Origin of the sequence: Salinicoccus albus DSM 19776 (assembly GCF_000385175.1) — a bacterium.
Lineage (GTDB): Bacteria > Bacillota > Bacilli > Staphylococcales > Salinicoccaceae > Salinicoccus > Salinicoccus albus.
Window position 1 is genome coordinate 115,343 of sequence record NZ_ARQJ01000032.1, and the last position, 57,175, is coordinate 172,517.

General features: G+C 42.8%; 64 protein-coding genes and 1 riboswitch (2 of these 65 cut by a window edge). Of the genes, 13 read left to right on the top strand and 51 right to left on the bottom strand.

Translation table 11 applies throughout. The features are described from left to right. On the bottom strand, positions 1-600 hold the 5' portion of the coding sequence (locus tag G343_RS0111885; RefSeq protein WP_020008373.1) for an MBL fold metallo-hydrolase. It extends 327 nt beyond the left edge of the window; 600 of the gene's 927 nt are visible here — the first part of the coding sequence; it begins with the start codon at positions 598-600; its stop codon lies beyond the left edge, outside the window. Between the two features lie 113 nt (positions 601-713). Between G343_RS0111885 and zwf the strand changes: the two genes are divergently transcribed. Together zwf and G343_RS0111895 are read left to right on the top strand one after the other, a co-directional pair. Further along, on the top strand, positions 714-2,204 hold the full coding sequence (gene zwf, locus G343_RS0111890; protein WP_020008374.1) for a glucose-6-phosphate dehydrogenase: 1,491 nt from the start codon (positions 714-716) through the stop codon (positions 2,202-2,204). A 19-nt stretch (positions 2,205-2,223) separates the two neighbouring features. Next, complete coding sequence (locus G343_RS0111895) at positions 2,224-3,072, top strand: helix-turn-helix domain-containing protein (protein WP_020008375.1); 849 nt, start codon at positions 2,224-2,226, stop codon at positions 3,070-3,072. Between the two features lie 37 nt (positions 3,073-3,109). Here G343_RS0111895 and gndA read toward each other — a convergent pair whose 3' ends face one another. Both gndA and G343_RS0111905 read right to left on the bottom strand, forming a co-directional pair. Beyond that, positions 3,110-4,510: an NADP-dependent phosphogluconate dehydrogenase gene (gene gndA, locus G343_RS0111900; RefSeq protein ID WP_020008376.1), complete on the bottom strand. Its 1,401-nt coding sequence runs from the start codon at positions 4,508-4,510 to the stop codon at positions 3,110-3,112. Next, complete coding sequence (locus tag G343_RS0111905; RefSeq protein ID WP_020008377.1) at positions 4,507-5,637, bottom strand: M20/M25/M40 family metallo-hydrolase; 1,131 nt, start codon at positions 5,635-5,637, stop codon at positions 4,507-4,509. The genes gndA and G343_RS0111905 overlap by 4 nt, the downstream gene beginning before the upstream one ends. A 69-nt stretch (positions 5,638-5,706) precedes the next feature. Between G343_RS0111905 and prli42 the strand changes: the two genes are divergently transcribed. Next, entirely contained in the window at positions 5,707-5,817 is a 111-nt protein-coding gene (gene prli42 / locus G343_RS15860) for a stressosome-associated protein Prli42 (RefSeq protein WP_281167429.1), read from the top strand. A gap of 47 nt (positions 5,818-5,864) precedes the next feature. On the opposite strand, the gene G343_RS0111910 is transcribed toward prli42, so the two are convergent. From G343_RS0111910 to G343_RS0111945, 8 genes are all read right to left on the bottom strand, one after another. Then, positions 5,865-6,302, bottom strand: a complete 438-nt coding sequence (locus tag G343_RS0111910) for a BrxA/BrxB family bacilliredoxin (RefSeq protein WP_020008378.1) — start codon at positions 6,300-6,302, stop codon at positions 5,865-5,867. Positions 6,303-6,398: 96 nt separating this feature from the next. Then, entirely contained in the window at positions 6,399-7,655 is a 1,257-nt protein-coding gene (locus G343_RS0111915; RefSeq protein WP_020008379.1) for a dihydrolipoamide acetyltransferase family protein, read from the bottom strand. A gap of 15 nt (positions 7,656-7,670) precedes the next feature. Further along, entirely contained in the window at positions 7,671-8,654 is a 984-nt protein-coding gene (locus G343_RS0111920; RefSeq protein ID WP_020008380.1) for an alpha-ketoacid dehydrogenase subunit beta, read from the bottom strand. Then, positions 8,647-9,627 carry a thiamine pyrophosphate-dependent dehydrogenase E1 component subunit alpha gene (locus tag G343_RS0111925; RefSeq protein WP_020008381.1) on the bottom strand — a complete coding sequence of 327 codons (981 nt, stop codon included), beginning with the start codon at positions 9,625-9,627 and terminating at the stop codon, positions 8,647-8,649. Before G343_RS0111925 ends, G343_RS0111920 begins: the two co-directional genes overlap by 8 nt. A gap of 14 nt (positions 9,628-9,641) precedes the next feature. After that, entirely contained in the window at positions 9,642-11,060 is a 1,419-nt protein-coding gene (gene lpdA, locus G343_RS0111930; RefSeq protein WP_020008382.1) for a dihydrolipoyl dehydrogenase, read from the bottom strand. A gap of 11 nt (positions 11,061-11,071) precedes the next feature. Continuing rightward, positions 11,072-12,136: a butyrate kinase gene (buk, locus tag G343_RS0111935; protein WP_020008383.1), complete on the bottom strand. Its 1,065-nt coding sequence runs from the start codon at positions 12,134-12,136 to the stop codon at positions 11,072-11,074. Positions 12,137-12,142: 6 nt separating this feature from the next. Continuing rightward, positions 12,143-13,237 carry a Leu/Phe/Val dehydrogenase gene (locus tag G343_RS0111940; RefSeq protein WP_020008384.1) on the bottom strand — a complete coding sequence of 365 codons (1,095 nt, stop codon included), beginning with the start codon at positions 13,235-13,237 and terminating at the stop codon, positions 12,143-12,145. Between the two features lie 22 nt (positions 13,238-13,259). Beyond that, entirely contained in the window at positions 13,260-14,156 is an 897-nt protein-coding gene (locus G343_RS0111945) for a phosphate acyltransferase (protein WP_020008385.1), read from the bottom strand. Positions 14,157-14,316: 160 nt separating this feature from the next. Between G343_RS0111945 and G343_RS0111950 the strand changes: the two genes are divergently transcribed. Next, positions 14,317-14,598 carry a DUF2627 domain-containing protein gene (locus G343_RS0111950; protein WP_020008386.1) on the top strand — a complete coding sequence of 94 codons (282 nt, stop codon included), beginning with the start codon at positions 14,317-14,319 and terminating at the stop codon, positions 14,596-14,598. Here the strand turns inward: G343_RS0111950 and recN are convergent, their stop codons facing one another. The 13 genes from recN to G343_RS0112015 form a co-directional block, all read right to left on the bottom strand. Continuing rightward, entirely contained in the window at positions 14,599-16,275 is a 1,677-nt protein-coding gene (recN, locus tag G343_RS0111955; RefSeq protein WP_020008387.1) for a DNA repair protein RecN, read from the bottom strand. 11 nt (positions 16,276-16,286) lie between these two features. Continuing rightward, a complete protein-coding gene (ahrC, locus tag G343_RS0111960; protein ID WP_020008388.1) occupies positions 16,287-16,739 on the bottom strand; it encodes a transcriptional regulator AhrC/ArgR in 453 nt (150 codons plus the stop codon). A 76-nt stretch (positions 16,740-16,815) separates the two neighbouring features. Next, a complete protein-coding gene (locus G343_RS0111965; protein ID WP_020008389.1) occupies positions 16,816-17,607 on the bottom strand; it encodes a TlyA family RNA methyltransferase in 792 nt (263 codons plus the stop codon). Next, positions 17,585-19,477: a 1-deoxy-D-xylulose-5-phosphate synthase gene (gene dxs / locus G343_RS0111970; RefSeq protein ID WP_020008390.1), complete on the bottom strand. Its 1,893-nt coding sequence runs from the start codon at positions 19,475-19,477 to the stop codon at positions 17,585-17,587. The genes G343_RS0111965 and dxs overlap by 23 nt, the downstream gene beginning before the upstream one ends. A gap of 91 nt (positions 19,478-19,568) precedes the next feature. Further along, complete coding sequence (locus tag G343_RS0111975) at positions 19,569-20,453, bottom strand: polyprenyl synthetase family protein (protein ID WP_020008391.1); 885 nt, start codon at positions 20,451-20,453, stop codon at positions 19,569-19,571. After that, the gene (gene xseB / locus G343_RS0111980; protein WP_020008392.1) at positions 20,440-20,658 is read right to left on the bottom strand and encodes an exodeoxyribonuclease VII small subunit; all 219 of its coding nucleotides are present in this window, start codon (positions 20,656-20,658) and stop codon (positions 20,440-20,442) included. The genes G343_RS0111975 and xseB overlap by 14 nt, the downstream gene beginning before the upstream one ends. Further along, complete coding sequence (gene xseA, locus G343_RS0111985) at positions 20,639-21,994, bottom strand: exodeoxyribonuclease VII large subunit (RefSeq protein ID WP_020008393.1); 1,356 nt, start codon at positions 21,992-21,994, stop codon at positions 20,639-20,641. Before xseA ends, xseB begins: the two co-directional genes overlap by 20 nt. Further along, positions 21,978-22,382 carry a transcription antitermination factor NusB gene (gene nusB, locus G343_RS0111990; protein ID WP_020008394.1) on the bottom strand — a complete coding sequence of 135 codons (405 nt, stop codon included), beginning with the start codon at positions 22,380-22,382 and terminating at the stop codon, positions 21,978-21,980. The genes xseA and nusB overlap by 17 nt, the downstream gene beginning before the upstream one ends. Positions 22,383-22,402: 20 nt before the next feature. Then, on the bottom strand, positions 22,403-22,750 hold the full coding sequence (locus G343_RS0111995; RefSeq protein WP_020008395.1) for an Asp23/Gls24 family envelope stress response protein: 348 nt from the start codon (positions 22,748-22,750) through the stop codon (positions 22,403-22,405). Between the two features lie 129 nt (positions 22,751-22,879). Beyond that, positions 22,880-24,226 (bottom strand): acetyl-CoA carboxylase biotin carboxylase subunit, encoded by a 1,347-nt coding sequence (accC, locus tag G343_RS0112000; RefSeq protein ID WP_026366387.1) that lies wholly within the window; start codon positions 24,224-24,226, stop codon positions 22,880-22,882. Beyond that, complete coding sequence (gene accB / locus G343_RS0112005; RefSeq protein WP_020008397.1) at positions 24,226-24,657, bottom strand: acetyl-CoA carboxylase biotin carboxyl carrier protein; 432 nt, start codon at positions 24,655-24,657, stop codon at positions 24,226-24,228. The genes accC and accB overlap by 1 nt, the downstream gene beginning before the upstream one ends. Positions 24,658-24,756: 99 nt before the next feature. Continuing rightward, positions 24,757-25,314, bottom strand: a complete 558-nt coding sequence (gene efp, locus G343_RS0112010; RefSeq protein WP_020008398.1) for an elongation factor P — start codon at positions 25,312-25,314, stop codon at positions 24,757-24,759. A 31-nt stretch (positions 25,315-25,345) separates the two neighbouring features. Further along, positions 25,346-26,401 (bottom strand): M24 family metallopeptidase, encoded by a 1,056-nt coding sequence (locus G343_RS0112015; protein ID WP_020008399.1) that lies wholly within the window; start codon positions 26,399-26,401, stop codon positions 25,346-25,348. 137 nt (positions 26,402-26,538) lie between these two features. On the opposite strand from G343_RS0112015, the gene G343_RS0112020 reads away from it, so the two are divergent. The 4 genes from G343_RS0112020 to G343_RS0112035 all read left to right on the top strand — a co-directional run bounded on the left by G343_RS0112020 (position 26,539) and on the right by G343_RS0112035 (position 28,769). Then, positions 26,539-27,105: a hypothetical protein gene (locus G343_RS0112020; protein ID WP_020008400.1), complete on the top strand. Its 567-nt coding sequence runs from the start codon at positions 26,539-26,541 to the stop codon at positions 27,103-27,105. Between the two features lie 18 nt (positions 27,106-27,123). Then, on the top strand, positions 27,124-28,026 hold the full coding sequence (locus G343_RS14860) for a DUF1385 domain-containing protein (RefSeq protein ID WP_020008401.1): 903 nt from the start codon (positions 27,124-27,126) through the stop codon (positions 28,024-28,026). A 2-nt stretch (positions 28,027-28,028) separates the two neighbouring features. Then, positions 28,029-28,253, top strand: a complete 225-nt coding sequence (locus G343_RS15485; protein WP_020008402.1) for an SA1362 family protein — start codon at positions 28,029-28,031, stop codon at positions 28,251-28,253. Positions 28,254-28,376: 123 nt separating this feature from the next. Further along, positions 28,377-28,769 (top strand): rhodanese-like domain-containing protein, encoded by a 393-nt coding sequence (locus tag G343_RS0112035; protein WP_020008403.1) that lies wholly within the window; start codon positions 28,377-28,379, stop codon positions 28,767-28,769. A gap of 44 nt (positions 28,770-28,813) precedes the next feature. Here the strand turns inward: G343_RS0112035 and gcvPB are convergent, their stop codons facing one another. The 10 genes from gcvPB to comGA all read right to left on the bottom strand — a co-directional run bounded on the left by gcvPB (position 28,814) and on the right by comGA (position 37,058). Beyond that, entirely contained in the window at positions 28,814-30,295 is a 1,482-nt protein-coding gene (gcvPB, locus tag G343_RS0112040; protein WP_020008404.1) for an aminomethyl-transferring glycine dehydrogenase subunit GcvPB, read from the bottom strand. Beyond that, positions 30,288-31,631: an aminomethyl-transferring glycine dehydrogenase subunit GcvPA gene (gene gcvPA / locus G343_RS0112045; protein WP_020008405.1), complete on the bottom strand. Its 1,344-nt coding sequence runs from the start codon at positions 31,629-31,631 to the stop codon at positions 30,288-30,290. The genes gcvPB and gcvPA overlap by 8 nt, the downstream gene beginning before the upstream one ends. 19 nt (positions 31,632-31,650) lie before the next feature. Beyond that, positions 31,651-32,736 carry a glycine cleavage system aminomethyltransferase GcvT gene (gcvT, locus tag G343_RS0112050; protein ID WP_026366388.1) on the bottom strand — a complete coding sequence of 362 codons (1,086 nt, stop codon included), beginning with the start codon at positions 32,734-32,736 and terminating at the stop codon, positions 31,651-31,653. 67 nt (positions 32,737-32,803) lie between these two features. Further along, a riboswitch (glycine riboswitch) is annotated at positions 32,804-32,895 on the bottom strand. Between the two features lie 91 nt (positions 32,896-32,986). Beyond that, on the bottom strand, positions 32,987-33,472 hold the full coding sequence (locus tag G343_RS0112055; protein WP_020008407.1) for a shikimate kinase: 486 nt from the start codon (positions 33,470-33,472) through the stop codon (positions 32,987-32,989). Positions 33,473-33,630: 158 nt separating this feature from the next. Next, the gene (locus tag G343_RS0112065) at positions 33,631-34,074 is read right to left on the bottom strand and encodes a ComGF family competence protein (RefSeq protein ID WP_245541957.1); all 444 of its coding nucleotides are present in this window, start codon (positions 34,072-34,074) and stop codon (positions 33,631-33,633) included. Further along, a complete protein-coding gene (locus G343_RS0112070) occupies positions 34,034-34,303 on the bottom strand; it encodes a type II secretion system protein (RefSeq protein WP_020008410.1) in 270 nt (89 codons plus the stop codon). The genes G343_RS0112065 and G343_RS0112070 overlap by 41 nt, the downstream gene beginning before the upstream one ends. Further along, positions 34,293-34,751, bottom strand: coding sequence for a competence type IV pilus minor pilin ComGD (comGD, locus tag G343_RS0112075; RefSeq protein WP_156823632.1), 459 nt, complete (start codon positions 34,749-34,751; stop codon positions 34,293-34,295). Before comGD ends, G343_RS0112070 begins: the two co-directional genes overlap by 11 nt. Next, positions 34,702-35,019 (bottom strand): competence type IV pilus major pilin ComGC, encoded by a 318-nt coding sequence (gene comGC / locus G343_RS0112080; RefSeq protein WP_026366389.1) that lies wholly within the window; start codon positions 35,017-35,019, stop codon positions 34,702-34,704. Before comGC ends, comGD begins: the two co-directional genes overlap by 50 nt. 28 nt (positions 35,020-35,047) lie before the next feature. Next, positions 35,048-36,124: a competence type IV pilus assembly protein ComGB gene (comGB, locus tag G343_RS0112085; RefSeq protein ID WP_156823633.1), complete on the bottom strand. Its 1,077-nt coding sequence runs from the start codon at positions 36,122-36,124 to the stop codon at positions 35,048-35,050. Further along, the gene (gene comGA / locus G343_RS0112090) at positions 36,066-37,058 is read right to left on the bottom strand and encodes a competence type IV pilus ATPase ComGA (RefSeq protein ID WP_020008414.1); all 993 of its coding nucleotides are present in this window, start codon (positions 37,056-37,058) and stop codon (positions 36,066-36,068) included. The genes comGB and comGA overlap by 59 nt, the downstream gene beginning before the upstream one ends. A 222-nt stretch (positions 37,059-37,280) precedes the next feature. Between comGA and G343_RS0112095 the strand changes: the two genes are divergently transcribed. Further along, positions 37,281-37,520, top strand: coding sequence for a DUF2626 family protein (locus G343_RS0112095; RefSeq protein ID WP_020008415.1), 240 nt, complete (start codon positions 37,281-37,283; stop codon positions 37,518-37,520). 52 nt (positions 37,521-37,572) lie between these two features. On the opposite strand, the gene G343_RS0112100 is transcribed toward G343_RS0112095, so the two are convergent. Further along, positions 37,573-38,199 carry an MBL fold metallo-hydrolase gene (locus G343_RS0112100; RefSeq protein ID WP_020008416.1) on the bottom strand — a complete coding sequence of 209 codons (627 nt, stop codon included), beginning with the start codon at positions 38,197-38,199 and terminating at the stop codon, positions 37,573-37,575. Between the two features lie 94 nt (positions 38,200-38,293). On the opposite strand from G343_RS0112100, the gene G343_RS0112105 reads away from it, so the two are divergent. Beyond that, the gene (locus G343_RS0112105; protein WP_020008417.1) at positions 38,294-38,533 is read left to right on the top strand and encodes a DUF2759 domain-containing protein; all 240 of its coding nucleotides are present in this window, start codon (positions 38,294-38,296) and stop codon (positions 38,531-38,533) included. A gap of 65 nt (positions 38,534-38,598) precedes the next feature. On the opposite strand, the gene argH is transcribed toward G343_RS0112105, so the two are convergent. Next, positions 38,599-39,972, bottom strand: coding sequence for an argininosuccinate lyase (gene argH, locus G343_RS0112110; RefSeq protein WP_020008418.1), 1,374 nt, complete (start codon positions 39,970-39,972; stop codon positions 38,599-38,601). Next, positions 39,965-41,170: an argininosuccinate synthase gene (locus tag G343_RS0112115; RefSeq protein ID WP_020008419.1), complete on the bottom strand. Its 1,206-nt coding sequence runs from the start codon at positions 41,168-41,170 to the stop codon at positions 39,965-39,967. The genes argH and G343_RS0112115 overlap by 8 nt, the downstream gene beginning before the upstream one ends. 155 nt (positions 41,171-41,325) lie before the next feature. On the opposite strand from G343_RS0112115, the gene G343_RS0112120 reads away from it, so the two are divergent. Next, entirely contained in the window at positions 41,326-42,057 is a 732-nt protein-coding gene (locus G343_RS0112120) for an SDR family NAD(P)-dependent oxidoreductase (protein ID WP_020008420.1), read from the top strand. Positions 42,058-42,077: 20 nt separating this feature from the next. Here G343_RS0112120 and G343_RS0112125 read toward each other — a convergent pair whose 3' ends face one another. From G343_RS0112125 to G343_RS0112175, 11 genes are all read right to left on the bottom strand, one after another. Next, on the bottom strand, positions 42,078-43,043 hold the full coding sequence (locus tag G343_RS0112125) for an ROK family glucokinase (RefSeq protein WP_020008421.1): 966 nt from the start codon (positions 43,041-43,043) through the stop codon (positions 42,078-42,080). Positions 43,044-43,047: 4 nt separating this feature from the next. Then, positions 43,048-43,233 (bottom strand): YqgQ family protein, encoded by a 186-nt coding sequence (locus G343_RS0112130; protein ID WP_020008422.1) that lies wholly within the window; start codon positions 43,231-43,233, stop codon positions 43,048-43,050. Then, the gene (locus tag G343_RS0112135; protein WP_020008423.1) at positions 43,223-44,644 is read right to left on the bottom strand and encodes a rhomboid family intramembrane serine protease; all 1,422 of its coding nucleotides are present in this window, start codon (positions 44,642-44,644) and stop codon (positions 43,223-43,225) included. The genes G343_RS0112130 and G343_RS0112135 overlap by 11 nt, the downstream gene beginning before the upstream one ends. Further along, the gene (locus G343_RS0112140; RefSeq protein ID WP_020008424.1) at positions 44,634-45,209 is read right to left on the bottom strand and encodes a 5-formyltetrahydrofolate cyclo-ligase; all 576 of its coding nucleotides are present in this window, start codon (positions 45,207-45,209) and stop codon (positions 44,634-44,636) included. Before G343_RS0112140 ends, G343_RS0112135 begins: the two co-directional genes overlap by 11 nt. A gap of 132 nt (positions 45,210-45,341) precedes the next feature. After that, on the bottom strand, positions 45,342-45,998 hold the full coding sequence (phoU, locus tag G343_RS0112145) for a phosphate signaling complex protein PhoU (RefSeq protein ID WP_020008425.1): 657 nt from the start codon (positions 45,996-45,998) through the stop codon (positions 45,342-45,344). Beyond that, positions 45,998-46,861, bottom strand: coding sequence for a phosphate ABC transporter ATP-binding protein PstB (gene pstB / locus G343_RS0112150; RefSeq protein WP_020008426.1), 864 nt, complete (start codon positions 46,859-46,861; stop codon positions 45,998-46,000). The genes phoU and pstB overlap by 1 nt, the downstream gene beginning before the upstream one ends. Positions 46,862-46,889: 28 nt before the next feature. Beyond that, positions 46,890-47,768: a phosphate ABC transporter permease PstA gene (gene pstA, locus G343_RS0112155; protein WP_020008427.1), complete on the bottom strand. Its 879-nt coding sequence runs from the start codon at positions 47,766-47,768 to the stop codon at positions 46,890-46,892. A 2-nt stretch (positions 47,769-47,770) separates the two neighbouring features. Beyond that, complete coding sequence (gene pstC / locus G343_RS0112160) at positions 47,771-48,697, bottom strand: phosphate ABC transporter permease subunit PstC (protein ID WP_020008428.1); 927 nt, start codon at positions 48,695-48,697, stop codon at positions 47,771-47,773. Between the two features lie 70 nt (positions 48,698-48,767). Further along, the gene (locus G343_RS0112165; protein WP_020008429.1) at positions 48,768-49,751 is read right to left on the bottom strand and encodes a phosphate ABC transporter substrate-binding protein PstS family protein; all 984 of its coding nucleotides are present in this window, start codon (positions 49,749-49,751) and stop codon (positions 48,768-48,770) included. Positions 49,752-49,878: 127 nt separating this feature from the next. Beyond that, complete coding sequence (locus G343_RS0112170) at positions 49,879-51,996, bottom strand: peptidoglycan D,D-transpeptidase FtsI family protein (protein WP_020008430.1); 2,118 nt, start codon at positions 51,994-51,996, stop codon at positions 49,879-49,881. Between the two features lie 367 nt (positions 51,997-52,363). Further along, positions 52,364-52,966, bottom strand: coding sequence for a superoxide dismutase (locus G343_RS0112175; protein WP_020008431.1), 603 nt, complete (start codon positions 52,964-52,966; stop codon positions 52,364-52,366). Positions 52,967-53,143: 177 nt separating this feature from the next. Here G343_RS0112175 and G343_RS0112180 point away from each other — a divergent pair, with 177 nt between their 5' ends. Continuing rightward, positions 53,144-53,887 carry a DUF1189 family protein gene (locus tag G343_RS0112180; protein ID WP_020008432.1) on the top strand — a complete coding sequence of 248 codons (744 nt, stop codon included), beginning with the start codon at positions 53,144-53,146 and terminating at the stop codon, positions 53,885-53,887. A gap of 96 nt (positions 53,888-53,983) precedes the next feature. Continuing rightward, complete coding sequence (ispG, locus tag G343_RS0112185) at positions 53,984-55,096, top strand: flavodoxin-dependent (E)-4-hydroxy-3-methylbut-2-enyl-diphosphate synthase (protein ID WP_020008433.1); 1,113 nt, start codon at positions 53,984-53,986, stop codon at positions 55,094-55,096. A 55-nt stretch (positions 55,097-55,151) separates the two neighbouring features. Here the strand turns inward: ispG and G343_RS0112190 are convergent, their stop codons facing one another. The 3 genes in view from G343_RS0112190 to G343_RS0112200 are tightly spaced (each overlapping or abutting the next) and all read right to left on the bottom strand, a layout consistent with a single transcriptional unit that may run on beyond the window. Next, complete coding sequence (locus G343_RS0112190; RefSeq protein WP_020008434.1) at positions 55,152-55,577, bottom strand: Fur family transcriptional regulator; 426 nt, start codon at positions 55,575-55,577, stop codon at positions 55,152-55,154. Further along, a complete protein-coding gene (locus tag G343_RS0112195) occupies positions 55,546-56,403 on the bottom strand; it encodes a metal ABC transporter permease (protein ID WP_020008435.1) in 858 nt (285 codons plus the stop codon). Before G343_RS0112195 ends, G343_RS0112190 begins: the two co-directional genes overlap by 32 nt. Continuing rightward, positions 56,400-57,175: the 3' portion of a metal ABC transporter ATP-binding protein gene (locus tag G343_RS0112200; RefSeq protein ID WP_020008436.1), read on the bottom strand. Its footprint extends 7 nt past the window's final position; only the last 776 of its 783 coding nucleotides appear in the window; its start codon lies off the right edge, out of view — the gene reads right to left on this strand; its stop codon occupies positions 56,400-56,402. The genes G343_RS0112195 and G343_RS0112200 overlap by 4 nt, the downstream gene beginning before the upstream one ends.

The window sequence follows — 57,175 nt, forward strand, 5'->3', positions numbered from 1 at the left end:
CCCGGGGCTTAAAAATTCCTCAGTGCAGTAAGTACTGCCTTCAAATTCAAAGGTGGACGATTCTTTTATCTCTTTATAGGCAGGTCCCGGCTCTATTCCGATTTCCTTAAGCTTGCTGCTGTTCAGGCTTCCTTTTTTGTCAGGCTCCTGAAATACGTATAAATAACTGTCGACCGTATGATCCAGAAGCCGGGTGGTTATTTCAAACCCTTCGACCTCATAGGTTTCATTATGAGACAATTCAACATATTGAATCGGATAATTGACATACGAATGACTCATCTTCATCGTTATGTCTATCCATTCCTTCAATCCTTTGGGTCCGTAAATGGTCAGCGGAATGCCCGCTCCGCCCTGGTTTGCTCTTGACAGAAGAAACCCCGGCAGACCAAAAGTATGGTCGCCATGCAAGTGTGTGATGAACACGTGTTTTATCTTGGAGGGTCTGTAGTTGGTATGAAGAATTCTATGCTGCAGCCCTTCTGAAGCATCTATGAGAAAGTACTGGTTGATTTCTTCGACGACATCGAGTATATAGCTTTGTGTATTTCTTGTTCTGGATGGTATACCTGCCCCAGAACCTAAAATTGTAAATTTCATATGATCACCTGTGTTTAATTTTTGGTCTATTATATCATACCAAAGAGTTGTATTTTTCAGTGTTCAGTGGAATAATAATATAAGGAAAAATTTAGCCAAAGGACTTGTTGGATATGACTACACAACCATTTAAAGTAACCATTGCACTTTTTGGTGCTACCGGTGATCTATCAAAAAGAAAACTGATTCCGTCCATCTTCCATCTTTTTCAGGAAGGATCTTTTGATGATAATTTCGGTTTGATTGCCGTTGGCAGAAGAGATCTTTCTGATAATGCTTTCAGGCAGATGGCGGAAGATTCAATCAGAGAAAATGAAAACCTCGAACATCTGGATGGTCTCGGGTCTTTCATTCAAAAATTGCATTATGTGCGACTTGATATTTCAGACAGCAAGTCCTATAAGGCGTTAAAAGATCAGTTTGAAGCTGTAGAAAAGGAATGGGATACAGCCGGCAACAGATTATTCTATCTGGCCATGCCGCCCGAGTACTTCACAATAATCACTGATAATCTGGGTCGTGCCGGTATCACCTCAACTTCCGGGTACAAGCGGCTGATTATTGAAAAGCCTTTCGGTCATGATTATGACAGCGCGTTTAAATTAAACAATGAGATAACCAAAACTTTCAGCGAGAATGAAATATACAGGATCGACCATTACCTCGGTAAGGAAATGGTACAGAATATTGAAGTCATCAGATTCAGTAACAGCCTGTTTGAACCATTATGGAATAACCATTATATATCAAATATACAAATTACATCTTCCGAATCCCTTGGTGTGCTCGACCGGGGAGAATACTACGATAAGAGCGGCGCGGTCAGAGACATGTTCCAAAATCATCTGCTCCAGATTGTTTCTCTTTTAGGTATGGAGCCGCCGATCAGTTTAAATAGCGAAGATATCCGAAATGAAAAGATAAAAGTTTTAAAGAGTCTGAGAAAGATTGCTGAGAAAGATGTTAAAAAGTATTTTGTCAGGGGTCAGTATGACGAAGGGATATCGGATGGTGTCACTGTGCCTAAATACCGTGATGAAAAGAATGTTGCCAGAGATTCGAACACACCGACTTTCATTGCCTCAAGACTATACATTGATAATTTCAGATGGGCCGGTGTACCGTTTTATGTCCGAACAGGCAAAAGGATGAAAGCAAAAGAAACCAAAATTGTTGTGGAATTTAAAGAGGTGCCTAAAAACCTTTATTATCAAAAAGAACAGGACACTTATGATGATCTTGCGAAAAATCTTTTGGTCATTCGGATTCAGCCGGATGAAAGTGTGTCATTGCATCTCAACGTCAAAGATTATGCCAGCGGGCAGGATACGAAGGAAATTAAACTGTCCTATACTGTAGCCCAGCAGGATTTGTCTCAGACTGTAGATGCTTATGAAAACCTGATTTACGATTGCCTGAATGGGGACGCGACGAACTTCACCCATCAGGAAGAACTTATGGCGGCCTGGGCGTTTGTAGATCCTGTCAATCGAGTTTGGGGGCAGGATCTCCCCAGTTTTCCTAACTACCAGTCAGGGTCTTCGGGGCCGGTAAAGAGCAGCCTGTTGTTGTCACGTGATGGTTTTAGATGGTGGGATGTATGATAATTGAAATGAGGATATCATGGAAACAGTTAATTTTGTAGAAAAATTCATTGTATATATAGAGGATCATTTGAGGGATAACATCGATTACAACCAGGTGCTTTCAAATTTTGGGGTTGAACAGAAATCGTTTATCACCATATTCTCATCCCTTGTCGGCGTGACGCCATATGAGTATCAGCAAAAAAGGAAAATGACAGAAATCGCATATGAATTGTATACTGGGCACAGAAGAATTATAGATATTGCAAAACATTATGGTTATTCTGATATAGAACATTTCAAAGAAGTGTATAAGGCATCCTTCGGTATTTCCCCTTATGAAACGGAAAGGTACTTCAGAAATATGGACCTTTTGGAAAGAGTATCTTTTGAGGTTGTGCCTGTAGACAAGCCGAAATATCGGGTGAACAGACGGTTTACAGAAGGATTCAGGATCGTCGGAGTCGCTAAAAAATTCACCTTGTCCGAATACAACACCGGGAGCAGGTATCAGTTCCTGGAGTACCTCAATAAAAATGGTATTATTGATGAACTGCTGAGATATAATAATGGACTTGTAAAAGGGATCGTTCTGCATGAAAGGTTTGTCGGTAATGAAATTGAGCTGCTTACCGGAGTGGCATCTACGTTGGCAGCACCGTTTGAAGAAACATATACTGCATCAAGTGAATTTGCTGTTTTTGAATCCCGGGGCAGGGCCAGAACCGTGATAGAAGATATTTACAGGTACATCTTCAGGCGGTGGCGTTTTAAAGAGGAGAAGGAACTGGATTGCAGCTTTTCCATCGAAGTGTTGAAAAGTACCTTTGACATCCATTCTCCTGATGCTGCAGTCCAGGTCTGGCAGGCACTCTACGAAGACTAAAATCAGGGATCGGCGCCTTTAACCGATCCCTGATTTTTTAATACCATTCTGTATGGAATACGCCCGACTTATCAGTTCTTTCATAAGTATGAGCACCAAAATAATCCCTTTGTGCCTGAATCATGCTGCTCGACCCACGACGTTGCTTCATGTTGTCGAAATATGAAATGGCACTTAGAAATGCCGGCATCGGGATTTCTTTATCTATGGCTCTTGAAGCGATTTTTCGTAAACCGATGTGATTTTTTGAGACAACTTCTTTGAAGTAATCATCGAGTATCAGATGACTCAATTCTGTATCGCTTTTAAAAGCATGATTGATATCTTCAAGAAATTGCGCACGAATGATACACCCTTTCCTCCAGATCATTGCTATATCACCAAGGTTGAGATGCCATCCATAAGTATCACTGGCTTCCTTAAGCAGCCGGAACCCCTGTGAATAGCTCATCAGCTTACTAATGTATAAGGCTTTTTTCAAATCTTCAAGTATTTCCGACTTGTTTTCAGGCAGACTCCCCATTTCTGAATCATATGTTTCACTGATGCGTGCACGTTCTTCACTCAGGCTGGATAAATATCTGACAAAGACACTTTCTGTAATTATGGATGAGGGGATGCCAAGTTTTAATCCTTCAATGCCTGTCCATTTTCCAGTGCCCTTCTGACCTGCCTTATCTTTGATTGTATCCAGTACATAATTGCCCGTTTCATCCTTGAATTTTAGGATGTCGGCAGTGATCTCGATCAGATAACTGTTCAATTCCCCCTGGTTCCATTCACTGAAAACTGCACTCATTTCATCGTTGGACATTTTCAGAGCATGCTTCATGAAATAATAACTCTCAGCGATCAGCTCCATATCAGCATATTCGATCCCATTATGGATCATTTTTACATAATGGCCGCTGCCATCTTCCCCGATGTAAGTAACACATGGTTTGCCATCATCCGCTTTAGCTGCTATTTTCTCCAATAACGGTCTGACATTTTCATAAGCCTGTTTCTGGCCGCCCGGCATTAATGAAGGGCCATTTAAAGCACCTTCTTCCCCGCCGGAGACACCCATGCCGATAAAATTGATATCTATTGCCGTCAATGCCTTGTTTCTGCGGCTTGTATTTTCATACCCTTCATTACCGCCGTCGATGAGCGTATCTCCGGGAGAGAGTAAGGGTGAAACTTTTTCGATTGTCTGATCCGTCACATCACCTGCTTTCACAAGCATCAGTATATTCCTCGGTGACTTCAGACCATCCACGAATGATTTGAGTGAATCTGCAATATCGATACCCTCGGATGCAAGTTCGTCATCCCTGTTGCTGCGGACATCTTCAAAAAAATCAAAACTGACAACCTTGAAACCATTTCTGGACATATTTTTAGCGATGTTAGTACCCATCACGCCCAGGCCAATTATTCCGATATCGTATATCATGGGCGATTCCCCTTATCTTTTTGAACTTTGATGATTTCAATAATCAGTTCTGTGATTTTTGTAAGTTCTTCTATCGGCATCCGTTCAGAAGTTGTATGGATATTTTCATAACCAAGACCAAGGATGGCTGTGCTGACACCTTTACCTGCAAAAATATTTCCGTCACTGCCACCGCCCAGACTGATAAGATCCGCCTTTCTGCCAATATTTTTAATCGCTTCTGAAACTGTGCTCACAACTTCAGAATCCGCCGGTGCATTAAGTGCAGCATACATAATTTCAGTTTCGATTTCCGCTTTGCCGCCAAGTTCGTCTGCTGCATTGTCAAAAGCCTTCCTCATGTGCTCTGTCTGTGCATGCATTTTATCATCGTCAAGGCTGCGGGCTTCAGCAACAATATGCACATAATCAGTAACTACATTCGTGGGGCCGCCGCCTTCAAACTTACCGATATTAGCGGTCGTTGCTTCATCTATACGTCCCAGATTCATCCGGCTGATGGCATTGGCAGCTATTTTGATCGCACTGACACCTTCTTCCGGTGCTACACCCGCGTGCGCTGTTTTGCCATGTATATGTGCTTCAATTTTACTCTGTGTCGGCGCTGTGGTAACCACCGTACCGACTCTGCCGGTAGCATCCACTGCATATCCGAAGCGGGATTTGAGTGTTGATGTGTCAAAGGATTTCGCACCTGCAAGGCCTGATTCTTCTCCGACTGTAATGACAAATTCTACATCCCCGTGAGAGACACCCGCCTCTGAAATTGATCTGACCGCTTCAATCATCGCAGCAATCCCCGCTTTATCATCTGAACCGAGGACGGTAGTGCCGTCGCTGACGATGTCGTCCCCATCGATGAATGGCTTGATACCGGTGCCTGGGGCCACCGTGTCCATATGTGATGTGAAATAGACCGGAGCTGTTGACGAATCATCACCTTTAAAACGGACAAGAATGTTTCCTGCCCCGTAACCGGTTTCTTTCTGTGTGTCGTCTTCAATCACTTCCACTTCCAGGTCATCGAAGCGTTTAAGCAGGTAGTCCGCCATTTCTCTCTCCTGCCCTGTTTCCGAATCAATTTTGACCATTTCCATGAACTGGTCGATCAGCCTGTCTTTATTCATCGTTCTCCCTCCATACTTTCTTGAATGTTCATGTGTGATATATTATAATGAAAAAAGCAAATGATAAGGATGATAGTATTGAGCAATAGTAAAGTTCAGAAAATAGTAATCTGGTTTATGATATTCTTAATCGTTGTATCAGGTCTGTTATTTGGAGTCAGTATGCTTGCGGGTGTTTAATCAAATTAAAGCGGTCCTCCCGGGACCGCTTTTTCTATTTTATCGCTTTATATTTCCTTGCCGTGCTCCTCAAACCATGCCTGGAGATTGGTGATGACGCTCATTGTTTCGTGGCCTTCAATTTCGTGACGTTCAATCATGTCTACGATCCTGCCATCTTTGAAAAGTGCAAATGACGGTGAAGAAGGGAGATAATCCGGAGCTTTTTCACGCACATGTTCAGTCGCTTCTTTATCCTGCCCGGCAAATACGGTCAAAAGCTGATCCGGCAGCTTATCATAATTGAGTGCATGTTTGGCAGCGGGTCTTGCAATGCCGCCTGCACATCCGCATACGGAATTGACCATTACAAGTGATGTTCCCTCGCTGCTTAAATGTTCATCCACAGCTTCCGGTGTCGTCATCTCTGTATATCCTGATTCAGTTATCTCGCTCCTAGCCTGGCTGACAACATCATTCATGTACAAATTGAAATCCATGTTCATATTAAAACTCCTTCTATGAAAATAAACCTTATAGTCAATAAGTTTATTCAGTATTCTTTTAGTTTATTCTATAGTGAAACAGCAATTTTGTAAAGATTAGTAGATTGATGTTGTCTCCACCGAATAATTTTCGATGCGCTGTTTTACAGCACTAAGAAATTCACCTGCTGCAAGACCGTCAAGTACTCTGTGATCAATGGACAGACACAGATTGACCATATGCCGGATTGCAATCATATCATCAATGACCACCGGACGTTTTACAATCGATTCCACCTGCAAGATGGCGGATTGAGGATGGTTGATGATTCCCATAGACTCTACAGAACCGAAGGCGCCCGTATTATTGACTGTGAAAGTGCCGCCTTCCATATGTCTGGTCGTCAGCTGGTGTTTTCTTCCGAGGTCTGCAAGTTCGGAGATCTTTCTGGCGATTCCTTTGATTGAAAGTTCGTCTGCATTTTTGATTACTGGCACATAGAGTTTATCATCTCCGGCAACCGCAATGGAGATGTTGATATCTTTATTAATAACAATTTTATCCCCCTGCCACGAGCTGTTGAGCATGGGGTGTTCTTTGAGTGTTTCTGCAACAGCCTTGACGAAGAAACTGAAGAATGTCAGATTGTAACCCTCATTTTCCCTGAATGATGTTTTGTATCTATTTCTTACGTTAACAAGGTTTGTTGCATCTGTTTCCATCATCAGCCAGGCATGCGGTATTTCCTGTGCAGAATAGGACATTTTATCAGCGATGGCTTTTCTGACACCGGTAACCGGAATCTCTTCACCCGCGCTGATTTCCCTCTTTTCTCCGATATCATCTGACTGTGGAGCAGGTGTCATTTGAGATTTGGCTGAGAAGTCTCCCTCGATGACCTTTTGAATATCTTTTTTCGTGATTCTACCTTCAATCCCGCTGCCTTCAACGGTTCCAAGGTCTATGTTGTGCTCATTCGCAAGTCTCATTACGACAGGAGAAATTCTTGTTCCTTTTGCTGCATTCTGTTTACTTTTTCTGCCCTCTTTTGCTTGTTGTACAGCCTTTATGGCTTGTCCGGTCTGCTCAGGCTCAGATTCAACGGGTTCATCCGTGGAAGTTTCCTTCCCGGAGGTGCCATCTGTTTCCAATGTGCAGATTGGTGTGCCCACTTCTATCGTATCTCCCTCGCTGACTAACAATTCTCCAATTGTACCATCGAGTACAGAAGGCACTTCTGCTGTCACCTTATCTGTGATCACTTCGCAAAGTGCATCATATTCTTCTACCCTGTCCCCGGGTTTTACGAGCCAGTTTTCAATTGTGCCTTCAGTCACACTTTCACCAAGTTTAGGCATTAATATCTCTTCCATGAACCTATCCCCCTCTTAATGCTCTGCGATTTCTTTCATTTTAGCTTCGATTTTCTCCGGGTTGAGCATGAAATAATCTTCCATCGGCGGTGAATACGGCATCGATGGAACATCAGGCCCTGCCAGTCTCATTATTGGCGCATCGAGATCATACAGACAGTTCTCTGCTATAATCGCAGAGACTTCACTCATGACACTGCCTTCCAGATTATCCTCTGTTACAAGCAGCACCTTTCCGGTTTTCGAAGCCGCTTTTATAATAGCTTCCCTATCCAGCGGATAAACGGTTCTCAAATCCAGGACTTCAGCTTCATATCCATCTTTTGACAGTCTTTCTGCTGCCTGTAAGGCATAGTTTACACATAAGCCATAAGTGATGACTGTTATATCATCTCCGTCACGTTTAACATCCGCCTTGCCGATCGGCACCGTATAGTCGTCTTCAGGCACTTCCTCTTTAAGCAGACGGTATGCTTTCTTGTGTTCGAAGAAAAGCACCGGATCATTATCCCTGATTGAAGAAATCAGCAAGCCTTTGGCATCCGCAGGTGTTGACGGTATCACGACTTTCAGTCCGGGTGTTGATGTAAAAACTGTTTCGATGGACTGAGAGTGATACAGTGCCCCATGGATGCCGCCTCCAAACGGGGCGCGGATAACCATCGGACAATCCCAGTCCCCGTCTGACCGGTACCTGATCTTGGCAGCTTCATTAAGAATCTGGTTTGTAGCAGGAAGTATGTACTCAGCAAATTGTATCTCAGCAACCGGTCGTTTACCCATCATTGCAGCCCCGATGCTTGTACCGACAATATTCGATTCAGCAAGCGGTGTGTCCAGACATCTCAGCTCCCCATATTTCTCCTGAAGCCCTTCAGTCACTTTAAATACTCCGCCTTTTTTACCCACATCTTCGCCAAGCACGAATACATTTTCATCCTGACCCATTTCGAAGTCGAGTGCTTGATGTATGGCTTGTAAATAAGATATTTTAGCCATTGTTTACCTCCTCGTACACGTTCGTCAAAGTTTCAGCCGGATCTGGATAAGGGGCCTGCTCAGCATGTTTGGTCGCATCATTGATCTCACTTTTCAATTCCTGTTCCATAGATTCAAACCATGATTCTTCAGCGATATCATAGGATTCCAGATATTCTCTGAATTTCACCAGACAATCTTCCCGGTTTTTTTTCTCGCGGTAGGAATCATCATCGTCTGATGAATGTGCGGTCAGCCTTGTAGACATTGCCTCAATCAATGTGCCGCCTTCTCCGCTGATTGCTCTTTGCCGGGCTTCTTTTACCGCTTTATAGACGGCAATGGGATCATTACCGTCTATATGATCACCATGCATGCCGTAACCAATGGCCCGATCTGAAAGTTTTTCGGCACCGTATTGAAGGTCTACAGGGACACTGATGGCGTACTTGTTATTTTCAATGATACAGATGAATGGCAGATTATGCACACCGACAAAATTTAAGCCTTCATGGAAATCTCCCTGGTTGGAGGAGCCTTCACCCAAAGTTGTTACAGCAACTCTTTCTTCATTATCCATTTTAAATTTATAACTTGCACCGACAGCATGAAGCAGCTGCGTTGCCACACAGGATCCCTGGGTCAGGATATTCGCCTCTTTCTTGCTGAAATGAGACGGCATCTGTTTGCCTCCGCTTGAGATGTCACCTCTTTTGGCAAAGGCTGACAGCATTGTTTCCTGCGGGGTCATACCAAAGTGGGTCACAAGCGCAAGGTCTCTGTAGTAAGGACTTATGACATCCATTTCTTTATTTAATGCATATCCGGCTCCAACCTGTGTCGCTTCCTGCCCCTGGCATGAAATGACAAACGGCAGTTTTCCGGCACGGTTCAACAGCCACATTCTCTCATCAAGTTTTCTGGCAAGCAGCATCGTACGATACATTTCTTTCAGGTCCGCTGCATTCAGACCCGCTTCTTTATAATCTATCAAAGTGGTTATCCTCCTTATACATGAATCGCTGCGTCCTCTGCATCGAGTCCGAGTTCCATCAATACTTCTCCGACAGAAGGGTGTGCATGGACCGACATCCCCAGTTCAAGCGTCGAAGCATCCAGGAATTTAGCAAATGCAGCTTCATTAATCAGTTCTGTTGCGCCGGGGCCAATCAGGGTAACCCCCAGAATATCTTTTGTTTCCGGGTCTGCAATCAATTTCCCAATTCCTCCCCCGCCTCCGGAGATCACTGCCTTTCCAATTGCAGCCAAAGGTACTTTATGTGTCTTAAACGTTCTGCCCTCTTTTTTGAGTTCTTTCTCAGTATAGCCGACTGAGGCTGTTTCTGGAGAAGTATAAATACATCTGGGTACTGTTCTGTAATCAAGCGGCAGTGGGTTTTTATCTGCCATATGTTCCACTGCGACGATCGCTTCTTTCACAGCTACATGGGCCAATTGGAGATGGCCGATGACATCCCCCACAGCGTAGATATTTTTCTCTTTTGTCTGATAATGTGCATCAGCAGCAATAAAACCGTTATCGAGTTCGATTTTGGTATTGTTCAGCCCGATGTCCTCAACATTCGGTGTGCGGCCAATTGACACAAGCAGTTTATCAAATGACTCTCTTTCACCTTCAATGTCGAGAGTGACAGTGTCAGGATTTTTTTCGATGGCATCTTCACTCAGCACCACTTCTGTTTTAAAGATAATCCCTTTGTCTTCAAGGGAATTTCTGAGCTGATCGGCCATATCTTTATCTTCAGCAGGAATGATTTGTCCGCCTGCTTCTATGACAGTGACCTCAGCGCCAAGGTCCCTCAAAAGACTTGCGAATTCCAGCCCGATGATACCGCCGCCAATAATCGCTATTTTGTCCGGAACATTTTCAAGCGTCATCATATCATCGCTTGAAAGTACCATTTTATGATCAAATGGCAAAAATGTCAGTGGTTTCGGTTTGGAACCTGTTGAGATCAGAACGTTATTGTTGATGAGAATTTCACTTTCTGCTTCATCATCATTCGGATTTTCCACTGCCACAGTGCCTGCCATCGGTGAGAAGATGGAAGGTCCGAGTATACGGCCATGACCGGTAAACACATCAACATTATTCTTTTTCATCAGTTGTTTTATGCCGTTATGCATCCGCTCGACGACTTCATTTTTGCGTTCATGAATCCTATCCATTGAAATTGCCGGTTCAAATGATTCTATGCCAAAATTTCCGGCATTTTTCATCGTGTTTACCACCTCAGCAGATTTCAGCATGCTTTTTGTTGGAATACATCCCTTATGGAGGCATGTGCCGCCAAGCGCTTCCTTTTCAACCAAAGCGGTCTTCACCCCCAGCTGAGAGGCCTTTATTGCAGCAACGTACCCTGCAGTACCGCCGCCTAAGATTACCAGATCGTATTCATGTGCCAAAACTAACACTCCTATTCATATGTCTTCATACGTTCCGCACCGGAAATGACCCTGAATGCTCCTTCGGCGAGCGCCTGCATCTCTTCTTCCCCGGGGTAGACCGTCAATTCTGATATAAACGATACATACGGTTTGATTAAATCGATCAGATAGTCGCTGTATGCCAGGCCGCCGGTAAAAATAATACGGTCCACCCTGCCTTTTAGAACAGCTGCCCGTGAGGCAGTCTCCTTTGAAATCTGAACAGCCAGCGCCTCAAAGATCAAGATGGCATCCCTGTCACCGTCTGCTGCCCTCTGTTCCAGTTCCAGTGCATTCTGGGTATCTGCCAGTGAGATAAAACCGCCCTGTTGGGTCAGCATTTCAAACACTTCTTCATAGCTCATTCGGTTATCAATGATGTATTTTGCCAATTGGGCATTAGGCAGTGAACCGGTACGCGACGGGCTGAGCGGCCCTTCGCCGGACAGGCCGTCATTGACATCTATGACTCTGCCATTTCTATGGGCACCGACAGTAATGCCGCCGCCCATATGACAAACGATAACATTGATGTCCTCGTAATTTTCACCCGTATCATTCGCATATTTTCTTGCTACAGCTTTCTGGTTCAATGCGTGAAAGACAGATTTTCTTTCAATATCCTTAAGTCCTGTCAATCTGACTTCGTCTATCAGTTCGTCAACCACCACCGGGTCAGTAATCACTGCCTGAGCCCCATATGTCTTTCTGTATTTGTCGGCAATCAATGCGCTCAGGCTGGATGCATGACTGCCGTATTTACTTTCTTTCAAATCTGATACCATTTTAGCATTGATATTGTAAGTGCCCCCTTTGATAGGCTTGAGTACCCCGCCTCTTGCGCTTACAATATCAATGCTTGAAGGTTCAAAATTCTGTGACTCGATAAAATCTGAAACCGCCTGAAGCCGGAAGTCTATCTGTTCCGGCAGAGGCTTCATTGTTTCTTCTTTGTGATGTCTGAGGGTTTCATCGCAGACTTTTTCCAGGTTTTTATATATCGCCAATTTAGTGGATGTACTCCCCAGATTGAGGACAAGTATATGATATTGCATAAAATGTTACCTCCTGCTGAGTGTCGTCACTTCATTTTGTGAAAAAGTACTTTTCACTCTCATCATGCTGTCGATCCTTTCTTCAGCAAGTCTGTCTGCTGCAGCAGCAGGGGTTACACCGTCGCGTTTTGCAATATTGAAAATCTTATCCATCTGATTATATATTTCTTTCACTTTGTCTTTGGCTCTCTCCCCATTATAGCCCTGCAATTCGTCTGCCACATTGATGACACCGCCGGAATTGACCACATAATCGGGGGCATAGACAATGCCTTTTTCCTGCAGCATCTTCCCATGCCGGTCGTCTTCAAGCAATTGATTATTGGCACTGCCGCAAACGGCTTTGACTTTTAAATTCGGAATTGTGTCATCGTTTAAAATGCCCCCTAGTGCACACGGGGCAAATATATCCGCATCTACTTCATAAATTTCCTCAATACCGACAGCTTGTGCCCCAAAATCATTAACGGCACGCTCAATGGAATCCTGATTGATGTCAGTAACGATCAAACTGGCACCTTCTTCATGAAGGTGCTCACACAGGCTGTATGAAACGTTGCCAACGCCTTGCAGTGCAACTGTTTTGCCTTGCAGGGAATCATCACCGAATGCCTCTTTTGCGGTGCGTTTCATTGCCGTATAAACACCGTACGCTGTCATTGGGCTCGGATTTCCTCCGGAACCGTATGATTCGCTGATGCCGCATACGTATGGCGTTTCCTGATATATGAAATCCATGTCAGCAACGGTTGTTCCCACATCTTCGGCAGTAATATACCTGCCACTCAAGCTGTTCACATATCTTCCCAGTGCTCTGAAGAACGCTTCGGATTTCTCTTTTGGAGCTTCTCCGATTATAACAGTCTTACCGCCGCCGAGGTTTAATCCAGCTGCAGCGTTCTTATATGTCATTCCTCTTGCAAGGCGGAGGACATCCTGGATTGCTTCCTCTTCTGTTTCATAATTCCACATCCTTGCCCCGCCGAGCGCCGGCCCGAGTGTAGTATCATGGATGCATATGATTGCTTTTAAGCCACTGGCCCCATCATGACAAAATACGAGCTGTTCATAATCCAATTCCACCATTTTATCAAATATCATTTCAAGCAACTCCCATCGGTTTTTATTTTGCAACATGTATTGCCAGGCTGATCGAGTTATATCTATCTTCTGCCGAGTCTGTTCTTGAGGTAAGGACGATTGGGGCTCTGGCCCCTGTAATGATAGAAGCTACGCGGGCACCCGCTGTATAAACCAGAGATTTGTACAATATATTACCCGCCTCTATGTCCGGTGCGATAAGTATATCCACATCACCCGCAACCTCAGATTCCAAGCCTTTATGTTCTGCCGCCTGCTTTGAAACAGCCAGATCATACTGTAGTGGTCCATCAAGGATGACATCCATAGATTTTATCTCTGCGGTTGATTTGACTGCTTCAGCATCGGTCGTAGAAGACAATTTTTCGTTGACCTTCTCAACTGCTGATAAGAATGCTGCTTTTGGCTTTTTCATATTCAGTTTATAACTGCATTGTAACGTATTTTTTAATATTTCGGCTTTTTCACCTGCGTCCGGTGCAATATTCATTGCTGCATCACTGAGTAATATTGCCTTATGGTAATTGGGCAGATCGAAAAATGCGACATGGCTTAAAAGCCCGTCCCCTTTCAGTCCATGTGATTTGTTTAAGACTTCCCTCAGAATAATCGAGGTTGAAATAAGCCCTTTCATGAGAATATCCGCCCTGCCTTCTGAGACGAGTTTTACTGCAATTTCTGCCGCCTCTTCGTCGGAATCGGCATGATGAATCACAAGACGTTCGTTAGAAAGATATCCCTCATTTTCTGAGTTTAACATCTTTTCTATAGTGGACCTGTCATCCACCAGATGGAATGTCATCTTCGACTCGTTAAAAAGACGAAGCACCGGTTTCAGTACATCCATGTCCGCTGCTCTGCAAATTGAAATCGTTACCATTTCAGTTTTGTATTCATTAAATATTGCATCAAATTCCATTTTTAGTACCTCCCCTTAATTTTCATTATACATATACCGATGATAAAATACATGGATTTAAATAAATGTCGAATATTCAGAAGTTTTTCAATAATTGTTCATTTTAAAGCTGTATCCCGATGATGTATAATAAATTTATCTATCCGATTAAGGTGATTATATGAGGAAAATAATAGCGCTTGCCATACTGTTCATCCCTGTCATTATGGCCGGATTCGGCATTAAATTCATGAGGGACAGTGTATTCGGTGTCGTCAACGATCCGTTCACTCTGACGTTTGTGCAGTTTGCCGCTGGACTTCTGCTGACGGTATTCGGCGTCTGGTTTATCGGCGGCTATTTGCTGCACCGGGAGCGGAAAAACAGGAGAGTTCAGGAACGATTCCAGGAGAAAATAAGAGAAAAGGAAATAGAAAACGCAAAAAGGCAGGAATCCGAATGATTATACGGACGCCTGCCTGCTGTTTGATATGAGTGTTTTGGCATTTTCCAGTGCTGCATTGGTAACATCCGCGCCACTGAGCATTCTTGCTATTTCATAGACATGTGCTTCAGCATCCAGATATTTGGCTGTGGAGACAGTACGCTCTCCGACAGTTTCTTTGGAAACATAAAGGTGGTGATCACTGGTTGCCGCGGCCTGTGGCAGATGAGATATGATCAGGACCTGTCTTGTTTTTGCCAGGCGTTTCATCTTCTCAGCCATGCGTGTGGCGACTGACCCGCTCACTCCGGAATCAATCTCATCAAGAATCAGCAGGGAATGGCTGTCGAATTCGGTAAATATTGTTCTGATGGCCAGCATCACCCTGGATATTTCCCCGCCTGAAGCAACCTGATTCATTTCTTTTAAAGGCTCTCCTTTATTTGCTGAGATCAGAAAATTAACATCGGAATATCCTTCCTGATTGAATGTTCCCTCTTTAACCTGAATTTCAAAATCTGAATCTGCCATATCCAGCTCTTGCAGCTCTTTTCTGATACGCGTCTCCAGGAAATGTTTCCGTTCAATTCTGAAATTATGAAGAGCGCCTGCATAACTTTCCATCTCATTAAACGCTTCATTTTTTTCTGCTTCAAGGTTCTCAAATGACTGGGATATATTCTCCAGCTGTGAAATATCTTCACCCAGAGCGTCTTTCAAGCTTATCAATTCTTCATAGGATCTGTTATATTTGCGTTTCATATTATTAATTTCGGCAAGTCTCATCTGTTTGTCGTTAAAAGTTGCTTCATCGTAATCAATATTTGAAAGGTCAGCGGTTACTTTGCTATCCAGTTCGTTTAGAAGGTGGTAGGCTTCCAGAATCGTATCAGAAAACTGCAGATAACCTTCATCAAATTTTGATAATGAATCGATGGATTTTTGAATTTCATACAGCACCGCCTGAGGTGAATATTCTGAATCCAGCTGGAATCGCATCTGTGAAAGTGTGTCGTGAATTTTTTCGTAATTATTGAAATAACTGATGTCCTCTTCCAACTGTTCCTCTTCACCCTGTACCAGGTTCATAGAGGCCAGCTCGTCATACTGATGCTGGTAAAGTTCAAGCTGCTGAATTCTGTTACGGTCTTTATACTCGAGGTCGTTCATCCTGTTTTCAAGCGCTCTGTAATTTCTGTAGCTGTCCTTGTATCTCTTTAGGATATCTTCTTCGTGCAGGCCGATAAAACGGTCAAGATATGCAATATGAAGTTTTTTCTCCAGCGCTTCATTCTGTGAGGATTGGGAGTGGATACTGATGACCTCATTCATAATTTTCCTGAGCGTCCCCAGCGTAATCATGCTGGAGTTAATCTTGATGATACTTTTTCTGTTCTGCATAATCTCCCGTCTCACAATGTAAAGTTCATCTTCTTGTATATCATTGTCAACAAGCAGCTCCTTCATTTCAGGGGTCTCCGGAAAATCAAACGCGCCTTCAATTACAGCGCCTTCGGTTTCAAATCGTATGTCATCAACTGAAGCTCTTTTCCCATAAAGGTACCTGATCGCTTCAATCAGCATGGATTTACCGGAGCCTGATTCACCAGAGATATCAGTAAGGCCGTTTGTAAACTCCAGTTCTATATTTTTCAGCACCGCAAAGTTTTTAATATTCAAGCGTAAAAGCAACATCAACACTCCATTTAGATCAAATTGAATATCCGATCCCTGATTTCGTTTTGTGCCTCTTCATTTCTACAGATTAACAGACATGTGTCATCCCCGCATATTGTGCCGATCACTTCTTCCCAATCCAGCTGATCGATGATGGCACCGATGGACTGGGCATTTCCGGGGAGTGTTTTTAACACCAGCAGATTATCAGCATAATCGAGTTTGACAAAGCTGTCCATCAAGTACCTGCCGAGCTTTTCCAGCGGATGGAATTTTCTGTCCTTTGGCAGGCTGTAGACATAAGATCCATTTGGTGTAGGCACTTTTATAAGCTGGAGTTCCTTGATATCTCTGGATACCGTTGCCTGCGTAACATCGAAATTGTATTCATTCAGAGCATCTACCAGATCTTCTTGGGTTTCCACCTTGTTATTTGAAATGACTTCTCTGATTTTTATCTGCCGGATTGATTTGTTTGACATGGTTGTCCTCCTCATTCCCCTGTATATTTATTCATATAATATCATAAAGTTCATAAATATAACATAAAAAAGACATTTAACCGTGAATGATCGGCTCAATGTCTTTTTCGCCCAGAGTATTTTGTGCTTTATCGCCATGTTCCAGGTGCAGCAGATATTCGATGTTTCCCTTGCTGCCTCTGATTGGAGACCTATCGAGTGCCCATGCGTAAAGTCCGAGTGCAGCGCATTCATCGAGCACTCTCATGACCACTTTTTCATGGGTTTCTAAAGATGTGAGAATACCGCCTGCGCCCCTCTCCTCGAGATAAGATTCAAACTGGGGTTTTATCAATGCAATCACAGTATATTCATGACTGAATAAAGTAACGATGTGCCTCAGGATCGGAATGATGGAGGTAAAGGATACATCGATTGTCAATACGGCAGGTACCGGCTCAAAACTATCCTTTGTTGTATTTTTAAAGTTCGTCCGTTCCATGACAATGACTCTGTCATCTGTTCTCAGCCGGTAATCCAGTTGATTTGTTCCGACATCCACAGCATAGACACGGGAGGCTCCATTCTTGAGTGCACAGTCGGTAAACCCGCCTGTAGAACTCCCGATATCCGCCAGTGTTTTATCTTTAATGGTGACATCGAAGACAGATAGAGCATGTTTCAATTTTATACCGCCTCTGGATGCGAAAGGTTTAATATTTTTAAAACGGATATCGGCTTTTTTTATCTCAATAATTTCTGAAGGCTTATACACAGGATGGTTATTATTCAGCACTTTACCCGCCATAATAATCCTGCGCACATCTTCAAGTGTGCCGAGGTTGTATTCCTGCTGTATATATTGGTCAATTCTTGATTTCTTTTTCATGTGTCTGCTCCAGCAGTATTTTTGACTGAAGAATGATGTTTTCAGTGGAGATTCCGATATCTTTGAGCAATTTATTTACATCACCATGTTCGATGTATTCATTGTCGATACCAATCCGTTTGATTGGATTATGGAATCCATGGTCTGCCATAAATGTGGCTATCATACTGCCAAGCCCGCCGTTTAATATGGCCTCTTCCACAGAGAGCACAGGTATATTACTGGCGCCGAGAGACAGCAGCATTTCTTCATCCATAGGTTTAAGGAATCGGGCATTGATCACTCTGGGACTGATGCCCGATTCTTTCAATGCAGCAGCGGCATCAATCGCAAGATCTAAGGTCGGGCCGAATGATATGAGTGCAATATCTTCGCCGCTTGAGATTTCTTCCCATTTACCGACACTGACTGGTTCTCTTTTTTCGTCGAAATCAAGGCCTTTCACGTTGCCTCTGGGATATCTGAGTGCAATCGGCCCATCATGTTCAAGTGCCAGATCGATCATAGATGCTGCTTCGACTTCATCCTTGGGCATCATCAATGTCATATTCGGCAGCGGCGTAATGAAACTGATATCAAATACGCCCTGGTGGGTTTCGCCATCCGCGCCGACAAGCCCGCTTCTGTCTATGCCTATAAATACATTTAAGTTTTGTCTGTCTACATCGTGCAGCAACTGGTCAAAACCGCGCTGCAGAAATGTTGAATAGATTGCCAGGTACGGTTTCATGCCATTTGAAGCAAGTCCGCCGGACATCGTCACAGCATGCTGTTCAGCGATTCCGACATCGAAAAATTGTCCAGGGAGTTCATTTTGGAATCTGGTCAGCTTGCTGCCGACCGGCATTGCCGGTGTTAAAGCCACAATGCGTCTATCTTCCTTGGCACGTGACAAGAGGGAATCTGACATGAATTCACTCCATGAAGGAGTTGATTTACTGCCCAGGACTTCGCCTGTGTCAATCTTATAAGGACCCAGGCCATGCCATTTTCCTAGCTTGTCATCTTCTGCAGGGTGGTAGCCTTTCCCTTTTTTCGTAACGACATGGACAATAACCGGTCCTTTATAATCCTTGGAGGATTTAATTGCCTGTGTCAGGTCTTCAAAATCATGACCGTCCACCGGACCGATATATTTAATACCGAGTTCTTCAAAAAATATACCATCGACGACGAGGTATTTCATGCTGTCTTTCATCCGGTCGGCCATGTCCCGCAGTTTCGAACCGACCTGCGGCAAACGGTTGATGAACTCTTCAATATCGTACTTTACGCGGTTATACTGGTTATTTGTGCGCATCCTTCCCAGCATATTGTGCATCGCACCCACATTCGGTGCGATACTCATTTCATTATCGTTAAGGATGATCGTCATATTCGTCCGATCAGAGCCGATATTATTCAGTGCTTCAAGCGCCATTCCGCCTGTCAATGCACCGTCACCGATAACCGGGACCACATGATAATCATCCTCCAGTATATCCCGGCCTTTGGCAATGCCCATTGCAGATGACAGGGAAGTGGATGAATGGCCGGCTTCCCATACATCGTGCTCTGATTCACGCATTTTAGGGAACCCGCACAACCCTTTATATTGTCTTAGACTTTCAAACTCATGAATTCTGCCTGTTAAAATCTTATGAATATATGCCTGATGACCGACATCAAATATGAAACGATCGGTCGGGGAATCAAAATGTTTGTGCAGCGCCAGGGTCAGCTCCACTACACCGAGATTGGCGCCAATGTGGCCGCCGGTCTCAGAACATGACTGGATTAGAAATTCTCTGATGTCCTGTGCCAGATCTTTCAGTTCTTCATCACTTTTACCTTTCAAAAATGATGGATTTTCTATACTATACAGATTCATATAGCAACCACCTTTGAATTTACTATTTTTAATTATACCACTTATACAGGGGACTAAAAAACAAAAAAAGATAATTCATCAATATGAATTATCAAAGTTCTCTTACAGCAAACATTTCCAAGACCTTGTGAAGTTCCTTGGTATCTAATATTGCAGATAAATTATCCAGTATCATATTTGCCTTATTTCTTAATATATTCAGATGCTCCGTGGCACCTTCGAGACCATAAGCGCTGACATAAGTGCTTTTTTTCTTTCTTTCATCACTGCCGGACGCTTTTCCGGTTACAGACATATCTCCGGTAACATCTAAAATATCGTCTCTAATTTGAAAGAGGATGCCAAGATATCCGGCAAAATCAATCAATGCTTCAGACACATCAGAAGATGTTTTGGCAATGACAGTGGCACACTCAATCGGTGCAATGATCATTCTGCCGGTTTTATGCTTATGGATTTTTTCCAGTTCTTCAATTTCGAGGGACTTCCCTTCAGCTTCCAGATCAAGCATCTGTCCGCCGATCATGCCTGCCTGTCCTGCGGCTTTTGATATTATGCTCACTAGTTCAAGCCGTATTTCCGCAGGAAGTGATTCATCATTTGACAGGATGTTGAAGCTTTCAGTCAAAAGATTATCTCCGGCCAGTATGGCTGTCGCTTCGCCATATACTTTATGGTTTGTCGGCCTACCGCGTCTGTAATCATCATTATCCATTGCGGGCAGATCATCGTGTATCAGTGAATACGTATGAATCATCTCGACCGCTGCAGCAGCACTCACACCTTTATCAAGTTCGATGTTCAAGGATTTTAAGGCGGCAAACAGCAGATAGGGTCTGAAACGTTTGCCGCCTGCCTGGATGGAATAGACGCTTGCCTCTTTAATATGTTCTGCCACATTATTATTTTCAAGGTGGCTGATCGCAAGTGCTTCGGCTTTGTGATTATATGCCTCAAGAATATTATTCATCGGCATCTTGATTAGCCTCTTTCTTGTTTAAAGACTCCACTTTCAACTCTGCATCCTTAAGTATCCTATCGCATTCGGAAGAGAGTTCCACGCCCTGTTGATACAGTTTTAAAGATTCTTCCAATGATACCTCGTCCTCGTCAAGCTTTTTGACGATGTCCTCAAGCGCAGTCATTTTCGTTTCGAATGATTCATTCTTTTTCTCTGCCAAGTTGTTTCACCTCTGTTACTTTAGAAGAAATTTTACCGGTGCCTAAAGTCGTTTCAATATTATCACCCGGGGACACCTCTTTTGCATCTTTGATAATATTGTCATTTTTGGTGGTATATGAATAACCTCTGAGCAGGATGTTGGAAGGGCTCAATGAATCCAGCAGTTCCAATGTTGAAGCGAGTTTTTTTCTGTTGTCCGTCAACATATCCTGCATTTCATCATCCATGCGTTTGCTGCGTTCAATCAATATTTCTTTGTATCTTGATATGGCAGGCATCGGGTTCTGGTATTGGATACGCTCTTTTAGATTTGTATGTCTATATCCTGTTTCTCTCAGCAATGTTTGCATGCGATTCTCCAAATTTGTTTGCAGGCTGGCAAGCTTTTCCGTCTGCTGGTCATACAGTAAACCCGGATTTTTAAATTTATAGTAATTGGACAAGTTTTCGAGCGCTTTACTGTGTGATTCGATCTTTCTGGTCATCATTCTCAGCATAAAGGATCTGTTCTGATGAATACGGTCTTTGATATCTATAGTGCTGGGTACAGCAAGTTCAGCAGCTGCCGTTGGTGTCGGTGCCCGCATATCGGCAACAAAATCAGCCAGCGTTGTATCCGTCTCATGGCCGATACCGGAAATCAGCGGCGTATTGACACCAAAGATCTTCATTGCCACTGCTTTTTCATTAAATGTCCACAGATCTTCTATGGAACCTCCGCCTCTGGCCAGAATGATCAGGTCACTATTCAGGCTGTCGGCATAATTCAGGCTGTCGATGACGGATGTTCTGCTTTCCGCTCCCTGCATCAGTGTGTTAATCACCTTAATACTTACGAGCGGATAACGTCTTCTAAGTGTTGTAATCATATCTCTGTACGCTGCACTGGTTTCCGAACTGATGATCACTATATCGGAAGGATAACCAGGTATTTCTTTTTTATATTCGGGATTGAAGAACCCTTTTTCACGCAGTTCTTTTTTATCCTTTTCCAATTGTTCGAACATGCGCCCGATCCCGTCAATTTCCATAGAATCAGCGTAAACCTGGTACTGTCCGCTCTGTTCGTAAATGCTGATCCGCCCGGTAATCAATACACTCTGGCCTTCTTCCGGATTAAATTTCAAACCAGTGGTGTTCCGTGAGAACATGAGACCCCTGAGTACAGCATTTCCATCCTTTAAAGCGAAAAAGAGATGTCCGCTGGTATGTTTTTTTACATTGGACAATTCTCCTTTGATAAAAACCCGTGTGAGATACGGATCCTGGTCAAATTTATATTTGAGATACCTGGTTAAAGCACTCACTGAAAGATATTTACTGCTCTGTGCCATCTGGATTTTCATCCGTTTCTTTAATGAAATTTTTAAGAACGCCATTGATGAAACGGAAGCTGTCATTTTCACCGTAAGATTTAGACAGCAGCACCGCCTCATTGATCACAACTTTTTCCGGTGAGTCGCCTTCTTCGATTTCACTTATTGATGTTCTTAAAATATTACGGTCCACTTTTGGTATACGCTCCAAAGTATAATTGGTCAAATGTCTGCTGATTTTTTCATCGACCGTCTCACTGTTATCCAGGTAAAAATCTATAATTCGCTTTATATATTCATATTCATTATATAGATCGTAAAAGGCGGTATTCTCCAATTCAACACTCCCATGATCCATTTGGAAAATGAGTTGAAATATTTTTTTCCTTTGTTCGTGTCTGTTCATAATAGCACCTATCTAAATACTTATTTAATGTTTATGATGTGAACATTCACTTCTTCCACATCATGTTCAGTCATGTTCTTTATCGTCTGGCTGACATTTTTCTGAATATTTTCAGCAGTCTGATGTACGTTTCGATTTGTGGAAAGTGAGACATAGATTGAAATTAATACTTCATTGTCCCTTGTTTCGACTTTGACGCCGCGTCCTCTGTACTTCTTTCCGATCTTCTCAAAGTTACCGCTGGCGAAGTTATTCTGCAATGCATGGACACCGTCAGTCTCTGTGACAGCGATGCTTGCGATGACTTCTAAAACTTCAGAAGAGATTTCTATTAATCCGAGATTTGATTTATCTTCCTGGATTCTCATGTTCATCACCCCGTCAACTTATTATAGCATGATTAAGGCACAAATTAGAAACAACTTGTCGCTTCTTGAAAATTTATTATGTAAAGATAAAGCCATCTTTTCAGAATTGAAAAGATGGCTTTTTTTGGACTATTTCATCACATCATGTTCCTGCAGGAAGTTCGTATTATAATCGTTATTTCTGAAGTGATCGTTGAGGAGCAGATTCATATGAAAAGGAATCGTGGTATCAATGCCGCCGACTTTAAATTCAGACAGTGCACGAAGCCCGGACATTATTGCCTCTTCGCGCGTCTGGCCATGTGCAATGAGTTTGGCGATCATCGAATCATAGTAAGGCGGAATTCTATAGCCGGCAAAACAGGCTGTGTCAAGCCTGATGCCAAACCCGCCAGGTACGAGGAAATCTGTAATCGTACCTGCAGAAGGCATAAAGTTCTTGCTCGGATTTTCTGCGTTGAGCCTGAACTCAATTGCGTGACCGTTGAATTCTATATCTTCCTGATTATATGGAATAGGTTCTCGCATGGCGACCCTAATCTGCATCTTGACCAGATCGATACCAGTGATCATTTCAGTCACTGGATGCTCCACCTGTATGCGGGTGTTCATTTCCATAAAGTAAAAGCGATCATCGTTCAGATCATAGATGAATTCTATCGTTCCCGCACCAATGTAGTCGATGCTTTTCGCGGCCTTAACTGCAGTATCACCCATTTCCCTGCGTTTTTCTTCAGCAAGGATCGGGCTTGGCGCTTCTTCAACCAGTTTCTGCATGCGTCTTTGAATGGTGCAGTCCCGTTCCCCAAGATGTATAACATTGCCATGGTAGTCCCCAAAAACCTGTATTTCTATATGTCTGAAATTTTCGATATACTTTTCAATATAGAGGCTCTTGTTGCCGAAAGAACTTTCTGCTTCCTGTTCAGTCAATTTATAATTCTGTATCAGTTCATTCTCTGTGCGGGCGACCCGGATACCTTTGCCGCCACCGCCATAGCTGGCTTTGATGATGACAGGGTAGTTGATATCTTCAGCGATCGCTTTCGCCTCTTCAACTGATGACACGATCCCGTCACTGCCCGGCACCGTAGGCACGCCTGCTTTTATCATCGTATCTTTTGCGGCATCTTTAACACCCATGAGTGAAATGGTTTCATGCATCGGACCGATAAAAATCAGGTTGGATGCTTCACACATCTCTGCAAAATCGCTGTTCTCGGCAAGGAATCCATATCCGGGATGTATCGCATCACATCCGGATTTTTTGGCAATTGTAATAATGCTGATCATATCGAGATAACTGTCTTTTGAAAGTTTGGGACCGACGCAGTATGATTCAGCGGCAATTTTCCGGTGAAGGCTGTCTTCATCTGCTTCTGAGTATATGCTTACAGAATCGATGCCAAGCTCAGTACATGCCCGAATGATTCTTACTGCTATTTCTCCGCGGTTGGCAACAAGTATCTTATTGATCATTGCAGCACAAACAATGGCTGATCGTATTCAACCATTTCTCCGTCTTCAACTAGAATTTCAACAATTTCACCGGAAGTATCTGCCTGGATTTCGTTGAACAGCTTCATGGCTTCCAATATACAGACTATGCTCGCATTGTCGACTTTATCTCCAACCTTTACATAAGGATCTGATTCTGGTGAGGAAGCTTTATAGAAGGTGCCGACCATAGGTGCCTTGATTAAGTTGCCTGTCTCTATATCAGAAGGCTGTTCCTCCTGTGATACAGGCGACTGACTGACTGCCGGTGCCGGAGCGGTCTGTACCTCACGGAACTCCCCTGTCTCTCTTTTCAATTTAATATCTACTTCTTCGTCCTTATAGGAGAGCTCTGTCAGCGAAGCTTTCTCCATCTTGTTTATCAATTCATCGATATATTCCAGATTCATGCTTACTTCTCCTTAACAATAAAATTTCTAGTTTTTATTTTACGTCAGTGGTCATACCAATTCAAGCAATAATAGAAGCAGAGACTCTGCTTTTAACATTTAGGCCCTGGAAACGTAAGACCCTTCATCCGTGTTGATCACAAGCGTATCCCCGAGATTTACAAACAGAGGCACCTGCAATGTCAAACCTGTTTCCAGCGTGGCTGATTTGGTCGCACCGCTTGCGGTATCCCCCTTTATCCCCGGTTCCGTTTCCGTCACTTCCAATTCAACCGTTTTAGGGAGATCGACACCAATGATTTCTCCTTCATACATTATTATTGAAACATTCATGTTTGCTTTCAGGAATTTAAGTTCCTCTGCAATTGAATTTCCCTGGAGATCAATCTGGTCGAAGGTATCATTATCCATGAAGACATGGTTGTCCCCGTCCGCATAAAGGTACTGCATATTTCTATTATCAATGATGGCTCTGTTGATTTTTTCTCCTGCCTTGAAAGTTTTCTCCTGGATTGCACCGGTCCTTAAATTCCTGAGTTTACTTCTGACAAATGCTGCGCCTTTACCCGGTTTGACGTGCTGGAAATCGATCACCCTCCAGATGCCGCCTTCTACTTCAACTGTAAGTCCTGTTTTAAGATCGTTTACTGAAATCATAGTTTTTCCTCCTCAATCGAACGATTGATCATTATATAATGAATAGTTCTTTACTGCTGCGGGATAGTTTTTCAAGTCCTAGTTCAGTGACCAGGCAATCGTCTTCAATCCTTACGCCCCCGATATCATCGAGATAGATGCCGGGTTCAACTGTAATGACCATACCTTTTTCCAGTATGTTTTCACTTCTTTTAGAGATTGAAGGCATTTCATGCACCTCAAGGCCAAGACCGTGACCAAGCGAATGTCCGAAATTTTCGCCGAAGCCTGCTTCAGTTATGATATCTCTGGCGATCTTATCAGCCGCCTGCCCGGTCATCCCTGTTTTGATTTCTCCGACTGAGGATGTTTGAGCATCCAAAACGATACTATAGATTTTTTCCATTTCGTCTGATACTGAACCTACACCGAATGTGCGTGTAATGTCAGACGCATAGCCTTTATAATAAGCACCGAAATCGAGAGTGACCATTTCCCCTGATTCGATGATTTTACCGGACGCGCTCCCATGTGGCAAGGCACCTCTGTAACCACTGGCAACGATCATATCAAAACTGGAGCCGGAGGCGCCGAGTTTTCTCATATAGCTTTCAAGTTCATTTTGCACCTCAAGTTCACTCATACCCGGTCGGATATATTTTAAGATATGGTCATATGCCTCATCTGCAATCCCGCATGCCTTTCGGATCAGCTCAACTTCTTCCGGTGTTTTATACATACGGATTTTTTCAATTTCACCAGATAAAGGTACCAGTTCAAATTCTTTTTTCAACTGATCATATGTATTGAAGTTTACATGCTCGCCTTCAAATCCTAAAGTTTTGATGTTTTTTTCCTGAAGGAATTCCATAACAGAGTCAAGCAGCCCTTTTGTCTGAAGAACAAAATCAAAATGTCTGGCTTCTGCTGCCCCTTGAGCTTTGTATCTGAAATCAGATATCAGATACCTGCTGTCCTTAGTTATGATAACTGCACCGCTTGAACCGGTAAACTCCGACAGATAACGACGGTTATACGGACTCATGATGAGCAGTGCATCAAGGTTATTCCTTTCAATCAAAGCACTGACTTTTTCGAATTTAATCATTTTTCATCCACCTTTCGAGTTTATTTTACATCAAATTGCTTGAGATTTCAGTATTATACCTGATATAGATTAGATAATCATTTTATATATACGGAAATAATGGTAAAATAATAGGATGACATACAGGAGATTTATAAATGAAAAGATTAATCTATTTGATATTACCAATAATCGTATTATCCGCATGTGGCGGCAATTCTCCGAAGCAGGAACTTGCAGAAGCAGAAGAGCGCAATAAGGAACTTGAATCCATGCTGCAGACTGAGGAGGTGAACCTCCAAAAAAATCAGATGAGACTGGAGGCGCTGGAAGAGGATATATCCAAGATGCAGTCGGTCATCGGCAATTCGGATATTGATACATATGTCTCTGAGGTATCGGAATATTCATCGGCGCTTAAAGAAGAAGTTGAAAAACTGGATGGATTGGTAAAAGAAGCGAAAGAATCCGAAGACCTTTCCATTATCAGTGAAGACATTGGTGATATACGCGAGAATATAGACGAGGCAATGAACAGGTATCAAAGTGCGGCAGAGGCACTGGAGTTGAACGACTATTTAAAAAGGGAACACAGTTCGCTGGAGCTGGCCAATGAAGAGATCAGCGACGCACTGGACAACATCGAAAACGGCGCAGACAGCAGTACCATGGAAGCTGTAAATGAAGGCACAGAGCAACTGAAAAGTGCCAGTGAATATTACTAAAAGAAAAGAGCGTAATGAATGGATAAACCAACTATCGGCGGGCAGGCCGTTGTCGAAGGGGTAATGTTCCAGGATAAGGAGCACATGGTGACAGCTATCCGCAGAAATAATGAAGAGATCGAATACTTTGAAATGCAGCGTCCACAAAAGGAATGGGTGGCGAAACTGAAAAAGGTCCCTGTTTTAAGGGGAAATGTCGCGATTATTGAATCGAGCATCTACGGGATGAAGCATTTGGAGTTTGCCACAGACAGGTATGAACGGGACCCTGAAGATGATGCCAATATTGCACAGGAAAAACAGGAGGCAAACACCGCTAAAATTGTTTTATCGACAATTATTGTCGGTATTCTCTCATTTCTGCTCGGTAAGTTTCTGTTCACACTGATCCCGGTATTTGTCGCCGAAGTATTCTCGGGTATTGTGAGTTCACATTTTGGACAGGTTCTTTTGGAAACTGTCTTCAAGCTGGTACTTCTGCTGGGCTATATTTATGTCATTTCCATGACACCGATGATCAAGCGGCTTTTTCAATATCACGGCGCCGAACATAAGGTGATCAACACGTTTGAAAGTGACAGGGAACTGACTATCGACAATGTCCAGGAATATTCAAGACTGCATTACAGATGTGGCAGTTCATTCATATTGTTTACAGTCCTTGTAGGGTTTGCAGTGTATATGTTTGTACCTGTAGATCCTTTATATGTTAGAGTTTTAAACAGAATAGCTCTGATTCCTGTGGTCATCGGACTATCGTTTGAATTTCTGCAGCTGACGAATAAATTAAGAAACATTCCTGTGTTAAAATGGCTGGGTATACCGGGACTGCTGCTGCAATATTTGACGACAAAACAGCCGGATAACTCACAGGTGGATGTTGCGATACATTCATTCAATCAACTGGTAAGGAGAGGCTGATATTGAAGAAAATCCTGTTGTATCTAGTACTGATCATCGCACTGGTTGGACTGATCACCAACCTCGACTATTTCATGAACATGATTGTAAGTTCACTTATTTTCCTGCTTGTCCTAGGTTTAATCATATACGGAATATATTATTTTTTCATACTGACACCGAGTCAGAGAAAATATAAAAAAGCTTTGAGAAAGTCCAAACGTAAATATAAAAACAGAAATAGCTAGACAAAAGACAGGTCAAATCACTATGACTTGTTTTTATTTAATCTCTCTTTATCGATATCTCTTTAAAATTATACCAAAAATCTCTATAATATACTTATGTGAAAATTTAAGGAGAGATAAGTTTTGGATACTTGGATGATCATTCTGATTGTCGCTGTCGTGATAATCCTGTTGTTTTTATTAAATGGATACAGGAATATGCGAAATGTGACATCTTTGCCGGAGGAAGAGTTTAAAAAAAATTTGAGGAAAGTTCAGCTCATTGATTTAAGAGAAAAAGAGAAATATGAGTATGGCCATATCATGGGCGCGAGAAATATACCGATGATGAATTTCTCCATGAAGATGAACTCTTTGAGAAAAGATCAGCCAATCTACTTGTATGATCAAAATGGCCGGCTTCCTATCCGAGCAGCTAAAATGCTCAGGAAAAAAGGCTATACTGATATTTATATGCTGAAAAGTGGCATTAGAAAATGGAGTGGAAAGATCAAGTCTAAGTCTAAATCAAAATGAAATGATATGTAAAAAAGGACCTCTCAGGTCCTTTTTTTACGGAGTTATTTTTCATCAACAATGTTTTCATGCTGGAATCTCAGTACAGGTTTCCTCGCTGCCTGAGTCTCATCCAGGCGGCTGACAACTGTGGTATAAGGCGCCTCCAGCACTGTGTCAGGTTCTTTCTCTGCTTCTTTGGAAATTTGAATTAGTGCATCGACAAAGCCGTCAAGTGTCTCCTTGGATTCTGTCTCAGTCGGCTCGATCATCATGCATTCCTCGACATTTAACGGGAAGTAGATTGTCGGCGGATGGTAGCCATAGTCAAGCAGCCGTTTGGCTATATCCATTGTACGCACACCCATTTTCTTCTGTCTGGAACCGCTGATGACAAATTCGTGTTTACAGTGCTGTTGGTAAGGAAGTTCGTATGTTCCTTCCAGTCTTCTCATCACATAGTTGGCATTGAGCACTGCATTTTCCGATACTTCTTCCAGACCATCCGGACCCATTGTGCGGATATAGGTATAGGCGCGCAGGAAAATACCAAAGTTACCGAAGAATGGTTTGATTCGCCCGATACTGTCAGGCACATTGTGCTCTACTTTATAGCTGTCGTCATCGTTTTTAACAATCATCGGTTTCGGCAGGAATTTTGCAAGCTCAGACTTGACGCCGATCGGACCTGAGCCCGGACCGCCCCCGCCGTGCGGACCTGTAAATGTTTTATGCAGGTTGAGATGGACCGCATCGAAGCCCATGTCCCCAGGGCGTACTTTTGCCATGATTGCGTTCAGATTCGCACCATCATAGTAGATTTTTCCGCCTGCCTCGTGGATGATATCACGAATTTCGATGATATCTTCCTCAAAAAGCCCAAGCGTGTTCGGGTTGGTCAGCATGATGGCTGCTGTCTTTTCTCCTGTAACGCTCTTAAGGTGGTCGATGTCGACCAGCCCTCTGTCATTAGATTTTACAGTGACCACATCAAAACCTGCGACTTTGGCACTTGAAGGGTTTGTGCCATGTGCGGAGTCAGGGACAATAACTTCTGTACGATCATAATCACCATTCGCCTGATGGAATGCTTTAATTATTAACAGGGAGGTCCATTCGCCCTGGGCACCTGCAGCAGGCTGTAAAGTGATTTCATCCATACCTGTGAGTGCCTTTAGATGCTCCTGCATATCGTAGGCGATCTCCAGGGATCCCTGGTTTGCCTTGTCGTTCTGCAATGGATGGCTGTTGGCAAAACCGGGCAGCCGTGCCACTTTTTCATTCATCTTAGGATTGTATTTCATGGTGCATGACCCGAGTGGATAGAAGCCGGAATCCACACCATAGTTTTTATTGGACAGTTCAGTATAGTGCCGTATCAAATCAAGTTCGCTGATTTCTGGCAGTTCTGCCTCTGTCCTGCGAAGGAATTTTGAGTCGATGATATCAGCCAGCTCTTCTCTTTCAACTTCCAGATCCGGAAGTGAATATGCGAAACGGTCTTCTGTGCTTCTTTCAAAAATCAATGGACTGGATCCTTTAAGCATGGTATTCACCCAACCTTTCAACAAATGAATCAATTTCGTCTTTAGTGCGCAGTTCAGTTACAGCAATCAGCATGTGGTGCTTATAGCTGTCCCCTAAATGAGCAAGATTGAAGCCCCCGATAAAGCCATCATCATAGAGTGTGTCATTAATCTCATCAATGTCTTTTGAAAGTTTTACAGCAAATTCATTGAATGATTGGCCGTCGCTGACAGTAAAACCGGCAGATTTCAACTGTTTTTTCATATAGTTGGTGTTTTGAATGTTGTGTTCTGCCATTTCTACGGCACCTTTTTTACCGAGTGCGCTCATAGCGACCGAAGAAGCCAGTGCATTCAGCGCCTGGTTCGAGCAGATGTTACTGGTCGCCTTATCACGCCTGATGTGCTGTTCACGCGCCTGCAGTGTAAGCACAAATCCACGGTTGCCCTCATCGTCCTGAGTCTGACCGACAAGCCGTCCAGGCATTTTGCGCATCAGTTTTTTCGTAGCAGCGAAATATCCGCAATGCGGCCCGCCGAATTGTGTCGGTATACCGAATACCTGGGTATCACCCGTCACAACGTCTGCATTAAATTCGCCCGGCGGTGTCAGTATACTGATCGCCAATGGGTTACTGTTCACTACGAATAATGCCTTATGCTTATGCGCAATCTTTTCTATTTCCTCCAGATCTTCAATTGAACCCAGGAAGTTAGGATACTGGACCATCACTGCTGCTGTGTCTTCATCTGAAGCTGCGTCGAGCTTTTCAATATCGGTATAGGTACCGTCCAGGTCAACTTCCACAACTTCTATATCCTGGCCTTTGCAGTAGGTTTTCAAAACTTCAATCGCCTGGTAATGAACCCCTTTGGATACCACTACTTTTTTCTTTTTCGTCTGGCTTGCTGCCATGGTGGCAGCCTCAGCAAAGGCTGTTGGGCCGTCGTACATGGATGAGTTGGCCACATCCATTGCAGTCATCTCAGAAATTAATGTCTGGAATTCAAAAATAGCCTGCAGTTCGCCCTGGGAAACTTCTGGTTGATATGGGGTATACGCAGTGTAAAATTCTGAACGTGAAATGACATGATCGACAACAGTCGGGATATAATGGTCGTAAACCCCGGCACCCAGAAATGAAACGTGAGTATCCGTTGTGATGTTCTTGCTGGAAATTCTGGTCAGTTCCCTGAGCAGTGCTGTTTCACTCTTCTGTGGTTTAAGGTTCAGTTCACCGTTGAATCTGACTTTTTCAGGGATATCACCGAACAGTTCGGAAATGTCGGAAATACCGATTGTGTCGAGCATTTCCTTTTTGTCTTTTTCAGTTAGTGGTAAATAACGATGACTCAATTTCTACACTCCCTTAAATTTAATTTTTATGGAAGGGTGCTTTAGCAAATTTTGCTTTAACATCCTTGTTGCGTACTTTTATATAAAATTCCTTATCCAGTTCATAAAAATCAGCATCCACCAGAGCAAAACCGATGGATTCCTTGGTCAGAGGGGACTGGGTGCCGCTTGTGACAGTGCCCGTTTGATTACCTTCCAAGTCAGTCACTTCATAGTTCGTACGTGCAATGCCCCTGTCAAGCAGTATAAAACCAACGAGTTTCCTGGAGGTGCCATTCTCTTTTTGATCCGTGAGAACATCCTGGCCCACGAACGGTCCCTTGTCTGTTTTGACCGAGAATCCCATATTTGCTTCAATCGGTGAGATATTCTCGGTCAGGTCCTGTCCATGAAGCGGCAGACCGGCTTCAAGGCGCAGTGTATCACGGGCACCGAGACCGCATGGTACGGCACCTTCCTCCAGGAAGAGTTCCCAGAGCTTCCGGGTATCCTCAATGTCGCAATAGATCTCAAATCCGTCTTCACCAGTATACCCGGTTTGAGATAGGATCACTGTAGATCCATAAAGATTAACGTCTTTCTTGAACCGGAACATCTTCATTTCACTGATGTCTTCCGTTACGTATTTTTGAACAAGCCCGCGTGCCTCCGGTCCCTGTATCGCCAGCTGGCCGTATCTGTCAGTCACATTTTCCACCACTGCATCGAAACCATCGATTGTTTTTAAAGCGTTATAATCCGCATCTGTGTTAGCGGCATTGACGACAAGCAGATAATCATTGTCGTCAATCCTGTAAGCGACAAGATCATCAATGACGCCCCCGCGTTCGTTACACAGCATTGTGTACTGAGCTTTGACATCTGTCAATTTGGTGATGTTGTTGGTCAGTGCATAGTTTAACAAAGCTTCGGCTTCTGAGCCGGACACACGGATTTCTCCCATATGACTGACTTCAAATATACCGGCCTTTTCCCTGACCGCTTTATGTTCTTCCTTGATGCTTGAAAACTGTACAGGCAGCGCCCACCCGGAGAAGTCGACGACTTTGGCTCCGGAGGCCTGATAATAGTCATACAAGGGTGTCTTTTTCAGTTCAGACATGATTTTTTCCTCCTTTATAATAAAAAACAGGACAGCGTTATGCTGCCCTGTTGAATAATCTTCAGGATTGCGTCCCAATGCTGTACTTTTGCCTGAGAGATTCACCAGTATGCTGGCTTGCTCCTTCGGCGACGATCACTCGTTCTCTCGAGCACTGTTCATTCGCAAGAATTTTCTAATATTCAATTCATTCTTATTATAACCCTGCAAAAGAATAAATAGCAAGATTCTTCTATGTTTAATGTAAGCCCTGTCATTCCATAAAGTCAACAATTTTCTGTATTGTTTCTTCAAGACCTGGGGAAGTATCTATTTCCAGGTCGCAACAGTCCCTGTATATTGAGATTCTGCTGTTATACAGCCGCTTCACTTCCTCGACAGGCTGTCCGGCCAGAGGCCTTGAACTGTCCCCTGAAATTCTGGAATATAAAAGCTCGAAATCAGCATTTAAAAAGATCACTTTCTTATCAGTCGCTTTGATGATTTTGAAAGAATCATCAAAAGTGACCGCACCGCCGCCGGTGGATATTATGGCGTCAGTATGTGAGAAATCCTTCAATACTTCATACTCATATTTTCTGAATCCATTTTCTCCTTCTTCATTGAAGATTTGTGGAATGGATCTGCCGGCATACTGTGCAATTTCTTCATCCATCTCAACCACTTTTCGTTTGAGCCTTTCACCGAGCACATTTGCAACAGTTGTTTTACCGCTGCCCATGAAGCCAATCAGAATCATTTGTTTTCTCCTGTTCCAATATTCCGCGTATTTTTTCCTGGTAGATTTCTATGAAATTCATACGGATATCAATTGTTATCATTATCTCATTATAGTACTGATAGTAAAGCCCTATCAAATATATCAGGACAACATATACTGAAAGGCTGAAAAATCCATCATTTCCGAAATGACAGCGTTTCATCAAAATTCACATCCTCTGCAGTGATTGTAAGTTCTATACGTTCCGGCGACTCTTCAATATCGAACCGATCAACGCCGAACATCACAGTCACAAATCCGCTCCCGTCGACACTTCTGATGATCCTGTCCCCTGCTTTGCGATAACTGATCTCTGTTTTGTCCCCTTTGAAAGTGATTGCGAGTTTTGAACCGGTCACTTCTATTCCTTCACTCTCCTGAAAAACTTCGGTGATATCCAGCACAAAGAAATCTGTATCAAACGCTGCAGGTTCCTGATTTACATTTTGGAAGAATGTGAATATTGCGGGCATCAACGACATGATTACAGCTGCAGCTGACAAAGCGGCGAGTGCTTCGATGTAGGTAAAACCGGATGGACTATTCAATGGCAATGCATAACTCAATCTTTTCCTTATCACATATCGCATCTCCCGACACATAAAAATTTTTCGTATTATTTTCGAAATCATTGAAGTCTTCATACATCAGCAGCTCAATGTAAACCGTTCTGTGAAAATTCAAATCGGTCTCAGATTCATGAGAAAGGGACGTGATCATCATTACCGCCGGGATGAGTACGGCAGTAATGATAGAGAATATCACCATCGAAAGCATGGTGTCGATCATCATAAAACCATTATCTTTCAATTCTAAACCTCCCTTTCTGGATCTGGAAAACGAAGCTGATCCTTTGCTCCAGGCAGTTGAAATTGAGTGTGCCAAAGTCATTGGTATCGCCATTTGCTTTATACATAAATCGTCCCAGCGAACCCTGTTCCATCTTACAGATCGAGAGCTGGTATTCATTAATCACTTTCCCTCTGATATTTTTGATCAGTATTTTATGGTGTTTTCGATCGAAATCTACAATATGAGATTCTTTTTTACTCAATGTATCTGTCTGTACAGCTTGGAAAACCAATGAGATATTTTCAATTTCATTGTCGATCCGCCGTTCTTTATTTTCAGGTATGGCATGCGCAGTAATCATAAGCATGACGCTGACGATAAATAAAGTCAGCAGCATTTCCATCATTGTGAAACCGCTACTCCTGTTTGACAGCTTCGCCACCTGAAATTGTAATTTGTACACCATTTGCGCATGTTGTCTGGTCAGAATTCAAATATGCAGGCACCAAGTCAGAAACTGAAGCCGGTGCTTCCCCTTCATTCAGCGTATATGCCTGGATCTGACTCTGCACCATCTTAACCTGGGCGTCACACCCTGTATCCTGTACATTGGAACTTTGAGCAGCTATATTGGGAATGATCAGTATGATCAGTACAGAAATGACAAGCAGTACAAGCAGCATTTCAATCAATGTAAATCCTTCTTCTTTTTTCATGTTATATTTCTTTTTCATCAGTTTGTTTAACATCTTATTTCCTCCTCTAATTAATTTCAGACATCATCTCAAATACCGGTAAGACAATTACGAGGTACAGGCAGATGATGAGCAGCCCCAGTATTAAAAAGATTACCGGCTGTATTTTCTTTGTGACATTTTCAATTTTCATAATGAGTCTTTCCAGAGTATACTCGCTGAAAAGAATCAGTTCTTTTCCGACACTGCTGTTCTGTTCGCCATGGCTGACAAATACCGAAAGTTTTTCATCCAGCATTTTAATGCTTTTAATCGCAGTCGAAAGGTTCTCCCCCTGGATCAGTTTTTGTTCTATCAGTGAAGATGTGTAACTCAAGTAATCGTTCAGAGTTTGATGATTAAAGAGGTCAAGGATTTCTTTGACCTCAAGCCCGTTGTTGATAAAGAATCCAAATTCTCTTGAAAATCGGTAGGTCTGGTATCCTGAGAAGTAATATTTTATCAATGGCGTGGCGAGCAATATTCTGCATCTTAGACGAATATCCGGCATTTTCATAACCAGACAGACGCTCAGTATGAAAACCGCCATCAATAATAAAAAGCCAAATACGAGCTGGGGCAGACGCTGTAAAAATTGCGTGAGGAAGGTTACAAAACCATCCGATTCAGTTCCCATTGCGCCATACAGTGATTCGAACTGTGGGATCACTGTGTAATTCAGGACGACCAGCATTGTGATAAAAATGCCGATCAGTACAAGGGGATACTGGATCGCTTTCAACAGCTTTTTGGCTGTCTCCCTCATGTTTTCCAGATATAGCGCAGATTGTCTTAAATTGGTCAGTAATTCCCCATGTATTTCAGCGAATGAAATCTGTATGATGATGGAATTTTTATACCCGAGCCTTCTTAAAATACTGCTCAAGCTTCCGCCGGCTCCTGCCATTTCCAGACAATCTTCCTTATCCTTTGCTTTAAGCACATCGTATTGTTCCAGTAGAAAAATCAGGGCATTGTGCATAGTAAAGCCACTTTCAGTCAGATCTGCAAGTTTCATCAAAAAGTGGGCGTCATATCTTCCAAGCTTATTTGAATTTCTCTTTAAAGTTTTTAAATTCATCGTCAGTAATACGCTTCCTTTCATTCAAAGCCTCAAGCTGCATCTCCAGAGTGATCAAATCTGTCTTTTTATTCAGCAGGTAATCTTTTATCCGGGTATTATCCATAAATTCATAGATGATATAACTGCCTTTGTTTGTATGAATAATCCGCTGATTAATGATCAAAGTGATACTTTCAATCATCTCTTCGATATATAAACCGTAATCTTTCAACCTGCTTAATGTACTCACTGCAGATTTACTGTGAAAAGTGGTGAGCACCAGATGTCCGGAGAGGCTTGCTTTTAAAAGTTCTGAAGCAATATGACTGTCCCTGATTTCACCAAACATGATAATGTCCGGGTCACAGCGCATGACGCCTTTCAGCAGTGAAACATAATCCATGTTCGCCTTTTCATTGATTTCCACCTGGACCATCCCGTTTAGGTCATGTTCAACCGGGTCCTCAATACTGATAATTTGTCTCCCCTGTTCATTTATGACATCGGAAATCAGCCGGTACATCAGGGTGGATTTACCTGAACCTGTGGGTCCTGTAAACAGGATCAGCCCCTGCATTCTTGTCATGTATTCCTTAAGGAACAAGTAATGGGACTGTTCATAAAATAAGTCGCCGGACTTTTTGTCTGCCATCGGATTGAGTATTCTGATCACAATAATTTCATTTAACAAAGAAATTGGCAGTGTGCTCACTCTGACTCCTATCCGGTCATTTTCAATCTGTATCATCGTTCTGCCGCTCTGCGGTATCCGATGTTCGTTAATATCGAGTTCTGCAATGAACTTTAAATAGTTGATCAATTTTTTATATGCATCCAGGGGCACTTCCTGCAACGGTTCCAGCTCGCCCTGCTTCCTCACTCTAATGAGACCGGTATTACTCTCGAGTGTTATATGTATATCTGTCGCATTCTGATGCATTGCATCTTTAATAATGTCATCTAAAACTGCTTTCAATAAAATCACCTCCTACTCTATATATACAAAAAATAGGCCGATTTGCTCTTTTCAGAATTAAATACACAAATTTTGTGTTTCTGTGCAAGATTTTGTGTATAATGATGAATAATGGAAATTGATGACAGTATATTTATCTGATTTAGTATTTACTTTGACCCGCTCTTTATATATAATTAAATGAGATATGTATTGTTTAGTAAGGATGAAAGGATTGTTCCTATGGATAAGGTATTTAAGACACTTGGATTCTGGACGGCAATGTTCGCAATCCTATTCTATGTCGGGGATATGACAATGATGTCACTGTTCTTCATTGCACAAACCGGTTTCTTTGTACTTGTCGGATACATGAAGCTGACTGAAAGAATGTATATGTATGTATTTGCAGCATATTTAGTCCTTTTCTTTGTAGGATTTACATACTACTCTACTTTCTTGCTGGAACCTTCATTCGGATAAAAAAACAGGCAGATTCGACTCGAATCTGCCTGTTTTTTTATCCTTCAGCTGCTTATCTTCTGATAAATGGATTGGAAGTTTTCTCCTTGCCAATGACGGTGGACGGGCCGTGTCCGGGATAGACTTCTGTATCTGCATCCAAAGCATAAAGTTTTTGTTCAATTGTGTTGAGCAGCGTCATATGATCTCCCCTGTATAAATCGGTTCGGCCAATCCCGCCGTTGAATAATACATCCCCGGAGATGATAAAATCCTCAAAAAGAAAGCTCATGCTGCCCGGTGAATGTCCCGGTGTGTGGATGCTCTCAAAGCTGAAACTGCCAATATGCATCGCCCCTTCTTTTAGTACTTCAGGAGAAATGTCTGAAACAATCGGTTCTATCCCCATATCTCTATATTTACCGGAGCCGTTTTTTGATGGGTCGCTGAGCCAGTCCGACTCCTCACCGCCCAGCCATACAGCTGTGTTGTATGTTTCTGCAATACTATCCAGTGCACCGATATGATCAAAGTGGGCATGGGTGAGAAGTATTCCTTCCACCGGTTTTCCGATTTCCTCCACCGTCTGCCGAATGACCTCCGGTTCTCCGGATGGGTCTATGATCAGTACGCTTTTTTCATTATTCAGAATATAACAATTGGTCTCCAGCATGCCTAAAGGCAATGTTTTTATTTCCATTTATCTCACTCCCCATAAAATCTTCTCGACAAAGGTCTTATTTAATTATACAATATGTATGAGGCAAAAGAGAAATAATGGGAGGTTGAAAATAATGCCATTCATCGATACGGGTGAATTGTTTGAAATTGGCGGCATTACCATCCACATTGGGGTAAACGCTCTATCAATATTAATGCTGATGGTTTTCATTCTCGGCATCTGGGGGCTTGTTGCTGCCTTTAAAAACAAAAATCTGCTTGCGGTATTATTCAGCTTTGCGACAGTCGCTACATTTGGTTTCTTTGCGATTGCTACTATATTTACATTCGGATATCCGGAATTCGGACAGTAATATAAACTGATGGCATACCGGTTACATAAAAGGCGGACTTTGAAGTCCGCCTTTTTGCTTATTATTCATAATGATTTTTCTGCAGCATCCAGCTGTTTCAAGACAGCTTCTGTACCTGTCCCGCCGCTGCTTTTTCTTCTGTCCACAACGATTTTCGGATCCAGTATGTCAAAAACATCTGTTTCGATCCTCTCATGCTCCTGCTTAAATTCCTCCAGGGAAAGATCTTTTAAATATTTTCCCTCATTGATGGATTTCAAGACCACTTTTCCGACGACTTCGTGCGCTTTTCTGAAGGATACACCTTTTTGGACAAGATAGTCCGCCAGTTCCGTCGCATTTGAAAAGTCTTCCTGGACAGTTTTTTTCAGAATTTTTTCGTTGATGACCATCGTACCAAGCATGCCGTTCATAATTTGAAGTGAACCGTTAACGGTAGTGACAGCGTCAAATAGCCCTTCCTTGTCTTCCTGCATGTCCTTATTGTAGGTGAGCGGAAGTCCTTTAAGCAGCATCAGCATGCTCATTAATGATCCGGCGGTTCTTGCACTTTTCCCACGGATCAGTTCTGCCATATCAGGGTTTTTCTTCTGCGGCATCATGGAACTGCCCGTAGTAAATTGATCGGATAATGTGATAAAGTCTGCTTCTTCGCTCATCCAGAATATAATTTCTTCGGATAGTCTGGATAGATGAACCATGACAAGGCTGATATTCGATAATGTTTCCACGATGTAATCACGGTCGCTGACCGCATCCATACTGTTCTGGTAAATATCGGCAAATTCCAGTATCTCTCTGGTCTGTTCCCTGTCGATGTTAAAAGTGGTGCCGCTGATCGCACCAGCGCCGAGTGGAGAGATATCAATGCGCTTCAAAGAATCCCAAAAGCGCTCCTTATCTCTTTTTAACATCCAGAAGTACGCCATTATATGATGGGAAAACAGCACGGGTTGTGCACGTTGCAGGTGTGTATAGCCGGGCATGATGACATGGATATTCTCTTTGGCCAGGTTAAGGATCGTTTTTTGAAGTGATTCAATGCGTTCTATCATCTCGTGCACTCTGCCTTTGACATACAGATGCATGTCAGTTGCGACTTGATCGTTCCTGCTTCTGGCAGTATGAAGTTTTCCGCCAGTATCTCCAATTTTTGAAATTAGCGCGCGCTCAATATTCATATGGATATCTTCATGCTGGGTGGAAAATTCGAGATGTCCTTGGTTATAATCATCTAATACAGCATTCAGTCCATCGATAATTTGATCTTTTTCACTGTCGGTAATTATATGATTAGATGCCAGCATCTTGGCATGTGCCACACTGCTTGCAATATCCATATCGATGAGAATTTTATCAAAATGGATGGACGCGTTGAAATCGTCCACCCATTCGATTGCTTCACCCTGAAATCTGCCGCCCCATGCTTTCTCAGTCATAGAGCTTTACCCCATTATCCAGCATTGACTTTACTTTAGTCGGCAGACCGAAGATTTCGATGAATCCGACAGAAGCATTCTGGTTGAATGCATCTTCATTTGTGTATGTTGCCAGTTTTTCATTATAAAGACTGTTTTCAGAACGTCTGCCTGTCACTGTAATATTACCTTTGTAAAGGGACAGCCTGACTTCACCGTTTACCGGTTTCTGCATGTCCTGCAGCATGCCTTTCAGAGAATCGGAAAGCGGTGAGAACCAGAGTCCGTTATATACTTGTTCCGTAAATTTCTGCTCAATGACCGGCTTGAAGTGTGCAATATCTTTCGTCAAAGTAATGGTTTCCAGATCATGCTTAGCTGTAAGGATGATTTTCGCCCCGGGGGTTTCATAGATCTCTCTGGATTTAATACCGACCAGTCTGTTTTCAACGTGATCGATTCTTCCGATACCATGAACGCCGGCAATGCTATTGAGTTTTAAGATCAGCTCATCAAGCGTGTAACTTACCCCATTGATTGTTTTGGGCAGTCCCCCTTCAAAGGTGAGGAAAAGTTCTTCCTGTTCATCTGGAGCATCCACAACATGATTAGTGAGGTCGTATGCATCTTCCGGCGGTGTATTCCATGGATCTTCAAGAATACCGCATTCATTGCTTCGCCCCCACAGATTCTGGTCTATGGAATATGGTGAATCCAAATCAATAGGAATAGGGATACTCTTTTCCCTTGCATAATCAATTTCCTCTTCTCTGCTCCATGTCCATTCACGCACAGGGGCAAGTACTTTTAATTCCGGATCGAGTCCTTGGATTGCCACCTCAAAACGCACCTGGTCATTGCCTTTGCCTGTACACCCATGAGCGACGTACTCTGCATTTGACTGATGCGCAATTTCAACTAGCTTTTTGGAAATCAACGGTCTCGAAAGTGCTGAGACCAATGGATACTTCTCTTCATACATTGCATTGGCATAAATCGCAAAACTCACAAATTCATCCGCAAATTCTTTTTTTGCATCGATGATATGGGATTCACTGGCGCCCATCTCCAACGCTTTTTGATCTACCAGATCAAGATCTTTCCCTTCCCCTACATCAAGGCAGACAGCCACCACATCATATCCTTCATCGATAAACCACTGAATTGTGACACTGGTGTCCAGGCCGCCTGAATATGCTAATACCACTTTTTCCTTCATTCCGATTCACCTCAGTTATTAGTATCATGCTCTAAATATTATCATTATAAACATACTTAATCAAGTATATTTATTCATTACATAAATATGTTTTGTTTTACATCGTATGTCCTATTATCTATACTGTAGTTAATCAGAAAAGGAGAGTTATGTAAATGAGATACGTATTTATCACCGGCACTTCAAGAGGACTGGGAAAAGCGCTGTTAAATGAATTCAAGGGAGACAGAATCATCAGTCTTTCGAGATCTGAGGTCGACAGTGATGTTCAATTATTCAAAACGTTCCATCTTGATCTTAAAAATGAATCCGAACTGGAACAGGAATCATCCAAAATCTTCAGCTCAGTTACGCCGGATGAAGGAGATGAAGTATTCCTGATCAACAATGCAGGTACAGTCGAGCCTGTTCAGTCAGTGGAGAATATAGATGCAGCGGGATATCTTGACAGTTATAAAGTCAATGTTCTTGCCCCTGCATTATTGATAAAAGCTTTTATCGATGAATATAAAAATCAGAATATAACCAAGCGGATATTGACAGTGTCCAGCGGCGCCGCGGTAAAAGCCACTGAGGGCTGGGCAGCGTATTGCAGTTCAAAAGCGGCTGTTAACATGATCAGTGATGTGGTACGTCTTGAATCTTCACGCCACGGTACTCATATAGAGTCGGCAACATTCCGCCCGGGAGTAATAGACACGGATATGCAGACTGCAATCAGAAGCTCAGATCCGGAACAATTCCCGAGTATTGAAAAGTTCAAAGAATATAAAGCATCTGAGCAGCTCATTCCGCCTGAAAAAGTTGCCCAAACGTTAAAAACCGTCATTACGGCTGAAAATTTCAAAGATCAAGGACATTACGACATCAGTGAATATATACAATAGACTCCCGTTTTATCGGGAGTCTATTGTATCAGGTATTGCTTTACCAGCTTGGCTGCACCGTACATGCCTGCATCATTTCCGAGTTCAGCCGTAACAATTTCCACGCCTTCTGACGCCGGCGGGAAGGTAACCGGCCGATAGTATTTTTCGATCCGGTCAATGAGAAATTGACCGGCTGCACTGACACCACCGCCTAAAATAATGTATCCCGGGTTTGTAACTGCAGAAATGCTGCTGATAGCAATCGCAATATAATGGCTGGCCTCATTCACAGTACTCACTGCGAGGGCGTCTCCCTCTTCAGCAGCTTCCATAAGCGTTTTTGAAGTGATTGTACCATGTTCTATTTGATCTGCCAGCTTTGTTTCAATATTTTCATGACGGTGCTTGAATTCAGCAATATTTACAATCCCTGTTGCAGATGCAACCGTTTCAAGACATCCTTTTTTTCCGCAATTACAGCTGAATCTTTGCTTGAAATCGACCATAATATGACCGATTTCACCGGCAGCGCCCCCAAAGCCGTGAATCAGCATACCGTCGGAGACAATACCGCCGCCAACACCTGTGCCCAGTGTCAGCATCGCTGCATCCGCATGCCCGTGACCCGCTCCTTTGGATTGTTCACCAAGTGCGGCCAGATTTGCATCATTGTCGACAATGGTGCTTACACCGCTCAATTTCTCAAATCTCGAAGCAATGGGGATCCTGCCTTCCCAGTTCAAATTTATACCGCCATTTAGTACACCGTCTTTAAAATTGACGGGGCCGGGGGCTCCGATCCCCGCCCCAAGGCTCTCTCTGACTGAAAAACCCACTTCCCTTTCTTTTGCCATAAAAGATTCGTGTATATCAGTCAGTATATTTTCACCATTATTTGCAATATCAGTGTTTACCTGCCATTTTTCAAGGAGTTGCAGATGTTTATCAAAAATACCAAGCTTGCATGTGGTCCCCCCGATATCTGCTGCAAGAATTACGCTCATTTCCTTAACCCCTTTTCCTTATGATCCAAATTGCTCTGGTAAATTCTTCTTTGGTGAGCAGTTCGTATTTATACAGCTCCCTGATTTCCATTTCCATAAGGCTCAGTCTGTTTTTCATATCTTTGTCATATACATAGATCCCAAAACGCCGCAGCAGTTCATTGACGTAAGTTAAATCATCATTCACCATTGTAATATTCCTCTGCCAGAAGTTTTAATCCATCATCCTCAATATCCGGGGTATCGAAATTATCGAGTATTCTGCCCATTCCCTCATAATTGCGTTCTTTCCTGAGTTCTATCAGCCGGTGTTTTGCAGCGAGTTCATTTTCCGGGTCCATGTTGTAGCTCTTTGAATGAAATTCATCCGACTGTTCCTGATTGCCGGCAATTTCCGACAGGAGGCCGAGCCCATAGTAGGTCATCGACGTATCATTCCCTGATCTGAGTGCTTCATTCAGAACATTTAATGCTTCTTCATATTCCCCGTCATCAATATGTTCCAGAGCCATTTCATCAAACGGCTGACGGGACTCCTGTGAAGATATGACGTAATATGACACGCCTGTAAGGATCACGATCATCATGCCGGCGCCCAGTAACCACTTTGTTCCGAATGTCCGCGGATTGAATAATACACCGAGTAATACACCGAAAATAAGTCCGCCGATGTGTGCATAATGGTTGATATTGGCAAACAGGCCGGAGAGTACTGAAATAACGATGAAGATGACTGCAATTTGCCCCACCAGTTTTAAATTGATTCGTCTGTTTGCCAGGAGATGGACAATGATGATAGCGAGAAGTCCGTAAACGGCGCCACTCGCCCCCAGTGACACTTCCTCAGTGATGAACATCAAGGAGAACATACTTGATAGAATCCCTGTGGTTAAAAAGGCGGTAACCAGAAGCAGTTTACCGTAAAGTGTTTCGATGAATTTGCCTAAGATATACAGTGCAAAAATGTTAAATATAAAATGATCAATGGTAATGTGCAGGAAAGTGCTGCTCAGCAGCCGGTATGCATCACCTGACATCACTTCAAAATGACTGAGTGCCAGACCGTTTGTCAGTGTATATGAATCGTAAAAATTGATGACGATGTAATTGAACAGGAATACGATTAAATTGATGCAGATCAGAAGATATGTCACAGGTGTGAATTTGATCATGTACTTTTCAAACGGGTGCGGCCCCATCAATCTTCTCTGATAGTAAGCATCATCCTTTAGATTTTTATATTCCATATCCAGACGGAAAAATGGATTGCGGATGACATTTTTTAAGTCATGCACCCCTCTGTGCTGAATAATCAGCCCATTAGTTTCGGTTTTTATATTGACCTTTTCATCGGACAGATAGATGAGTTGAATCGAGGCGATTTCAAAACCCGCCTGATTGGCTATTTGATCCCGGATATCGAATAATTCATCGGTCATACGCGTCATCTCATCTTCCGCAGGGGTAAAATCATTGATGCAGATGACTGAGCGGTTCTTTGGATTCTTCAACCAGATTGTGCCGCTGTTCCTGTCATAATTGAAAAATGAATATGGGGTATATCTGACCATTTCATATGAAGCATGCCATTTACTCCTCATTTATCTGCCTCCTGGCACGTGAATCCACCGTTTCTGTCGGCGTAATGAGTATATCAACCGGCACATCGTGTGTTTCCTTGACGACATCACCAAGCTGTTCGTCAAATAGAAGAGAAAGTTTCAGCCCATTATAATTCTTCAGAAATCTGTCATAGAATCCACCGCCGTAGCCAATTCTGTAGCCTTCTCTTGAGAATATCAGACCCGGGACTGCGATGAGGTCGGGCTGGTTATTCATAACGGAAGTGTCCGATGGTATTCGTAAATTTTTTTCATCTGACAGAACATCATCGAAGGAAACAAATTTGATGAAGTTCATTTCTTTACTGCTGTAATCGCATACGGGTGTATACACTGCTATCCCCTGCGCTTTCATCCACAAAATAATGTCATCTGTATTCATTTCATGCGGCATGGACAGAACAATGCCGATGGAATTTACATCGTTCTGTCTAATGTATTCAACGAATTTGGATTTGAGCTGTTCCTCACAGGAGGCCTTATACTGTTCGTCCAATGATGAAAGAACGGCCATCATATCTTTACGCAAACTCTTTTTAGACAAATTGTTCCCTTCTTTCAATTACAAATAAATTTTTCAACTTTATCAGTTATATTTATTATAGTACTATCCATTGGAATTAGAAAGTGTGCTGTATTCATGCAATAAAAAAGCTCCGGATTAAAGATCCGGAGCTTATAACTCGTCGCGCTTTATCTTCTCATATTTTTCACCGGTGATGATGAAATATACATGCTCAGCAATATTTTTAACATGGTCGCCAATCCGTTCAAGATATTTGGCTGACAGCTGGATCTGTCCTGTGACAAAGACGTCTGATTCTTCAATAATGTCCGAAGTTGTAATCTGGACAAATAAAGAATCTATGTCTTTGTCTCTTGTAATGATCTCCATACATAGATTGGTATTCTTTTCTTCATACGCTGTATAAACATCTTCGAGCATGAGAGAGGCGAGTTTCTCCATTGTAGAGAGCCTGAGTATCAATTTTTCATTGGTAATTCTGACCCTTTTTCTCACTTCCCCGATGTTACTGATGTTATCGCTGATGCGTTCTAAATCATCTGCAATTTTTATACTCGAGATGATCAGCCTTAAATCAGTCGCTACAGGCTGCTGAGTGGTGATCAAGTTGACCACCTGTGTGTTGATATCAAACTCCATCCGGTTCACATCTTTATCACCGGTGACCAGTGCTCTGGCAGGTTCTGTACTGTTGTCCGTCAAAACTTCGGAGCAGCCCTGAAGACGTCTGTGACACTCGCGTGCAAGTTCAATGACGTTGTCGTAAAGAGCATCCATTTCTGCAGCAAATTTTTCCCGATACACCATTAGCCGAATCTTCCCGACACATAGTCTTCCGTTCTTTTATCTTTCGGATTTTCAAAGATGGCACTGGTATCATCATGTTCGACCACATAGCCTTGATAGAAAAATGCGGTCTTGTCAGAAACACGTGCTGCCTGCTGCATGTTGTGTGTGACGACGACAATGCTGTAATCTTTTGAAAGTTGCTGTATAAGATCCTCGATTTTAGTGGTTGAAATTGGATCCAGTGCACTTGTTGGTTCGTCCATCAGAATGACATCCGGTTCAATTGCCAGTGCACGGGCGATACAGACACGCTGCTGCTGTCCGCCGGACAGACCGTATGCATTCTGGTTCAGCCGGTCTTTCACTTCATCCCAGATCGCAGCCCCTCGTAAACTTTTTTCTACAATCTGATCGAGAATTTTTTTCTTTTTGATGCCGTGAACTCTTGCGCCGTATGCCACATTATCATAGATTGATTTTGGGAAAGGGTTCGGGTTTTGAAAAACCATTCCAACTTTTGTTCTCAGTTCCTCAACCGTCATTTTCTTGTCGAATATATTATCACCGCGATAGAGAATATGTCCTTCTGTACGTACGATGGGCACGAGTTCAACCATTCTGTTCAGTGCTTTTATGAATGTGGATTTACCGCAGCCTGACGGACCGATGATTGCAGAAATTTCATTTTCACTGAATGTCAGGTTGATGTTTTGCAATGCGTGATTGTCAGCATACCAAAGGTTGAAATCTTTTGCCTGAAAAACAGGCTGACCTGATTCAATGATGCCCGAAGCATTATCCGCTTGTTTAACTTCTGTCCCTATCTCAGTCCCCATCTCAGTCCCCATATTTTTATCTTCCTTCAATTGTGAATCTGTCATATTAAAAACCTCCAATTAAATCCGCTTGTTAATACCTTTTAGAAAATTTGTTACGTATATAGATTGCCACTGAATTCATCAGGAAAAGTATGATGAGCAGTATGATAATTCCCGCTGCAGTCAAATACTGGAATTCCTCTTGAGGCATTTTAACCCAGTTATAGATCTGCATAGGCAGTGCCTGGAATGTATCAAGGGCACTGTTTGGTGTGACAAGCAGTGAGACCGGCACTCCAAGTACGACCAGTGGGGCTGTCTCTCCGATGGCACGCGATAAAGCAAGAATAATTCCTGTGATAATGCCTGGGATTGCAGCCGGTAATATAATTCTGGACACTGTCTGCCACTTTGTGGCGCCCATGCCGACAGAAGCTTCGCGCACTGTGCTTGGTACGGATCTGATTGCTTCTTGAGAAGAAACGACAATGACAGGCAGGATCATCAAGGATAATGTTAAGCCAGCTGCCAGCACTGAGTTACCTAAAGCCAGCTGTCTGACGAAAATTGTCAAACCCAGAAGGCCAAATACCACAGAAGGTACACCGGCAAGATTTGAAATGTTGATTTTGATGAAATCCGTGAGTCTGTTCTCGGGGGCATATTCTTCAAGGTACATTGCTGTACCGACCGAAAGGATGATTGAAACTGGCGCAGTCACCGCCATCAGCCAGATGGAACCGATAATCGCACCGTATACACCGGCATTTTCAGGTCTGCTTGAGCTGAAACTGGTCAGGAAATCCCAGGTCAGATAGTTCCATCCATCGAGCACCGTATCTACGATTAATGTGACCAGTACAACAAGTCCAACCAGAGTACAGAGTAGAAACAGGAACTTCATGATATTGTTACGGATTAACCGGCCGCCCAGTGATTTGGATACTTGGTCTTTATCTACCAGCTGCATAATTAATACTCCTCCTTAAATCTTCTCGTTATCCATTGAGAAATCATGTTCATCACTAGGGTGAAGAGGAACAATGTCATACCTACCGCATATAAACTGTAGTACAGATCAGTCCCGTAAGAAGCATCACCTGAGGTCACCTGTACGATAAACCCAGTCATTGTCTGAAGTGATTCCCTTATATCCAGACTGGCGTTAGGCGTACTGCCGGCTGCAATGGATACGATCATCGTTTCACCAATTGCCCTGGATATCCCCAAAACAAAAGAAGAAATAATACCGGATGCCGCTGCCGGTATTATTACCTTGAACACAGTTTCCAGGCGTGTAGCGCCCAGCCCAAGGGAACCTTCTCTCGTAGTGTTCGGTACAGAACTCATCGCATCTTCACTCAGGCTGGCAATCATAGGGACGATCATTATACCCACAACGACGCCCGGGCTGATGGCATTATACAGGTTAACCTCCGGAAATATCCCCCGGATCAGAGGTGTTACAAATGTAATGGCGAATGTTCCATAAACAACCGTGGGTATCCCGGCAAGGATTTCAAGTATCGGTTTAATGGTTCTCCGGGTGCGATCAGTTGCGTACTCACTCAGGTAGATTGCTGCGCCCAGACCAATGGGTATTGCAACTAATATCGCAATGACAACGATTTTCAAAGTGCCCATGATCAATGAGATGATCCCCCACGAAGGGTCTGAACTGAACGCGTTCCATTCAGTATCAGTGATGAAATCTATGAATGATACTCTTGTAAAGAATATGAATGTTTCTGAAATTAAAGTATATAAAATTCCAATAGTAGTAAGAATGGATATACAAGTAATAAGAAAGAGTATTATTGGAATGGATTTTTCAACTATTTTTGTACGTTTATTATTTTTGTTCTTCTGAACCATCTCTTGAATATTATAATCTGCCATAATATACCCTCACTTAAAAATACTTTAAAAATGGACGGGGTATGATCCCGCCCATTGATATTTAAATCACTTATGGTAATTGATCAATCTGTTCCTGATAGTCTTCTTCCGGCAATGCAACATATCCAGACTCTTCAGTTGCAGCCGCTGCATTTTCTAAAGTGAATTCCATAAATGTCCTGAATGCTTCATTATTATTCAATGATTCGTTATTCGCATAGACGAACAGCGGACGGGACAGCGGGTAGGAATAATCCTGCACTGTTTCGTCAGTCGGTTCTATCGCTTCTTCATTGTCAGGGCCTTGTACAGGCACTGCTTTAAGTGAATCCTGGTTTTCCAGATAGAAACTGTATCCGAAGAAACCGATGGATGAAGTATCCTGCGTTACAGAACTTACTACCTGGTTGGTATCCTGGATGAGCTGAGCGTCTATATCTTCATCATTCATCACTGTTTCAACAAAGAAGTCATGCGTTCCGTGTGATTGATCGGGGCCGTAAGCTGTGATTGGCTCATCCGGGAAATCTTCACGAACGTCGCTCCAGGAATCAGCTTCACCGCTGTAGATTGTGTACAGTTCATCGAAAGTCAGGGAATCGACAAAATCATTATCCTGGCTGACAGCAACAGTCAGGCCATCAGTACCTACGAGGAATTCCGTATAGTCGATGCCATTCTCTTCCAAGAGAGAGACTTCTTCTTCAGAAATTTCACGGGAAGCGTTATTAAAGTGAGTTTCACCTTCTGTAAATCTTTCAAATCCGCCGCCTGTACCGGAAACACCGATTTCAGCAGCCATGCTATGTTCAGCATTGAATTCTTCGTTGATGATTTCCATGATAGGGAAAACTGTTGATGAACCGTCGCCGACAATTTCACCGCTTAAGTCACCGGACCCTTCGGATGATTCTCCTTCCGAACCAGCGTCAGCAGATTCGTCAGATGAACCTGAGGCAGAATCTTCTTCAGCAGATCCGCCACTACCGCTGCAGGCCGCGAGGATAAACATTAAGCTCATAAGCAGAGCTGCGAGAAACGTACTCTTCTTCATTCTTAAATTCCTCCAGTAGAATATGTGTTGTGCTTACATGTATATTCTATTAGTTGAATGTAAATATCGAATGAATGCTTTGTAAAGATTATGTAAATGCAGAAAAAAACCACCTCAAAGGGTGGTTTTAATCATAGCTGCCGTAAACGAGCTGCTGATAGAAGTCATTTGTATCATATTGATGGAGCTCGACCGGTTCCGCATCGTGTTCAACTTCATAATATTTGTTTATAACATCGGCACCCATGTATTGTGTCGGAAAGAACGGCTCGGTACTTGGTGTTGATGGGAAAATTATTGAGAAAGCCATTTCGGGATCATCATATGGCGCGTACCCTACATAAGTCTGATTCAGTACTGGGTCACCTTCTTTAAACGCTTCTGCTGTACCAGTTTTTCCGGCAGCAGCAGGTTCAAGATTATGGTATGCATCCCAGCCGGTACCATATAAGTCTCTTTGCTGCTCGTGAGTATTGAAGACATCATAAAAACCTGCCTGAATCTGATTTAGCTGTTCATCGCTCAGATTAACATTGTTCAGTACATTGCCATTGTACGACTGCAGCACAGGACCGTTGGCATTGGAATCACTCCCTCTGACTTCGTTACCCAAATGAAGCTGGATCCGCTGGCCATCGTTTGCAATCGTTGAAGCGTACTGTGACAGCTGCAGTGCCGAATAAGTATCATACTGCCCAATGGACAGGTCCAGATAGTTTCCCGGATTATTGGTCAATTCAGGGCTTAAACCTGTCGCTTCATTGGGGAGGTCAATACCTGTTGATACGCCCAGTCCGAATTGACTCAGGCCGTTTCTCAGTGTCTGGCCTGCATCTGAAATATCATTTGGCAGAGAAATGCCGTCATAATAATCTATACCAGCCATTCTCAGGGCGGTATTAACCATATAGACGTTGGATGAAACCATTAAAGCAGTCTGATCGTTGACGGTGACTGAGTCATCTTGGTTAAAGAACGAGCTAATCGTTCGTTCACCGCTGAATGACATCGGCGCATCGACAATTTCTTCTCCCGTTTCAATCACATCATTCTGGTATCCGGTGGCCACGGTAGCACCTTTGATCGATGAACCTGCAGTATAAGTGGAGGTAAGCGCACCATGATGATAGTCCACAATTTCCCCTTCCTCGTTGATCTGCTTGCCGACCATGGCCAGAAGATCGCCGTTATTCGGATCCTGTACAGCCAGAACTACTGTATCAATATGTTCAGGAATAATTGTATAATCGATTTCCCCGGTCTCTTCATTTCTCTGCTGGATCTCCTCTGCCATCTCACGTATTTCTGTTAAATGGTATTCTGCAACCTCTTCAAGTTCAAGCTGCAACTCCATATCTATAGTCAGGTAGAGATCATCTCCCGATTTCCCGGGCTCTGTCACTTCCTGATTAATAATCTCACCGGACTTGTCTGTGGAATATTTCACCTCTTCCTTTTCTCCACGGAGGGTGTTTTCATATTGGAATTCGAGGTAGGATTGGCCCACCCGGTCATTTCTCGAATAGCCGCGCGACATATAATATTCGACCTGTTCTCTCGGCAATCCTTCTTCTGAGGAGGAGACCTCCCCGAAAATGGTTCTTAAAGTATCATCATACGGATAGGTTCTTTCCCAATCCATGCCCGTAGTGATGCCATCAAGATTCTCCAAGTTATCGTTCACTCTGGCAAATTCTTCTTCTGAAACATCTTCACCTTTGACAGTGACGGGATTCAATTCCGGCGCATTAATCATTTCTACATATATCGCAAGTGTGTTTAAATCCTCATCAGTTAAAATCGAATCCAGCTGCTCTTCCCCTACTCTGTTATAAAGCTCCTCATTGAACGCTTCCTGAGTGATGTTCCCGTTTTCCAACAGGGTTGATTCCTCACCCATAAGACTTTCTACTTCTTCAGGGTACTCCCGGGCCAGGTAGTCCTGCTTATCCCTCAGACTGATCGATTCGGTGTCCATATCCAGATAACCGCTCAGGTCTTCGGCTGCCTCCATGATCTCATTGCTGTTCATATTCCTGTGCCGTGTGAAATAAATGGCCCGTTGTGATTCATTACCGACAAGCAGGTTGCCGTTCCGGTCATATATCTCACCGCGGGGGGCACTCTGATTAATTTCGACATATTGCGCATTTTCAACTTGTTCCTGGTATGTATCACCCTGTAAAATCTGCAGATATCCCAACCTGAGAATAAGCACAAGGCACAGCAGAAATACGGCAATCATTATTATATTTACCCTTGATTTAAGGATCTGCCTGTTTATTGCTTGAAGGCTTTTAATCTTTGCTCTTTTCAATACCACTCATTCCTTTATATCTCTCATTCCGTAAAGCTATTCTAGCATAAACTCCTGTAGATATTATAACAATGATATTCATTGTTTAAGAGAAAAGGAGTGAATATTTATCGATAATGTTTTAAAAGACAGATATTTGTAATTATCTGTCTCCAGACTCAATAGAATCTTCTTTATGAAACACTGGCTTTTTATCATTTCATTAAGGGCAGCGCTTATTTACTTTGATGTACATCGAGAATTTTAAAAAATTAAAGAACGGGACAAATGATTTGTCCCGTTCTTAATTCAGAAATTATTTTGCTGCTTTATAAAGTTCGTTTACTTTGTCCCAGTTGACAACGTTCCAGATTGCTTTAAGGTATTCCGGACGTCTGTTTTGATATTTGAGATAATAAGCATGCTCCCAGACATCTACACCGAACACCGGTTGTTTGCCGTCTGTTACCGGGTTGTCCTGGTTAGGTGTTGAAACAATTTCAAGTTCACCGTTGTTTACAACAAGCCATGCCCAGCCAGAGCCGAAACGGCCAGCAGCTGCAGTTTCAAATTCTTCTTTGAAAGATTCTACAGAGCCGAATTTGGATTCGATGGCATCTTTGATGTCACCTGAAATTTCTTTTGCGTCAGGTGTAAGCATTTCCCAGAATAGAGAGTGGTTCAAGTGGCCGCCGCCATTGTTCCTGACAGCAGTTTTCTTATCTTCCGGCACTGAATCCAGATTTCTGATGATGTCTTCTACTGACTTGCTTTCAAGGTCTGTACCTTCTACTGCAGCATTTAATTTCGTTACATAAGTGTTGTGGTGCTTAGAATGGTGGATTTCCATTGTTTCTTTGTCAATGGTTGGTTCCAACGCATCATAAGCGTAAGGTAGTTCTGGTAATTCAAAAGCCATAGCTAATTCCCCTCCATAATTTAATGATTACATACTAAATATATCAATGCAGTGTTAAAATAACAAATGTAATGCTTTACGATGGAGCGAATCGGCCATAGGTATGAAATGTGTCCAAAATTTAACTAATGGCCCGGACCTATATTAATTTCACAGGAAAAAGGACAAAATGAAATCATGAAAGAATATATCAGCTATTTTAAAAGATTGGTTACTTTTGAAAATTATGCATTATTCAGAGCAGCGCATTTCAGGTATTTAATCCTGAATATTTTCATCATTTCACTCCTCATTGCTGCACCGAATATCATTACGCTTGTAAATTCGGTGCAGGCAGTTTCCAGCTTATCGGAATTTGATGAAGAAATTCCTGAATTCGAAATATTGGGGGGTGAATATACTGGCGAGAGTAAGACGGTATCTTTAGGGAACAACGATATATTGTTTACCGATCAGTACACGACTCATGAATCGGAGGAGATCGGAGAAGCGGTGTTATTCGGATTTTTAAAAAATGGCATTTATATCAAGGATATCCAGGATTCAGGCTTTGACTATTCATATATATCGCAGATTTCCAATGATGAAGATTTAAAAACTTTCATCGACCGCCAGATTTCAAGTCTATATTTCTATGTAATGGTCTATATTGCGTTTTATGTATCACTCATCATGTTTTTTACAGTAATTTTAATGACAACCGCAAACTATTTCCCCCACCTGCTATCATTATTGTATAATAAAAAGTCAAGATTCATGAGCTGGTTTAAATTCTCGACATTTGTCACAGTATTGATGCTGATTCCGATTGTTGCCATACAGATTTCCACCGGCAGCGCTCTATGGTGGCTGTATTTGTTATCTTTGCCTTTCTATTGGCATTACTTTAAGAAAATACCACTGGATAAGCGCAAAAGATAAGCTGTATGTTTCGAAGCATTACATTTACATTTTGAAAGAATATCTAGTATAATGACATTTGATTTAGAGTATTACTTTATATGGGGAGTTTTGGTTATGTCTCAATTAACACACCGTACTAAAACTAGAGAGGTTCAAGTTGGCGATTTAACGATTGGCGGCGCTGATCAGATTATTATACAGAGTATGACAACGACGAAAACTCATGATGTTGAAGCGACTGTCAGCGAGATACACCGTCTGGAAGAAGCCGGATGTCAGATTGTCCGTGTGGCCTGTCCAAAAGAAGAAGATGCGCTCGCTATACCTGAAATTAAGAAACAGATAAACATACCGCTTGTTGTAGATATACATTTTGACTATAAACTGGCACTTCTTGCAGTTGAGGGCGGCGCGGATAAAATTCGTATCAATCCTGGGAATATCGGCAAACGTGAAAGAGTGGAAGCTGTTGTAGAGGCCTGTAAAGAAAAAGGCGTTCCAATTCGTATTGGAGTGAATGCCGGCAGTCTCGAGAAGCACATTATAAAAAAATATGGCTACCCGACAGCTGACGGCATGGTAGAAAGTGCACTCCACCATATTCAGATTCTTGAGGAATTGGATTTTCATGATATTGTTGTATCTCTGAAAGCATCAGATGTCAATCTTGCAATTGAAGCATATGAAAAAGCAGCTGCCGCATTTGATTATCCGCTGCATTTAGGGATTACAGAAAGCGGCACATTGTTCGCAGGTACAGTTAAAAGTGCTTCGGGGCTTGGAGCCATAGTTTCCAAAGGCATCGGCAGTACAATGAGGGTTTCATTGTCAGCCGACCCAGTTGAAGAAGTTAAAGTTGCCAAAGAGGTCCTTAAGACTTACGGACTGGCAAGTAACGCCGCAACATTGATTGCCTGTCCGACATGCGGACGGATAGAAATCGACCTGATTTCAATTGCCAATGAAGTTGAAGAATATATATCCAACATCAAGGCCCCGATCAAAGTGGCAGTACTTGGCTGCGCCGTAAACGGCCCGGGCGAAGCCAGAGAAGCAGATATCGGCATCGCCGGCGCCAGGGGTGAGGGTCTGCTCTTTATGCATGGTAAAACAGTACGTAAGGTACCCGAAGAAACGATGGTGGAAGAACTTAAGAAAGAAGTCGACATACTTGCAGAAAAACATTATGAAAAAGCACGTAAAGCTAAAGAAGAAGCTGCAAAATAATAGATTGGATATAGAAATGCCGCCTTATCATATTTTACTGATAAGGCGGCATTTCTTATGCAGAAACATTTTTACATTCTCCACATAATCCATATAATTCCACTTTATGATTCGTGATTTCGACATTTTCCAATTCTTTCTGCCAGGTTTGGACCGGGCAGTAGTGAATCACTTTTGTATCCCCACAGTTTTCACATATGAAATGGTGGTGATGGCGGGTGGTGCATGAGATTTTATACTGCATTTCCCCATCAAGAGTTGTTTGTTCCAGGATATCGATATCGTTTAAAGTATAAAGATTGCGATAGATTGTATCGTAACTGATCCCGGGATACTCTGTATTCATTTTACCCTGTAGTTCCCTGGCACTTAAATATCTCTCCTCGTCCAGGAAAATGCCAATCATCCGTATCCTTTTTTCAGTGATTTTCAATCCATTATCCTTTAATTTACTCTTGTATTGTTTCATTTGTCCGTTCATTTTTACTCACTCCTAAGCGATCGAGAATAATTGTAATTGATAATATCAGGAGGGATACAAGTACGATTGTACCTCCAGGCGAGATATTCAGGTGAAAGCTCAGGAACAAACCGGAAATAACGGAGATTTCACCCAATATGACACTGATTGCCATGAGCTGTTTAAAACTTGATGTCACTCTCATCGCAGCAGCCACAGGCAATGTCATCAAAGCGCTGACCAGCAAAATGCCCACGATTCTCATCGATGCGCTGATGACCAGGGCGACGACGATGATAAACAAAAAATGTATCCATTTGCTGATATTCATCACGTTGGCGTATTCTTCATCAAATGATACAAGCAGCAGTTCTTTATAGAAAAAATAAATAAACAGTAAAACAAACACGCCGATAACAGCAATCAGTGTCAGATCAGTAATATTTACAGCACTGATACTGCCGAATAGATAACCGAACAGATCCTGGTTGAATCCGTCAGCAAGTGACAGGAACAGTACACTCAGTGCGACCCCAAGGCTCATAATAATTGGAATTGCCAGTTCCTGATAATGTTTGTACACTGTCCTGAGTCTTTCTATCCCAAGTGCCCCCGTGACTGAAAATATGATGCCGGTAATGAGCGGGTTGATGGTTGTGCCGATCAGGGCAGAGAGATAAACACCAAATGTGATACCGCCTAAAGTTACATGGCTTAATGCATCCGCAATCAGCGATAAGCGTCTGATAACAATGAAAGTGCCAATCAACGGAGCGATGAGGCCAGCAATCATACCGCTGATGAATGAAAATCTTATGAAGTCATATTCCATCAGTGCTTCTATCAATTGCAGCACTTCCTCTCGTGATCATGACTGACCAGCTGCAGCGGGAATCCGTATATTTTGGAAAGTTCGGCCTCGCCCAGATTTTTGAACTCGCTATTTGTGCCGTGGAAATGAAGATGTTCATTCAGGCAGGCGACTTCATCTGCGTGATCAACGACCACACCGATATCATGCGAGACAAGAAGAATTGTTACATTACGCTCTTTCAACCGCAGAAGCACTTCATAAAACGCTTTTACGTGCTTTGCATCGATCCCCGCTGTCGGCTCATCCAGAACCAGAATGGCGGGATTATTGATTAAGGCCCTGGCGATAAAGACACGCTGGGTCTGACCGCCGCTGAGCAAGGAAATATTTTTATCCTTTAAATCCTTAATGTTTAACAGATCCAGTACTTCATGCAGTTTTTTTCTATCCTGCCTGTTGAACCTCTTAAACAAGCCCTTTTCTTTTGTCAGGCCACTGAGGACCACCTCACTCACAGTCGCAGGAAACCCTTTTGAAAAGCTGCCGGATTTTTGTGATACATAGCCAACTTCCTGCCATGCATTAAAACTTTTTAAACTGTTACCATTTATCAGTATTTCACCTTTTTGAGGTTTGATGATCCCTAGCATCAGTTTGATCAGAGTCGTTTTTCCAGAACCATTCGGTCCCAGAAGTGCTACAAAATCACCCGAGTCGATTTTCAGATTGATATTTCTGAGTGCAGGAGTAGTCTCCAACTTATCTTTATACGTATAGGAAATATTTCTAAGTTCAAATATTGGCT

What these genes read in the sequence shown, in the direction of transcription:
- zwf (WP_020008374.1), top strand. Translation starts at nt 714, where the DNA reads ATGACTACACAACCATTTAAAGTAACCATTGCACTTTTTGGTGCTACC.
- G343_RS0111895 (WP_020008375.1), top strand. Translation starts at nt 2,224, where the DNA reads ATGGAAACAGTTAATTTTGTAGAAAAATTCATTGTATATATAGAGGAT.
- gndA (WP_020008376.1), bottom strand. Translation starts at nt 4,510, where the DNA reads ATGATATACGATATCGGAATAATTGGCCTGGGCGTGATGGGTACTAAC.
- G343_RS0111905 (WP_020008377.1), bottom strand. Translation starts at nt 5,637, where the DNA reads ATGAATAAAGACAGGCTGATCGACCAGTTCATGGAAATGGTCAAAATT.
- prli42 (WP_281167429.1), top strand. Translation starts at nt 5,707, where the DNA reads ATGATAGTATTGAGCAATAGTAAAGTTCAGAAAATAGTAATCTGGTTT.
- G343_RS0111910 (WP_020008378.1), bottom strand. Translation starts at nt 6,302, where the DNA reads ATGAACATGGATTTCAATTTGTACATGAATGATGTTGTCAGCCAGGCT.
- G343_RS0111915 (WP_020008379.1), bottom strand. Translation starts at nt 7,655, where the DNA reads ATGGAAGAGATATTAATGCCTAAACTTGGTGAAAGTGTGACTGAAGGC.
- G343_RS0111920 (WP_020008380.1), bottom strand. Translation starts at nt 8,654, where the DNA reads ATGGCTAAAATATCTTATTTACAAGCCATACATCAAGCACTCGACTTC.
- buk (WP_020008383.1), bottom strand. Translation starts at nt 12,136, where the DNA reads ATGCAATATCATATACTTGTCCTCAATCTGGGGAGTACATCCACTAAA.
- G343_RS0111940 (WP_020008384.1), bottom strand. Translation starts at nt 13,237, where the DNA reads ATGATATTTGATAAAATGGTGGAATTGGATTATGAACAGCTCGTATTT.
- G343_RS0111945 (WP_020008385.1), bottom strand. Translation starts at nt 14,156, where the DNA reads ATGGAATTTGATGCAATATTTAATGAATACAAAACTGAAATGGTAACG.
- G343_RS0111950 (WP_020008386.1), top strand. Translation starts at nt 14,317, where the DNA reads ATGAGGAAAATAATAGCGCTTGCCATACTGTTCATCCCTGTCATTATG.
- recN (WP_020008387.1), bottom strand. Translation starts at nt 16,275, where the DNA reads ATGTTGCTTTTACGCTTGAATATTAAAAACTTTGCGGTGCTGAAAAAT.
- ahrC (WP_020008388.1), bottom strand. Translation starts at nt 16,739, where the DNA reads ATGTCAAACAAATCAATCCGGCAGATAAAAATCAGAGAAGTCATTTCA.
- G343_RS0111965 (WP_020008389.1), bottom strand. Translation starts at nt 17,607, where the DNA reads ATGAAAAAGAAATCAAGAATTGACCAATATATACAGCAGGAATACAAC.
- dxs (WP_020008390.1), bottom strand. Translation starts at nt 19,477, where the DNA reads ATGAATCTGTATAGTATAGAAAATCCATCATTTTTGAAAGGTAAAAGT.
- G343_RS0111975 (WP_020008391.1), bottom strand. Translation starts at nt 20,453, where the DNA reads ATGCCGATGAATAATATTCTTGAGGCATATAATCACAAAGCCGAAGCA.
- xseA (WP_020008393.1), bottom strand. Translation starts at nt 21,994, where the DNA reads ATGGCACAGAGCAGTAAATATCTTTCAGTGAGTGCTTTAACCAGGTAT.
- nusB (WP_020008394.1), bottom strand. Translation starts at nt 22,382, where the DNA reads ATGAACAGACACGAACAAAGGAAAAAAATATTTCAACTCATTTTCCAA.
- G343_RS0111995 (WP_020008395.1), bottom strand. Translation starts at nt 22,750, where the DNA reads ATGAGAATCCAGGAAGATAAATCAAATCTCGGATTAATAGAAATCTCT.
- accB (WP_020008397.1), bottom strand. Translation starts at nt 24,657, where the DNA reads ATGAATCTGGAATATATCGATGAATTGATAAACAAGATGGAGAAAGCT.
- efp (WP_020008398.1), bottom strand. Translation starts at nt 25,314, where the DNA reads ATGATTTCAGTAAACGATCTTAAAACAGGACTTACAGTTGAAGTAGAA.
- G343_RS0112015 (WP_020008399.1), bottom strand. Translation starts at nt 26,401, where the DNA reads ATGATTAAATTCGAAAAAGTCAGTGCTTTGATTGAAAGGAATAACCTT.
- G343_RS0112020 (WP_020008400.1), top strand. Translation starts at nt 26,539, where the DNA reads ATGAAAAGATTAATCTATTTGATATTACCAATAATCGTATTATCCGCA.
- G343_RS14860 (WP_020008401.1), top strand. Translation starts at nt 27,124, where the DNA reads ATGGATAAACCAACTATCGGCGGGCAGGCCGTTGTCGAAGGGGTAATG.
- gcvPB (WP_020008404.1), bottom strand. Translation starts at nt 30,295, where the DNA reads ATGCTTAAAGGATCCAGTCCATTGATTTTTGAAAGAAGCACAGAAGAC.
- G343_RS0112055 (WP_020008407.1), bottom strand. Translation starts at nt 33,472, where the DNA reads ATGATTCTGATTGGCTTCATGGGCAGCGGTAAAACAACTGTTGCAAAT.
- comGD (WP_156823632.1), bottom strand. Translation starts at nt 34,751, where the DNA reads ATGGTGTACAAATTACAATTTCAGGTGGCGAAGCTGTCAAACAGGAGT.
- comGC (WP_026366389.1), bottom strand. Translation starts at nt 35,019, where the DNA reads ATGAAAAAGAAATATAACATGAAAAAAGAAGAAGGATTTACATTGATT.
- comGB (WP_156823633.1), bottom strand. Translation starts at nt 36,124, where the DNA reads ATGAAAGGAAGCGTATTACTGACGATGAATTTAAAAACTTTAAAGAGA.
- G343_RS0112095 (WP_020008415.1), top strand. Translation starts at nt 37,281, where the DNA reads ATGGATAAGGTATTTAAGACACTTGGATTCTGGACGGCAATGTTCGCA.
- G343_RS0112100 (WP_020008416.1), bottom strand. Translation starts at nt 38,199, where the DNA reads ATGGAAATAAAAACATTGCCTTTAGGCATGCTGGAGACCAATTGTTAT.
- G343_RS0112105 (WP_020008417.1), top strand. Translation starts at nt 38,294, where the DNA reads ATGCCATTCATCGATACGGGTGAATTGTTTGAAATTGGCGGCATTACC.
- argH (WP_020008418.1), bottom strand. Translation starts at nt 39,972, where the DNA reads ATGACTGAGAAAGCATGGGGCGGCAGATTTCAGGGTGAAGCAATCGAA.
- G343_RS0112115 (WP_020008419.1), bottom strand. Translation starts at nt 41,170, where the DNA reads ATGAAGGAAAAAGTGGTATTAGCATATTCAGGCGGCCTGGACACCAGT.
- G343_RS0112120 (WP_020008420.1), top strand. Translation starts at nt 41,326, where the DNA reads ATGAGATACGTATTTATCACCGGCACTTCAAGAGGACTGGGAAAAGCG.
- G343_RS0112125 (WP_020008421.1), bottom strand. Translation starts at nt 43,043, where the DNA reads ATGAGCGTAATTCTTGCAGCAGATATCGGGGGGACCACATGCAAGCTT.
- G343_RS0112130 (WP_020008422.1), bottom strand. Translation starts at nt 43,233, where the DNA reads ATGGTGAATGATGATTTAACTTACGTCAATGAACTGCTGCGGCGTTTT.
- G343_RS0112135 (WP_020008423.1), bottom strand. Translation starts at nt 44,644, where the DNA reads ATGAGGAGTAAATGGCATGCTTCATATGAAATGGTCAGATATACCCCA.
- phoU (WP_020008425.1), bottom strand. Translation starts at nt 45,998, where the DNA reads ATGGTGTATCGGGAAAAATTTGCTGCAGAAATGGATGCTCTTTACGAC.
- pstB (WP_020008426.1), bottom strand. Translation starts at nt 46,861, where the DNA reads ATGACAGATTCACAATTGAAGGAAGATAAAAATATGGGGACTGAGATG.
- pstA (WP_020008427.1), bottom strand. Translation starts at nt 47,768, where the DNA reads ATGCAGCTGGTAGATAAAGACCAAGTATCCAAATCACTGGGCGGCCGG.
- pstC (WP_020008428.1), bottom strand. Translation starts at nt 48,697, where the DNA reads ATGGCAGATTATAATATTCAAGAGATGGTTCAGAAGAACAAAAATAAT.
- G343_RS0112165 (WP_020008429.1), bottom strand. Translation starts at nt 49,751, where the DNA reads ATGAAGAAGAGTACGTTTCTCGCAGCTCTGCTTATGAGCTTAATGTTT.
- G343_RS0112170 (WP_020008430.1), bottom strand. Translation starts at nt 51,996, where the DNA reads ATGATTGCCGTATTTCTGCTGTGCCTTGTGCTTATTCTCAGGTTGGGA.
- G343_RS0112175 (WP_020008431.1), bottom strand. Translation starts at nt 52,966, where the DNA reads ATGGCTTTTGAATTACCAGAACTACCTTACGCTTATGATGCGTTGGAA.
- G343_RS0112180 (WP_020008432.1), top strand. Translation starts at nt 53,144, where the DNA reads ATGAAAGAATATATCAGCTATTTTAAAAGATTGGTTACTTTTGAAAAT.
- ispG (WP_020008433.1), top strand. Translation starts at nt 53,984, where the DNA reads ATGTCTCAATTAACACACCGTACTAAAACTAGAGAGGTTCAAGTTGGC.
- G343_RS0112190 (WP_020008434.1), bottom strand. Translation starts at nt 55,577, where the DNA reads ATGAACGGACAAATGAAACAATACAAGAGTAAATTAAAGGATAATGGA.